This is a genomic window from Desulfurivibrio nitratireducens (genome assembly GCF_044068515.1).
In the GTDB taxonomy this organism is placed as follows: Bacteria; Desulfobacterota; Desulfobulbia; order Desulfobulbales; family Desulfurivibrionaceae; genus Desulfurivibrio.
The window spans coordinates 57,518-115,188 of sequence record NZ_JBIPKI010000002.1 but is presented as its reverse complement, the minus strand read 5'-3'; the positions used below and the strand labels follow the sequence as shown (position 1 = coordinate 115,188).

Annotated in this window: 41 protein-coding genes (1 of these 41 cut by a window edge); 6 read left to right on the top strand and 35 right to left on the bottom strand. The window is 60.6% G+C overall.

Going from position 1 to position 57,671, the window contains the following annotated elements:
* Both miaB and ACHHTY_RS01815 read left to right on the top strand, forming a co-directional pair.
* On the top strand, window positions 1-839 hold the 3' portion of the coding sequence (gene miaB, locus ACHHTY_RS01820) for a tRNA (N6-isopentenyl adenosine(37)-C2)-methylthiotransferase MiaB (RefSeq protein ID WP_395492342.1). It extends 505 nt beyond the left edge of the window; only the last 839 of its 1,344 coding nucleotides appear in the window; its start codon lies off the left edge, out of view; the stop codon is at window positions 837-839.
* A gap of 82 nt (window positions 840-921) precedes the next feature.
* The gene (locus ACHHTY_RS01815; RefSeq protein WP_395492341.1) at window positions 922-1,566 is read left to right on the top strand and encodes a histidinol phosphate phosphatase domain-containing protein; all 645 of its coding nucleotides are present in this window, start codon (window positions 922-924) and stop codon (window positions 1,564-1,566) included.
* A 108-nt stretch (window positions 1,567-1,674) separates the two neighbouring features.
* Here the strand turns inward: ACHHTY_RS01815 and ACHHTY_RS01810 are convergent, their stop codons facing one another.
* The 4 genes from ACHHTY_RS01810 to ACHHTY_RS01795 form a co-directional block, all read right to left on the bottom strand.
* On the bottom strand, window positions 1,675-2,073 hold the full coding sequence (locus ACHHTY_RS01810) for a DUF2914 domain-containing protein (RefSeq protein ID WP_395492340.1): 399 nt from the start codon (window positions 2,071-2,073) through the stop codon (window positions 1,675-1,677).
* Between the two features lie 150 nt (window positions 2,074-2,223).
* The gene (locus ACHHTY_RS01805; protein ID WP_395492339.1) at window positions 2,224-2,625 is read right to left on the bottom strand and encodes a ComEA family DNA-binding protein; all 402 of its coding nucleotides are present in this window, start codon (window positions 2,623-2,625) and stop codon (window positions 2,224-2,226) included.
* A gap of 79 nt (window positions 2,626-2,704) precedes the next feature.
* On the bottom strand, window positions 2,705-4,402 hold the full coding sequence (cimA, locus tag ACHHTY_RS01800) for a citramalate synthase (protein ID WP_395492338.1): 1,698 nt from the start codon (window positions 4,400-4,402) through the stop codon (window positions 2,705-2,707).
* A gap of 41 nt (window positions 4,403-4,443) precedes the next feature.
* Window positions 4,444-5,667: an aspartate kinase gene (locus ACHHTY_RS01795; protein ID WP_395492337.1), complete on the bottom strand. Its 1,224-nt coding sequence runs from the start codon at window positions 5,665-5,667 to the stop codon at window positions 4,444-4,446.
* A gap of 400 nt (window positions 5,668-6,067) precedes the next feature.
* Between ACHHTY_RS01795 and ACHHTY_RS01790 the strand changes: the two genes are divergently transcribed.
* The gene (locus ACHHTY_RS01790; RefSeq protein ID WP_395492336.1) at window positions 6,068-6,586 is read left to right on the top strand and encodes a tRNA (cytidine(34)-2'-O)-methyltransferase; all 519 of its coding nucleotides are present in this window, start codon (window positions 6,068-6,070) and stop codon (window positions 6,584-6,586) included.
* 9 nt (window positions 6,587-6,595) lie between these two features.
* Here ACHHTY_RS01790 and lpxB read toward each other — a convergent pair whose 3' ends face one another.
* Window positions 6,596-7,801, bottom strand: coding sequence for a lipid-A-disaccharide synthase (lpxB, locus tag ACHHTY_RS01785; protein WP_395492335.1), 1,206 nt, complete (start codon window positions 7,799-7,801; stop codon window positions 6,596-6,598).
* A gap of 6 nt (window positions 7,802-7,807) precedes the next feature.
* On the bottom strand, window positions 7,808-8,770 hold the full coding sequence (locus tag ACHHTY_RS01780) for a Gfo/Idh/MocA family oxidoreductase (RefSeq protein WP_395492334.1): 963 nt from the start codon (window positions 8,768-8,770) through the stop codon (window positions 7,808-7,810).
* Between the two features lie 300 nt (window positions 8,771-9,070).
* On the opposite strand from ACHHTY_RS01780, the gene ACHHTY_RS01775 reads away from it, so the two are divergent.
* Together ACHHTY_RS01775 and ACHHTY_RS01770 are read left to right on the top strand one after the other, a co-directional pair.
* A complete protein-coding gene (locus ACHHTY_RS01775; protein WP_395492333.1) occupies window positions 9,071-10,627 on the top strand; it encodes a sodium-dependent transporter in 1,557 nt (518 codons plus the stop codon).
* Window positions 10,628-10,679: 52 nt separating this feature from the next.
* Window positions 10,680-14,471: an AsmA-like C-terminal domain-containing protein gene (locus tag ACHHTY_RS01770; RefSeq protein WP_395492332.1), complete on the top strand. Its 3,792-nt coding sequence runs from the start codon at window positions 10,680-10,682 to the stop codon at window positions 14,469-14,471.
* 95 nt (window positions 14,472-14,566) lie between these two features.
* Here ACHHTY_RS01770 and ACHHTY_RS01765 read toward each other — a convergent pair whose 3' ends face one another.
* From ACHHTY_RS01765 to ACHHTY_RS01755, 3 genes are all read right to left on the bottom strand, one after another.
* Window positions 14,567-15,055: a PilZ domain-containing protein gene (locus tag ACHHTY_RS01765; RefSeq protein ID WP_395492330.1), complete on the bottom strand. Its 489-nt coding sequence runs from the start codon at window positions 15,053-15,055 to the stop codon at window positions 14,567-14,569.
* Between the two features lie 111 nt (window positions 15,056-15,166).
* Entirely contained in the window at window positions 15,167-17,038 is a 1,872-nt protein-coding gene (locus ACHHTY_RS01760; RefSeq protein ID WP_395492329.1) for an ATP-binding protein, read from the bottom strand.
* A gap of 268 nt (window positions 17,039-17,306) precedes the next feature.
* On the bottom strand, window positions 17,307-17,912 hold the full coding sequence (locus ACHHTY_RS01755; protein WP_395492328.1) for a tetratricopeptide repeat protein: 606 nt from the start codon (window positions 17,910-17,912) through the stop codon (window positions 17,307-17,309).
* Window positions 17,913-18,002: 90 nt separating this feature from the next.
* On the opposite strand from ACHHTY_RS01755, the gene nadC reads away from it, so the two are divergent.
* Window positions 18,003-18,872 (top strand): carboxylating nicotinate-nucleotide diphosphorylase, encoded by an 870-nt coding sequence (gene nadC / locus ACHHTY_RS01750; RefSeq protein WP_395492327.1) that lies wholly within the window; start codon window positions 18,003-18,005, stop codon window positions 18,870-18,872.
* A 144-nt stretch (window positions 18,873-19,016) separates the two neighbouring features.
* On the opposite strand, the gene ACHHTY_RS01745 is transcribed toward nadC, so the two are convergent.
* The 26 genes from ACHHTY_RS01745 to ACHHTY_RS01620 form a co-directional block, all read right to left on the bottom strand.
* Window positions 19,017-19,622, bottom strand: a complete 606-nt coding sequence (locus ACHHTY_RS01745) for a hydrogenase iron-sulfur subunit (protein WP_395492326.1) — start codon at window positions 19,620-19,622, stop codon at window positions 19,017-19,019.
* Window positions 19,623-19,729: 107 nt separating this feature from the next.
* The gene (locus ACHHTY_RS01740) at window positions 19,730-22,825 is read right to left on the bottom strand and encodes an FAD-dependent oxidoreductase (RefSeq protein ID WP_395492325.1); all 3,096 of its coding nucleotides are present in this window, start codon (window positions 22,823-22,825) and stop codon (window positions 19,730-19,732) included.
* A gap of 51 nt (window positions 22,826-22,876) precedes the next feature.
* Window positions 22,877-26,992 (bottom strand): formate dehydrogenase subunit alpha, encoded by a 4,116-nt coding sequence (gene fdhF, locus ACHHTY_RS01735; RefSeq protein WP_395492324.1) that lies wholly within the window; start codon window positions 26,990-26,992, stop codon window positions 22,877-22,879.
* Between the two features lie 93 nt (window positions 26,993-27,085).
* Entirely contained in the window at window positions 27,086-28,435 is a 1,350-nt protein-coding gene (acsC, locus tag ACHHTY_RS01730; RefSeq protein ID WP_395492323.1) for an acetyl-CoA decarbonylase/synthase complex subunit gamma, read from the bottom strand.
* 175 nt (window positions 28,436-28,610) lie between these two features.
* Window positions 28,611-30,815 carry an acetyl-CoA decarbonylase/synthase complex subunit alpha/beta gene (acsB, locus tag ACHHTY_RS01725; protein WP_395492322.1) on the bottom strand — a complete coding sequence of 735 codons (2,205 nt, stop codon included), beginning with the start codon at window positions 30,813-30,815 and terminating at the stop codon, window positions 28,611-28,613.
* A gap of 159 nt (window positions 30,816-30,974) precedes the next feature.
* Window positions 30,975-33,665 (bottom strand): acetyl-CoA decarbonylase/synthase complex subunit delta, encoded by a 2,691-nt coding sequence (locus ACHHTY_RS01720; protein ID WP_395492321.1) that lies wholly within the window; start codon window positions 33,663-33,665, stop codon window positions 30,975-30,977.
* 148 nt (window positions 33,666-33,813) lie between these two features.
* On the bottom strand, window positions 33,814-35,805 hold the full coding sequence (cooS, locus tag ACHHTY_RS01715; RefSeq protein ID WP_395492320.1) for an anaerobic carbon-monoxide dehydrogenase catalytic subunit: 1,992 nt from the start codon (window positions 35,803-35,805) through the stop codon (window positions 33,814-33,816).
* Window positions 35,806-35,981: 176 nt separating this feature from the next.
* Window positions 35,982-36,869 carry a bifunctional methylenetetrahydrofolate dehydrogenase/methenyltetrahydrofolate cyclohydrolase FolD gene (gene folD / locus ACHHTY_RS01710; protein ID WP_395492319.1) on the bottom strand — a complete coding sequence of 296 codons (888 nt, stop codon included), beginning with the start codon at window positions 36,867-36,869 and terminating at the stop codon, window positions 35,982-35,984.
* 443 nt (window positions 36,870-37,312) lie between these two features.
* Entirely contained in the window at window positions 37,313-39,547 is a 2,235-nt protein-coding gene (pilB, locus tag ACHHTY_RS01705; protein ID WP_395492318.1) for a type IV-A pilus assembly ATPase PilB, read from the bottom strand.
* A gap of 220 nt (window positions 39,548-39,767) precedes the next feature.
* Window positions 39,768-41,396 carry an FAD-dependent oxidoreductase gene (locus ACHHTY_RS01700; RefSeq protein WP_395492317.1) on the bottom strand — a complete coding sequence of 543 codons (1,629 nt, stop codon included), beginning with the start codon at window positions 41,394-41,396 and terminating at the stop codon, window positions 39,768-39,770.
* A 105-nt stretch (window positions 41,397-41,501) separates the two neighbouring features.
* The gene (locus tag ACHHTY_RS01695) at window positions 41,502-41,738 is read right to left on the bottom strand and encodes a hypothetical protein (RefSeq protein WP_395492316.1); all 237 of its coding nucleotides are present in this window, start codon (window positions 41,736-41,738) and stop codon (window positions 41,502-41,504) included.
* An 11-nt stretch (window positions 41,739-41,749) separates the two neighbouring features.
* Window positions 41,750-42,262: a ferritin gene (locus ACHHTY_RS01690; protein WP_395492315.1), complete on the bottom strand. Its 513-nt coding sequence runs from the start codon at window positions 42,260-42,262 to the stop codon at window positions 41,750-41,752.
* 179 nt (window positions 42,263-42,441) lie between these two features.
* Entirely contained in the window at window positions 42,442-44,205 is a 1,764-nt protein-coding gene (locus ACHHTY_RS01685) for a formate--tetrahydrofolate ligase (RefSeq protein ID WP_395492314.1), read from the bottom strand.
* A 135-nt stretch (window positions 44,206-44,340) separates the two neighbouring features.
* Complete coding sequence (locus ACHHTY_RS01680) at window positions 44,341-45,297, bottom strand: FAD-dependent thymidylate synthase (RefSeq protein ID WP_395492313.1); 957 nt, start codon at window positions 45,295-45,297, stop codon at window positions 44,341-44,343.
* 18 nt (window positions 45,298-45,315) lie between these two features.
* The gene (gene nifS, locus ACHHTY_RS01675) at window positions 45,316-46,542 is read right to left on the bottom strand and encodes a cysteine desulfurase NifS (protein WP_395492312.1); all 1,227 of its coding nucleotides are present in this window, start codon (window positions 46,540-46,542) and stop codon (window positions 45,316-45,318) included.
* Between the two features lies 1 nt (window position 46,543).
* Window positions 46,544-47,377 carry a Fe-S cluster assembly protein NifU gene (gene nifU, locus ACHHTY_RS01670; RefSeq protein ID WP_395492311.1) on the bottom strand — a complete coding sequence of 278 codons (834 nt, stop codon included), beginning with the start codon at window positions 47,375-47,377 and terminating at the stop codon, window positions 46,544-46,546.
* Window positions 47,378-47,584: 207 nt separating this feature from the next.
* Entirely contained in the window at window positions 47,585-49,390 is a 1,806-nt protein-coding gene (uvrC, locus tag ACHHTY_RS01665) for an excinuclease ABC subunit UvrC (protein ID WP_395492310.1), read from the bottom strand.
* Between the two features lie 44 nt (window positions 49,391-49,434).
* Complete coding sequence (locus ACHHTY_RS01660) at window positions 49,435-49,938, bottom strand: hypothetical protein (RefSeq protein WP_395492309.1); 504 nt, start codon at window positions 49,936-49,938, stop codon at window positions 49,435-49,437.
* A gap of 96 nt (window positions 49,939-50,034) precedes the next feature.
* Window positions 50,035-51,420, bottom strand: a complete 1,386-nt coding sequence (der, locus tag ACHHTY_RS01655; RefSeq protein WP_395492308.1) for a ribosome biogenesis GTPase Der — start codon at window positions 51,418-51,420, stop codon at window positions 50,035-50,037.
* 170 nt (window positions 51,421-51,590) lie between these two features.
* Window positions 51,591-52,631, bottom strand: a complete 1,041-nt coding sequence (locus tag ACHHTY_RS01650) for an aminoglycoside phosphotransferase family protein (RefSeq protein WP_395492307.1) — start codon at window positions 52,629-52,631, stop codon at window positions 51,591-51,593.
* Window positions 52,632-52,685: 54 nt separating this feature from the next.
* The gene (locus tag ACHHTY_RS01645) at window positions 52,686-53,627 is read right to left on the bottom strand and encodes a nucleotidyltransferase family protein (protein WP_395492401.1); all 942 of its coding nucleotides are present in this window, start codon (window positions 53,625-53,627) and stop codon (window positions 52,686-52,688) included.
* A gap of 86 nt (window positions 53,628-53,713) precedes the next feature.
* Window positions 53,714-54,544, bottom strand: a complete 831-nt coding sequence (locus tag ACHHTY_RS01640; protein WP_395492306.1) for an LpxI family protein — start codon at window positions 54,542-54,544, stop codon at window positions 53,714-53,716.
* Window positions 54,537-55,340 (bottom strand): acyl-ACP--UDP-N-acetylglucosamine O-acyltransferase, encoded by an 804-nt coding sequence (gene lpxA / locus ACHHTY_RS01635; protein ID WP_395492305.1) that lies wholly within the window; start codon window positions 55,338-55,340, stop codon window positions 54,537-54,539. Before lpxA ends, ACHHTY_RS01640 begins: the two co-directional genes overlap by 8 nt.
* Before the next feature lie 144 nt (window positions 55,341-55,484).
* Window positions 55,485-55,934, bottom strand: a complete 450-nt coding sequence (gene fabZ, locus ACHHTY_RS01630) for a 3-hydroxyacyl-ACP dehydratase FabZ (protein WP_395492304.1) — start codon at window positions 55,932-55,934, stop codon at window positions 55,485-55,487.
* Window positions 55,927-57,009 (bottom strand): UDP-3-O-(3-hydroxymyristoyl)glucosamine N-acyltransferase, encoded by a 1,083-nt coding sequence (lpxD, locus tag ACHHTY_RS01625; protein WP_395492303.1) that lies wholly within the window; start codon window positions 57,007-57,009, stop codon window positions 55,927-55,929. Before lpxD ends, fabZ begins: the two co-directional genes overlap by 8 nt.
* A 291-nt stretch (window positions 57,010-57,300) precedes the next feature.
* Window positions 57,301-57,588, bottom strand: coding sequence for an integration host factor subunit alpha (locus ACHHTY_RS01620; RefSeq protein ID WP_395492302.1), 288 nt, complete (start codon window positions 57,586-57,588; stop codon window positions 57,301-57,303).
* Window positions 57,589-57,671 lie beyond the last annotated feature (83 nt).

The following is a 57,671-nucleotide window of genomic DNA, read 5'->3' as shown; positions in this document are numbered from 1 at the left end:
TGGTTCCCCACACCCGGGGACGGGAGATCAGCCGCCGGCCCGAGGATATCCTGGCCGAGGTCAGCCACCTGGCCGCCCATGGAGTGCGGGAAATCACCCTGCTGGGCCAGAACGTCAACTCCTATGGCCGGGATCGCCAGGCAACCGGCCATGATCCTCTGGACTTTCCTGCCCTGCTGCGGGCGGTGGCGGCGGTGGAAGGGATCAGCCGGATCCGCTTCACCACCTCCCACCCCAAGGATCTTTCGCCAGAACTGGTCCGGTGTTTTGCCGAAATCGCCAAACTCTGCCCCCATTTTCACCTGCCGGTTCAATCGGGCTCCGACCGGATTCTGGCCCGGATGAACCGCCATTACACCCGGGCCGACTATTTGGCCAAGGTGGCCGCCCTGCGCCGGGCCAGACCCGATATTGCCATCACCACCGACATCATCGTCGGCTTTCCGGGAGAGAGCGAAGCGGATTTTGCCGAAACCATGGAAACTATCAACTTTGTGCGCTATGACTCTGCTTTTTCGTTTAAATACTCTGATCGACCCCTGGCTGTCGCCGCCGATTTCCCAGCCAAGGTGCCCGAGGAGGTTAAAAGCGAGCGGCTGGCCCGGCTCCAGGCCCGGCAGGATGAGATCAGCCAGGAAATCAGCGCCGCCCTGGTGGGACAAACCCTGGAAGTAATGGTGGAAGGGCGGAGCAAAAATGCCGGCCGCCAATGGAGCGGCCGCAGTGCCGACAATCGAATCGTCAATTTCGATTGCGATCGGCAACTGGCGCCGGGTCAATTGCTGCCGGTCCGGGTGGCTGAAGCCTGCCGCCACAGCCTGCGCGGCCGTCTGGCCTGACGGTTGGCAGCCACGACTTCTCAGCGGCCAGGCGGCATCATGCTGGCTTGGTGATTTAATCTGATAAAGGGGAGGACTTACGATGATCGATCTGCATACCCACTGCCTGTTCAGTGACGGGGCTCTGGTTCCGGCGGAACATTTGCGCCGGGTGGCGGTGCTGGGCTACAGCGCCGTGGCCATCACCGATCACGCCGACTCATCAAGTCTGGACTTCATTATTCCCCGGCTGGTGGCGGCGGCCGCCGCCTTGAACCCCCACTCCCCTACCCGGCTGATTGCCGGCATTGAGTTGACCCACATACCGCCGGCCCTCTTTGCCGAACTGACCGTCCAGGCCCGGCAGCTCGGGGCCCGAATCGTGGTGGGCCACGGTGAAACGGTGGTGGAACCGGTGGCGTCCGGCACCAATCGAGCCGCCATCGAGGCCGGGGTCGACATTCTCGCCCACCCCGGCCTGCTCAGCCGCGAGGACGCCGAGCTGGCCGCCCGCAAAGGGGTTTTCCTAGAACTTTCAGGGCGCAAGGGGCATTCCCTGACCAACGGCCATGTCGCCGCGCTGGCCCGGGCGGTGGGGGCACGCCTGGTAATCAACGCCGACGCCCATGAGCCGGGAGATTTTCTCACCGCCGCCCGGGCGGAAATGGTGGGCCGGGGGGCCGGACTTTCGGCTGAGGAATACGCAATAGTCCGGCGCAACATGGAGGAGCTGGCCCAAGGCCGCTAAAGACCGCTCTTCAGGTTGCCTCGGTCCCCTGCCCCCGGCCCAGGCCGGAGTCCCTCCGGGGGGCCAGGGCCGACAATCCGGTTGGAACGCCAGCCCGGCGGATCCGGACTATTCCACCCTGAATTCAGCGCTTTGAACCGTATTGTTCCCTTGATCCCGCAGCTCGACCCGCCACTCCCCGGGCCGCTGCCGGACGTTGATGGAGGAAAAGGTCCGCCAGCGAGGGCCCTGGCCCAGAATCAACGGGACGGCGGCGACCTCCACCCCGTGATGGAACCAGACAAAGCTGACCGTGGTATCCTCCCTGATCTCGCGAGCCTCGATAAAGGCATACACCCGGTCAAGGTCGGCGGCAAAAGATTCGGCCGGGCCGACGGGTTCCCGGTCCACCACCGCCGTCGCGATCACCATCCTTTCCAGGCGGAACAGTTCGGCGGCCGCGGCCGAGCTTAAGCCGGCCAACAGCACGGCCGCAACAACGATCATCATCATGAGTTTGCGTGCCATTTCTTCCCTCCTTGTCTTAAAGCTGGTTTTTTCTCGATCGGGGCAGCGCATCCCCGGCCATGCGGATTGTCGATTGGCCCATGCCCTCCGCTAACCGGTCCGGCTGCGACGGGCCACCGGCTATTATTGATTTTAGGCCACCGACCAGCCTCAATCAATCGTAATCTGGGGGCGGATGCGCTCCAGGGTCTTGGGGCCGATCCCGCGGACCTGCAGCAGATCTTCGTTGCTGGCAAAGAAGCCTTTGCTTTCACGGTGGTCGACGATGCGTTGGGCCAGGGTAGGACCGATGCCCGGCAAAAAAGCCAGGGTCCGGACATCGGCGCGATTGACGGCTATGGGCTGAAAAGTGAAGATGGCAAGGTGAGGCGGCTCGGAAGACCGCCCCGTTTCGGCGGGGCTGGAGTCAAGCCGGTAAAGACCCTCGGGCCGCTCGGGACCGGCGAGCCATTGATACTGATAGGGCGATGGCGAAACGGTGGCGGGGGGGCCGGTCCGGGGCAGAACGGCGAATAGCCCCAAGCCCAGCCCCAGCAGCAGCAACAGCAGCAAAGAAACGGTTTGCGGGCTCCTGCTTGACGCTCCGCCGGCCCAAGGGGCGGCCGGGCCGCTCCGGGGCCGGGCCGGAATTTTATTCCTTGACCTGACGGGCGCGTTCATCCTTCATCAGCTTGTAGGTGATACTGTCCACCAGGGCCTGCCAGCTGGCTTCGATGATATCGTGGGAAACCCCCACGGTGCCCCAGGTCGCGGTTTCGTCGCGGGATTCGACCAGCACCCGGACCCGGGCTCCGGTGCCGTGTTCACTGGCCAGCACTCGCACCTTGTAATCCTGCAGTTCCACCGCCGCCAGGCTGGGATAGAAACCATTCAGGGCCCTGCGCAAGGCGTTGTCCAAGGCATTGACCGGGCCATTGCCCAAAGCGGCGGCATGGACCGTCTCGCCCCCCACCTCAAGGCGGATAGTGGCCTCCTCCAGGATTCTTTCCTCCGGGCGATTGTCGCCGGGTTCCTTTTGGCTGAGGACCCGAAAACCGAGGAGCCGGAAATATTCCTTGCGGGTACCCAGGGCCTTGCGCATCAGCAGCTCAAAGGAAGCCTCGGCCCCTTCATACTGAAATCCCTGGTTTTCCAGTTCCTTGAGTTTTTTCAGAATCGAGCTGACCAGAGGATCCTGACTGTCCAGGTCGATCCCGAATTTTTTGGCCTTGTGGAGAATATTGCTGCGCCCGGCTTGGTCGGAAATCAGAATCCGGCGGATATTGCCCACCCGTTCCGGTACGATATGCTCATAGGTCAGGGGGTTGCGCTTGACCGCGCTGACATGGATCCCGCCCTTGTGGGCAAAGGCCGCCTGGCCCACGTATGGTTGATACTTATTGTGGGCCAGATTGCCCAGCTCAGAGACGAACCGGGAGGTTTCCGTCAACTTGCCCAGATTTTCGGCGGCGGCGAAATAGCGCTTCATTTTCAGGGCCAGACCGGGCATGATCGAGGTCAGGTTGGCGTTGCCGCAGCGTTCGCCGATGCCGTTGATAGTCCCCTGGATATGGCTGATTCCCAGGGAAACGGCGATCAGGGAATTGGCCACCGCACACTCCGAGTCATTGTGGGCATGGATCCCCAGTTCAACCGGCAGAACCGGCCCTTCGCCGCCCCGGGGCGGGGTCTTTTTGGCTTTGCCCCCCTTTTTAGCGCCGGGCTTGGCGCCGGCCTTGACCGGCAGCGAGGCCAGATGCTGGCGGACCTCGTTGACAATCGCCGCCACTTCTCCGGGCAGGGTGCCACCATTGGTGTCGCAGAGGATCAGGCATTGGGCTCCCCCGGCCATGGCCCGTTCCAGGGTACTCAGAGCGTATGAGGGGTTGGCCTTGAAGCCGTCGAAGAAGTGCTCGGCGTCATAAAAGAGGAATTCAACGTGGGGCCGCAGGAAGGCCAGTGAATCCTCGATGATCTGCAGGTTGTCGGCCAGCTCGATCCGCAGGGCGTCGCGGACATGGACATCCCAGCTCTTGCCGAAGATGGTGATCGCCCGGGTCTGGGCGGCAATCAGGGCGGCCAGGTTGGGATCCTGCTCCGGCGGGTTGTTGAAGTTGCGGGTGCTGCCGAAGGCCGCGACCACCGTATGCTTCAGGTCGTAATTGCGAATCTCTTCAAAGTATCGGGTGGAGGCGGGGTTGGCTCCGGGCCAGCCTCCTTCGACGAAATCGACCCCCAACTCATCAAGCTTGAGGGTGATCCGCAGTTTGTCTTCCACCGAAAGATTGAAGTTCTCGGCCTGGGTGCCATCCCGCAGGGTGGTATCGTATATGGTCAATAATTCTTTCATGGCCTTGTCTGCACCTCTATCCGTTGGTGGCGGCAATTTATTCAAGCCTCTTTTTCCTGCAGGTTGAAGGCGTCATGCAGCGCCCGGACTGCCAGTTCGGTATATTTTTCATCGATTACACAGGATATCTTGATTTCCGAGGTGCTGATCATCTCGATATTGATGCCTTCCCGGGCCAGCACGTCGAACATCGTGGTGGCGATCCCGGGATGATTGCGCATGCCCACTCCGACCACGGAGACCTTGCAGATATTTTCCGAACCGCTGACCCTTTCCGCCCCGATTTCCCGGGCCGTTTTTTCGACGATGGGCATGGCCCTCTTATAGTCGGTCTTGGGCACGGTGAAAGTGAGGTCGGTGAGGTTGCCGTCGCGGGTGTTCTGAATGATCATGTCCACCACGATGCCTTCCTTGGCGACCGGGGTGAACAGCCGCGAGGCGATCCCGGGAACGTCGGGCAGTTTGCTCACCGTGATGCGGGCTTCGTTGCGATTATAAGTAACCCCGGAGACCGGATTTGATTCCATGGTTTTATCCTCCTCGACAACCCATGTTCCTTCTGTATTGGTGAATGTTGAACGAACCTGTACCGGCACCTTGTGCCGCTTGGCGATACTGACGGAGCGGATGTCCAGCACTTTGGCTCCCAGACTGGCCAGTTCCAGCATTTCATCATAGGTAATGCGATCAATTTTGCGGGCCGAAGCGCAGATGTTGGGATCGGTGGTGTAAACCCCTTCCACATCGGTAAAGATATCGCATTGATCGGCCTTGAGCGCCGCGGCCAGGGCCACGGCGGTGGTGTCCGAGCCTCCCCGGCCCAGGGTGGTGATCTCCCCGCTCTCGGTAACCCCCTGGAAGCCGGCCACCACCACTACCCGGCCCTGGTCGAGATGGTTGTTGATCAGTTCATGGTCGATGGCGAGAATCCGGGCCCGGGTATGCATGTTGTCGGTATGGATTTTGACCTGGTCGCCCAGCAGGGAAACGGCGTCGCCGCCCAGCTCCTTGACCGCCATGGCGAACAGGGAGATGGTCACTTGCTCGCCGGTGGCCAATAGCATGTCCAGTTCCCGGGGGGCGGGAATGTTCTGCATCTGGTTGGCCAGGTCAACGAAACGGTTGGTTTCGCCCGCCATGGCGGAGAGCACCACCACCAGACGGTGTCCCTCCCGCTGCCGGGCCAGCACCCGCTCGGCCACGGCCTTGATTTTTTCCGGGTTGGCGACCGAGGTGCCGCCGAATTTCTGTACGATGAGCGCCATTTATTTCATTGCCTTTCTGGTTGGCCGACGGCCCCCATTGATCAAGAGCCCCGTCGGTTTTTTGAAAACAAGCAAAAGATAAATATCTTACTCTTTGGGCCGGAAAAATCAAGAAAACCATTTGCGGGCCCGCCCGGCAGGCCGCAAAAAAGTTGCTATTTTCGGGCTTCCAGCTTGGCTTGTTTGCTTTTTTACTTGAGATAAATCTTGAATTTTGCTAGACAATTGGAGTATCAAGCATCGTCGGCGGCAGAACGTTGCCCTCCCCGGGCAACAGCCCCGGCCAGATGCCAGTGAACTGAAGAATTGTTTAATGGTCGCCGGTTTGGGCCGGCTCCGGTTTTTTGATTCCGATCCGGAGGGTTGTCGCTCTCCGGCTTTTTATTGCAGGTCGCCGCCTTTGCCTACCCCACCCTTCAATATCGTTCTGGTGGAACCCGAGATCCCCCCCAACACCGGCAGCATCGCCCGGCTTTGCGGCGCCACCGACACCATCCTCCACCTGGTGCATCCCCTGGGGTTCAAGATCGACGACAAGCACCTGAAACGGGCGGGGCTGGACTACTGGCCAGAAGTTAAAATCGTTAACTGGTCGAATTTGGGAGAGTTTATTGCCGCCCAAGACGAACTGCGGCTGCATTTCCTCAGCAAGAAAGTAAAGCGGCTCTATACCGAGGTGCGCTTCCGACCGGGGGATTTTTTGATCTTCGGCAAGGAAACCAAAGGGTTGCCGGAAGAAATTCTCGACCTTTACGCCGATCGCTGCTGCGCCATCCCCATGAGTAATCCCCGCATCCGCAGCATCAACCTGGCCCAGGCCGCCGCCGTGGTGCTTTACGAGGCCATCCGCCAATCAGAGGACAGAGAACAGAGGACAGAGGACAGAAAAAGCAGGCCAGGGTTCCAGTTTATCCCCTGATTCCTTCTTCTATGCTGGCTTCCGACTATGGTTTGCGGCCTTCTCTTCTCTGCCGGCTGAGTCCAGCAATTCCAGGGCGATGGCCGCGGCCCTCTGGGAGGCCCCTGCCCGGCCGAGTTTTTGCCTGACTTCCGCCAGGTCATGCAGCATGGTCTGGCGCCGCTGGGAATTATCAAGCAGAGCGGCCACTTCCCCGCCGATAAGGGCCGCTTCGGCCCGATCCTGAATCAGTTCGGGAATTACTTCCCGGCCGGCCACCAGGTTGACCAGGGTGGCGTGGGGAACATCGACCAACAGCCGGCCCACCAGATAGGTAAAGGAAGAAACCCGGTATGCCGCCACCATGGGCACCCCCAGCAAGGCCAACTCCAAGGTGACGGTTCCGGAGGCGGCCATCACCGCATGGCAGGCGGCCATCATGCCGTGCCGGTCATGTTCGCTGATCCGGATATCAAGGTCGCCATATTGGTCCAGGCCACCGGCGGTCAAGACCTCCCGGTCCAGCCCCGGGGCCAGGGGCAGGAGAAAAATCGGGGCCGGCTGCCGCCCGCGGGCCAGAATCCGGGCCGCGGCCAGAAAAAGCGGCAGCATAACGGCGATTTCCCGCCGCCGGCTGCCGGGCAGCAGGCCGATAATCCGGCGCTCATCTCCCGGCGCGAGCCCGTGGGCCGCTTTGCCGGCTTCAGCTATGGATGCGGCCGGCCCCGCCAGTTCGTCCACCAGGGGATGACCGACAAAATCCACCTCCATCCCCCTCTTACGGTAAAACTCCTGTTCAAAGGGCAGGATCACCGCCATCCGATCCACCAGCCGCTTGATCTTGCGGACTCGTCCCTGGCGCCAGGCCCAGACCTGGGGGCTGATGTAGTAGAAAACCGGAATGCCCAGCTTGCGGGCGGCGGCGGCCAGGAGGAGATTGAAATCTGGGTAATCGACCAGAATCAGCAGGTCCGGCCGTTGCGTGGTCAGAAAATTGACCAGGCGGCGGCGGGCGGCCAGAATTTCGCCCAGATGACTCAAGACCTCGATAAGTCCCACCACCGCCAGCCGGGCTGAATCATAAAGCAGCTCGGCCCCCGCCGCGGCCAGCGCGCCGCCGCCCATGGCGCTGACCCGCACTTCCGGCCGCCTGGCATGCAGGGCCTTGACCAGGTTGGCGGCGTGCATGTCGCCGGAGGCTTCGCCGGCGACGATCAGGATATGGGGAACGGACATGGGCTTTTAGAGAATCTCGCGATACTTGCGGAAATTGGCTTCGATCTGGGCCATGATCTCCTGGGCCACCTGCAGGGCCAGACGCCCCTGGGCCCCCGAAACCTGGGGGGTGGATCGTTCGTCGACGTTTTTAACGAAATCCCGCAATTCGGCTTCCAGGGCATCCTGTTCCGGCAGGGCGAGATGGATGACCTCCTCCTGGGGCAGGCCCTGTTCGTTGAGCTGATCCTTGAGGCGAATAACCATCAGGGTTTTCTTGGCGTAGTCCACGGAAAGATAGCTCTTGGGCTGAAAGATCCGCAGGCGGCGAATATTTTCCTTGGAAATCCGGCTTACCGTGATGTTGGCGGTGCAGCCGTTTTCAAAAATAATCCGGGCATTGGCGATATCGGTACTCCGGGTAACCACCGGCACCCCGACGGTATGGACGGAGCTGATGGGGGAGTCGACAATGCTCAGGATAATGTCGATGTCATGGATCATCAGGTCGAGGACCACATCGACATCAAGTCCGCGCGGTTTGAACATGTGAATCCGGTGCGATTCAATGAAAAGCGGCCGGGTGACGTATTGCCCCAGGGCGGTGACCGCCGGATTGTAACGCTCGATATGGCCCACCTGGAGGATGCATTGCCGGGCCGCCGCCTTGGCGATCAACTCGTCGGCCTCGGCCAGGGTGGTGGTCATGGGCTTTTCCAGCAAGATGTCCACCCCCTGCTCCAGGCAATCCATGGCCACCCGGTGATGATGCACGGTGGGAACCACGATGCTGACCGCCTCGACCTGGGGCAACAACTGGTGGTAGTCCGCGAAAGGAATGGTGCCGCAATCCCCCGCGACTTCGGCGGCCAGTTCCCGATTGATATCGGCCACCCCCACCAGGTCGACCTCATCCATGGCAGCATATTTGGCGGCGTGGAATTTGCCGAGGTGCCCTACCCCGATGACGCCGACGCGAATTTTTTTCATCACCCTGTTCCGATCCTGGTTGAATAATCGGGCTTAACCCACCTTCCTCGCCGGCCGGGGTTTTATCGCCCTGCGCAGGGAGCAAACCGGGGACTGCCCCGTTGTTGCCGCGGCGCGCAAGCAGTACCGGCGGCCATACTCGCGTATGCCGCCGGTACTGCTTGCGCAAAGCTGCGATGCTGCACGATTCTTCATGCCTTCATACCATGAAGAACCTGTACAATCAACTTGTTGTTTCAACATGTTATGATATGATAACCGGCATCATCTTCCCAGCCAGCAACAGTCAACCGGTATCCCATGAACGACGCCCGCAGCACCTGGAAAAGCAACCTCGGCTTTCTGATGGCCGCCATTGGTTCAGCCATCGGCCTCGGTAATATCTGGCGTTTCAGCTACATGGCCCACGAACACGGGGGCGGGGCCTTTCTCGTTCCCTACCTGGTGGCCCTGGCGGTGGCCGGAATTCCGATCATGCTGCTGGAGTACGGGGTGGGTCACCGGGAAAAAGGGGCCTCCCCCCTGGCCTTTGCCCGGATCAACCGCCGTTTCGAACTATTGGGCTGGTGGATGCCGGTGGTGGCGATGTTCGGCATCATGCTTTACTATTCGGTGGTCATCGGCTGGTGCGTGAATTATTTCTTCCACTCCTTCTCCCTGGCCTGGGGAGAGGATCCCCAGAATTTCTTTCTTAACGACTTCCTCCAGCTTTCCGCCTCAGCCTCCGAACTGGGCGGCATTCGTCCGCCCATTCTCCTGGCAACCATCTTGGTCTGGGTAAGCTGCTGGTTCATCTGCTACCGGGATATCCGCCACGGGATTGAAATTGCCGCCAAGATCTTCATGCCCCTGCTCTTGATCCTGACCGTGATTATCGTGGCCTGGACCCTGACCTTGGACGGAGCCTGGACGGGCATTCGCCACCACTATTTAACCCCCGACTGGAGCAAGATCAACTTCCTGGCCGCCGATCCGCAAGCCCGGGTTGCCGCCGGGCGGGTCTGGGCCGCCGCCTTTGGCCAGATTTTCTTTACCCTCTCCCTGGGCTTTGGGATCATGATCGCTTATGCCAGTTATCTTCCGGCCAAAACCAACCTGGCCAGAAACGCCTTGATCACCGCGGTGGTTAATTGTTCTTATTCGATCTTCGCCGGTCTGGCGGTTTTCGGGATTGTCGGTTTCATGGCCCTTAATCAGGGGGTGCCCTTCGAGGAGGCCATCCGGGGCGGACCACAACTGGCCTTCGTGGTCTATCCCCAGGCCATTTCCCTGCTGCCCGGCTTCAACGCCCTGTTCGGCGCCCTCTTCTTTCTGGTTCTGATCATCGCCGGCCTGACCTCCGGGGTTTCCCTGGTGGAGGCCTTTTCCTGCGCCCTGACCGACAAGTTCAACTGGTCCCGCTCAAAAGTGGTTTCCATCCTTTGCCTGCTGGGCCTGCTGGGCAGCCTGATCTTCACCAGCCGGGCCGGCCTTTATCTGCTCGATATCACTGATCACTTCATCACCAATTACGGTTTGGTCCTGGGCGGGCTGCTCCAATGCCTGATTATCGGCTGGTATGTCGGCCCGGAAAAGTTGCGGCGCCATATCAGCCGTCTGGGCAGCAGGGTGCCGGCGGCCTGGAACTTTTTCATTCGTTACCTGACTCCCCTGGTGCTCGGCCTGCTCCTGTTGATCGCCGTCAAGGGCGACCTCCAGGCCAACTACGGCGGTTACGCCACGATTCACCTGTTTCTCTACGGCCTGGGCTGGCTGATTTTCTGCCTGGTCATTGCCTTTTATTTCGCCCGCAAACCCTGGCGAGCCTCCCGGCTCAAGCGCAAGCATCGCTACGGAGACCAGGATCTGCTGGTTTGAAGACCGCCCGCCTTTGGCCGCGACCGGGATCTATGGGACTTGATGTCTATTTATGACGCGTAAAATACGGATTATAGTGCTGATGGCGGTGCTGGTGGCCGCCTTGCTGGCCCTGCTGCTGCCCTGGGCGCTCAAGTCCGACCCGGTAAGGGCCGAACTCGCCGAACGGCTCAGCTTTCACCTGGAAAGTGAAATCAGCATCAGCAGTATCGAGTTTGCCTGGTTGCCGGTCCCTCACCTGCTGGCCCGGGAAATCGAACTTGCGCGACCAGGGCTTAAGCTCCTGTTGGCCGAAATTCACGTTTTCCCCCGCTGGCTCTCTCTGCTGAGCTTGAGATTCGAGCCGGAACGGGTGCTGTTGCAAACGCCCAGCCTGATCGTTGATCCCGGTATGTTTTCGGACCAGGGCGAACCCTCGGTGCGGGTTTTTCCGCGGACCTTTGCCGGCCAGGTCGAGATAAGAAACGGAACCGTGGCGGTAGCAGAAATCCTGGCGGCCGGGAAAGTCAACCTGGAGGCTACCCGCTTCACCGATCTCAGGGCCACCATCCAACTCCGCCCCGGCAGCCTGCAGTGGGATTTATTCTCCCGGCCCTCCTTCGGCGAACACTTCGCCGTGCAGGGCAGCTACGATGCCACCGGCGCCTACCGCTTCCAGGCCGCGGGGCGCCAACTGCGCCTGCACGAGCTGATCACGGGTCCGGTGCTGGGGCGGGTCAACCCCTTGGCCGCCGATACCAACCTCAACATAACCGCGACCGGTCAGGGGTTGGATAGCTTTGACGCCACCCTGGTCGGCGAACTGCCCTCTTTTCTCCTGACTCCGGAAAAACCGGGCGCCGGCGAGGCGGTCCGGTTCGCTGGCGGTTTTATCGATTTGGCCCTGACCCGGCAGCAGCAGGACTGGCAGGTTCTGCTCCGGGATTTCGAGTTAAAGGAGCCGGCCCTGCAGCTGGCCGGCAAGATCGCCCGGCGCAGTCAGGATGGGGTCTCGCCCCAGTGGGAAGTCGACCTTAACGGTCGCCGGCTTGATGCCGCGGAAATCCGGGCGGCGGTCCTGGCCCTGTTCGGTGAATACAAAACGGCCCAGTACGTCGGCAACGTGGTGCGGAGCGGCTGGGCTTCCCGGGCTTCCTTCCGCTTGGCCGGCCCGGAAAACGAACTGCGCGACCCTCTTACCCTGGCGACCAGAATGGTGGTCGAGGTCGAGGTTGACCGGGCGGAAATCATGGTGCCGGAGGTCGATCTATATCTGCCCGAAGCCCATGGTTTTCTGAGGATCGAAAACGGAATTCTCGAGTTGCGGCGGGCCGAAGCCCGACTGGGGCGCAGCCGGGGGCGCGATGGCTCTCTGAGCGTCGGCCTGTTGCGCACTCTGCCCATTCTGAAACTTGACCTGGAGCTTGACGCCGACCTGGAGGATCTGCGGGAGATTCTGCCTGATCTGATCCGGCAGCCGATTTTTCAGGCCGAGATGGCGCGCTTCAGCCGGGCCGCGGGGACCGCCTCCGGTCGCCTGGTGATCGGGGACAGTTACCGGGATTTCGATGTTGCCGTCACCGTTAAGCAGGTTATGGGGGAATTGGCCTACGATCGCCTCCCCTGGCCGATCAAGCTGGACCAGGGCCGGGCCTTCATCACCCGGGAAGAGGTTCATTGGCATGAAGTAGCCGGCACGGTGGGTCCGCACCGGCTGGGCAATGCCGCCGGCCAAATTGCTTTAAACCCGCAAGCGGCCTTTGTCCTGGAGGAGGTCGAGGCGGTCCTGGCCGCCGCCCCTTTCTTCGAGCATCTCCGCGACTATCCGGTGCTGGAGCAGGCCTTGACCCCGGTCCTGACGGCGATCAGCGGCGATCTTGCCGTCCGCCGGGGCCGGGCCTCAGGCGAGCTTTTTGCCCCGGAAGCTTGGCGCTACACGGCGGCCGTTGATCTTGACCAGCTGACCTGGTTGTCGCCGTTGCTGGCCACGGAAGTCGCCAGTCCCGCCGGTCACCTGGAAATCTCGGATACCGCCGTGGTTTTGCGGGAAGTGAGCGGCGGCTTGGAGGACAGCAGCTTCATCCTCGACGGCAAGTTGCGCCACCAGCTCCTGCGCGACTGGCAGGGGGACCTGGGCGTTACCGGCCGGCTGCTGGAGGAAGCCAAAAGTTGGCTGCGACAGCGTGATTGGCTGCCGGAACTTCTGCTGCCCCGGCCGCCGATCACCATCGCTCCCCTGGTTTTTCACTGGGAAGAAGGGTTGCTGGTCCTGAGCGGCATTCTCCAGAGCGGCGAATCAGCCGCGGCGGTCAAGCTCGAATTCGAGGCCACTGTCCGGGACAACCGGACCCTGGATCTTGAAGCCCGGCTTTCCGAGCTTGACCGGGAGGCGGAGTTGACCCTGAGCCTGGCCCGGGGCCATCAAGGCCTGGCGGCCCTGTTCAATCCGGCGCCGGAGGGGGGCGGACCCGCTTTTGCCCCGGTGGCCGGCCATTTCCGGGGCACTTTGAACGGCCAGGCCCTGGGCCGGATTTTCAGCAATTTGGTCAACCACCTGGAGTGGGGAACCTGGCGGGGAGACGCCCGCTTCCAGTTAGCGGAGCCGCCGGCTTCCGGCCTGCTGGCCCCGCCCGTTTTTGCCGGCGAACTGCTCATCGAAGGCCTAAGCTGGTATCCCGACGACTTGAACCGGCAGCGGGTTGTCACCGTCAATACTCTGGATCTGGCCGGCCAGGAGAACCACTGGCAACTTCGCCGGCTGGATCTCAACCTGACCCCGGCCGAACAGCTCGAACTGGCCGGCGAGATCTTCGCCGCCAGCAACGGATTCAATCTGGAACTGGACCTTTTCTCCCCGTTCCTGCGGCAGGGGACCCTGACGGACTGGCGTGAGGCTGTCCGGTCCCGGCGCCCCGTTGACCCCGGCCTGGAACAACCTTTCTGGCCTTTGAGCCAGGCAGCAATAAATTTTCATCTGGCCGAGTTCATTGCCGAACCGAGCCTGGCCGGGGAACCCGGCGAACCGACGGCATTCGCAGATGAGGAAAGCGAACCGCTCCAACTGGCCTGGGGCCCTTTGCGCGGAGAACTGAATGTTTTGCCCACCGGAGAGATGGTGGCCGAACTCCAAACTGCGGTGATCTGCTGCCTGGAAATCAGCGGGACCTGGTATTCGGACTCCGCCCTGGGAACCAGCTCCTTTTTTCTGGCCCCGGCCTGTCCCGCCACCCCCCGTTTTGAGGAACTACTGCCCTGTTTCGGAATCGAGCAGGATATTATTATCGGGGATTGCCTGGTGGAGGCCGAGTTGCACGGTGAGTTCGGCCACTGGCAAGAAGGACGGATCAGCATCTCCTCGCCGGATGGGGGAAGAATTCTTCGCCTGCGCCTGCTTTCCCGGATCCTCAGTCTGATCAACCTGACCGATATTTTTACCGGGGGCATTACCGGCCTGGATGAAAGGGGCTTCGCTTACCGGCAGTTGGAATTCGAGGCCCGGATCACCAATAACCGGCTGACCATCGAGAAGGGGGTGGTGCGGGGGGAAGGGCTCAACCTGATCGCCCGGGGCGATTTGGACTTGAGCAGTTACGAGGTGGATATGGTGGTCTTGGTTGCCCCTTTCAAAACCCTTGACACCCTGGTGAGTTGGATTCCTTTTGTCGGACGCATCATTGGCGGACGGGACGCTGCGATCATAACCATCCCGGTCGGAGTCAAGGGAGATATCAGGGAACCGGCCCTCACCGTACTGGCCCCCGATGCGGTGGGCGAAGGCCTGCTCAATCTGCTCAAGAGTACCTTGATGCTGCCCTTTAACATCCTCAGCCCGATCCTGCCGGAAAGCCCGGCCAACGGCGATTAAGCTGGGACCGGGCCAATTTTCCCCCCGCCGTCATCATGCCGGCCGTTAAAGAACTTATCCCAACAGACTAAAATTGGCCGGGAGCCGGCGGATTTTCATCTGCCCAGCAGCCGGGCCCACCAGCTTGATCTTTGGGGCTGCCGACCCTCGCCGATCATTCTGTTGAGCCAGTCCAGCACTTCCTTGGCAGGTTCGCAGAGAAACTCCATCCCCAGTTGAAACGGCTTGCCGGGATGGGAGAGGCGGCGGTCAAACCAGACCGGGCGGACCGGCAGCTCGAAATCCGGGATTTCCCCTGGGCCGGTCCCCTCGGCCTGAACCTTGAGACAAAGATTCTGTTTTTCGTTTTCCTGAAAGGAATAAAAAATATGCCATTGGCCGATTTGGGCCTGGCCAATGGTAAGACGCAAGCCGTACCGGGAAATGTCGCTGATTCGGCCGGTGCTTTCCGCTAAAGCGGTGTTGCCGGCCTTGTCATGGATAATGATTCGCACGGGGATGCTCACATCCACCCGCGGCGAACGCCGATTTTCCCGCCCCATGGCTCCCTCTGTTTCCTCTTTTCCCGGCTTGGTCCCGGGCATGCCGGGGATATCCCCGGATGGGAACACGCCGGCACCTCATTTTTTTATTCTTCTTTAACCTGTTTGGCCAAAAAGGTCGCTGTTTAAATGGCAAAAAAACCGGCCGGCCAATCAGAGCGGCAAGGTCAGGCTGAAGTTGGTCCCCTCCCCGGGAGTACTGCGGGCGCTGATCTCACCGTGATGGTTTTCGACAATTTTCTTGCAAATTGCCAGGCCCATGCCGGTACCTTGATATTGTCCGCGGCCATGCAGGCGCTGGAATGGTCGGAAAATTCGATCAAGGTATTTTTCTTCGAAGCCGATGCCGTTGTCGCTGACCTGGATTTCCACGTGCTTGCGGTCAATTTTGGTTAGCTTGACCCGAACCCAGGGCCTGTTACCCTCGGCCTGGAATTTCAAGGCGTTGCCGACCAAGTTTAAAAAAAGGCGATGCAGCTGGCTGCGATCGGCGTTGATGGTGGGCAAGCGGTCGATCTCGATCCTGGCCTTCTGTTCCCCGATTCGCTGCTCCAGATCGGCAATCACCTCCCGCAACACCTCGTTCAGATCCACCAGGGCCATAACCTGGTTTTTCCGGTGGGCCTCGCGGGAATAACTGCGCAAGTCCTCGATCAGCTGGCGCATTCGGCTGGCCGAATCTTGCATGCGGCTGAGATAATCGCGCCCTTTCTCGTCCAGGCCCGCGGCATGTTTCGCCAACAGGCGGTCACCGAGGGAAACCATGGTCCGCAGGGGTTCCTGAAGATCGTGGGAGACTACCCGGGCGAAATCCTCCAGTTCCTTGTTGCTGCGCTCCAGCTTCAGGGCGTAGGCAGCGGCTGACTCGCGGATCTCGAGCAGTTCGGTGATATCGGTAATAAAGGCGAATGAACCGGTGAAATGGTGTTTTTCGTTGAATATGGAGGTGGCGTGAAAGCGGGTATGGAGATCGCGGCCCGATTTGGTCTTCAGGGTAATATTGAAAGCCCTGATGCGGCTGATCTCTCTTTCCTGCAGCTGTTCGCGCAAAATCTCCCGGTTTTTGCCGGCCACGAAATCGAGAGGCGAGCGGGACATCAACTCTTCGTGGTCATATTCCAGCATGGCGCAAAGGGCCTCATTGACCATCGCGGTTCGCTGTTGATCATCAATCTCCCAGTACCCTTCCGCGGCGGTGTTGATGATGGTGTAGTAACGTTCCATCTGGCTGCTTAAGGTTTGGGTGCGCTGGGCGATGGTGCTTTCCTGCTCGTCTATCAGTCTCTGGCGGGCCTGCCACTGGCGCTGCAAACGATTGAGCAAGCTCAGGGTCACCGATCCGATCAGTACCAGGGCGATGGCGTGGCCGAACAGCATCCAGTTGATCTGGGAGGAGACCATGGCCAGGTGGGGGGCGGCGGGGAAAACCAGGCTGACCCCCCCCCGGAGATCACCCTCTTCATAGCCGTAAGCCTGGTGACAGGGCAGACAGGCCGGCTGGATGTAGAGCGGCGACATATAGCGAAAAACCATCCCTTCCGGAACGGCAACCAGCTCCAACTTGCTGCCCCGCCCCTGCTCCAGGTTGACCAGGGCCTGCTGTTCCCATTCATCGGCCCGGTTGCCCGGGTTAATCGGCCGGGCGCTGGTCAGATGCATGACCAGTCCGGCCTGTCTCCTGGTGATTTCGGCGATTTCGCGGGTCATATAGGAGGGGTTGATCATGGTCAACTCCAGGCCATCCAGGGTGACCAGATCGCGGTGGGGAATCTGCAAATAGGGATTGGGAGGGGTGCTTTCACTTACCGGGACATAAACCCCGCCATGCTCGGCGTTCCAGAGCCGGGCATCATTAATCAGCCGGACGATGCCTTCGGCGTAGTAGCGGGCCATGTTGTGGGCATGATCACGCAGGTACCAGTAATTGGCCCCGGCGGACAGCAGGCCCAGGGCAAGCAGGATATAGAGGGGCAGCAAACGGAATTGCTTGCTGGCGAGGTATCTTTCAAGATCAATAAAGCGCATGCCGGATAGCTTTCCCTGCCGGTGGATGGCCGCAACGATTGCCGGACAGGCGCGTGCTGAAGGGGGCTGTCCCCTCGCAGGCGCCTTAGTCAGCCGGTTGCCGGAGAAAACTTACGGGCAACCGGCTGAGCCGTTACGGTAACTATACACCAGGGAAAACCGGCAAGCATGAAAAAAGCTCCTTGCCGGGGCAACAGCCGGCCAGGAAGGCGGGGCCGGCCAGGGGGGAGGCAGCTTGGCCCTTGTTGCGACGAGGCAGCACCGGGGTTCAGGGGGCGGGGCGGAGCTCATCCAGCAGTTCGCTTACCAACTGGCCGTTGGGGGCGTAGGCCACCGGATTCAGTTCCACCAACTCCTCCCAGACTTTGATGGCGCCGGAGGTATCATCGAAATCGTGGAGCAGCACCACCCCCATGTTGAAACGGGCCGTTTCATGGCGGGGATCCAGAGCGATGGCCCGGGCAAAGGAACTGATGGCCTGGTCCGGTTGCCCGTTGCGGCGGTACATGACGCCGAGATCGGTTATCACGTCGGCATTGCCCGGATCCAGTTCCAGGGAACGGGTATATGCCGCAATGGCTTGTGCGAAGCGATCGGTGTCAAAATAGAGATGGCCCAACTGGGTCCAGGCCTGGACATTGGCGGGATCGGCGGCCACCGCTTTTTCCAGGCTTTCCATGACCCGAAGCTGTTCCGGGCTTAAAGCCTGCTGGTGAGCGGCGGGATTGTGAGTAAAGGAAGCAGAGATCCCCGGCATTTTGTAGATGCTGAAAACTATCCCGGCCAGAAAACCGATTACCAGACAGGCGAAGGCGGCGAAGAAAGCCTTTTCCTGGCGGACCATTTTCGCCCCGGGTGTCCCTGGTTCTGCCATTTTTTTTCTCCTTGTTCTTATTGGTGCCGCCATTATAATCGCGGCTGGCGACGAAAGCAGCCCAGGCATAACGGCGCGAGGATCAATCTAATGGAAAGAGACAGCCAAAATCTGGATTTGTTCAAAAATCCCGACTTGCAGCAGGCCTTGCGGGGCTTCCTGGACGAGGATCTGGGGCGGGGCGATATAACCGGGGCGGCGATTTTTGCTCCGGCAATGACGGGTTCGGCAATTTTTATCGCCAAGGAAAAGATGGTTCTGGCCGGGGTCGAACATTTGGCTCCCCTGGTATTTCAAACCCTCAACCCCGCGATTTCCTGCCAGCCCCAGGCCGACGGCCGGCGGGTCGAGGCGGGGGAAATCATTCTCCGCCTGGCCGGACCACTCCGGGATCTGCTGGCCGCCGAGCGCCTGGCCTTAAACCTCTGCCAGCATCTTTCCGGCATCGCCACTCTGACCGCCGCATTTGTCGCTGCGGTGGCGGGACTGCCGGTGCAGATCATGGATACCCGCAAAACCACCCCCGGCTTGCGCGCCCTCGAAAAATACGCGGTACGGGTTGGCGGCGGGGTCAATCATCGCTTCAATCTCAATGATGGAATTCTGATCAAGGACAACCACATTGCGGCGGCCGGTTCAATTGCGGCCGCGGTGCGGAAGGTGCGGGAATACAATCGGCGCAACATGGAGGTCGAGGTAGAGTGCGAAACCCTGGCCCAGGTGGAGGAAGCTTTGGCCGCCGGGGTGGAAATTATCATGCTGGACAATATGAGCTCCGCCCTGATGGGCCGGGCCGTGGCCCAGATCCGGGGCCGGGCCGTCACCGAGGCCTCGGGGGGGGTCAACCTTGCCAATGTCCGCGAGATCGCGGCAAGCGGGGTGGACCGCATTTCCATCGGCGCCCTCACCCACTCGGCTCCGGCCCGGGACATCAGCATGGAAATCGCAAAGGTTAGCTAACCACGCCCTGCCGCCCCTCGCAGCGCCAAGCAACCGGGCTCAAGGGACCAAGACTTCGGCGCTGCCAGGGACAGCTTAACGGGCTGAGGTTGGTTAGGAATCAGCAGGCTTCATTGGGGCCCGGTCGTTACGGTCCCCGGTCAATCAGCCGGCTAAGCCCGATTGAATGGCTTTTTCCAGCTTGGCGGCAAAAACCCCGTCGATGTGTTCCTGGGTGAAAATGCCGTCCTTGCGCATGGCCTTGGTGGCGTTGCCGAAGGCCACCCGCACCTTGCGATCTTCCACCAGCTTCAGGGCCGCCTGCAGGCGCTTTTGCAGCTCGGCCGGGCTCAAGCCTTCACTTTCCCCGATGGGGCCGAGCTTTTTGACCTCGGCGGTGAAATCGGTGATCAGGCGGACAAAACGGGGCGCTTCCGCCGCCGAAGCCCACTGCAGATTGAAGCGCTCGGGTTTTAAGCCCACCTCGGCCAGTACCTTTTTAATCAGAAAACTGGCGCCCATGGCATCATAATTACCAACCTGGTAATGGCATTCACCAAGTTGTCAGCCACCGGTGAAGATGCCGTCGGCCCCTTCGGCGAACCCGCGAAAGACAAAAGCCGGATCCAACCTGCCGGTGCACATGATCCGGATGGTCCGCAGATTGGGGGGATACTGGTAGCGTGAAACCCCGGCCGAATCGGCGGCCGCGTAACAGCACCAATTACAGAGAAATCCCAGGATCCGGGGATTGAATTCTTCACCAGCCATAAAAGCCACTCCTCACTATTTGAAAATCTCGCAAAATGTAACGTCCGGGATTGGACGAAATCGGCAAAAAACAGGTTGCTGCCGGCCCCTCGGCAGCGGTATGCACCCTAATTCTTTTTGACGTCGCCAAAGGCCTCGATCTGGGCGCTGATCTGCTCATCGGTAAAACCGCCCATGGAAATGGCAAAGACCGGGCAATGGGACGCGCAGATGCCGCACCCCTTGCAGGAGGCGGTGATCGTTTCCGCCTTGCGCTTCTTGTTTTCGTCCTTGAAGGTCCGAATGGCCTTGTAGGGACAAAGGGCTTCGCACAGGCCGCAGCCGATACAGAGTTCCTGGTCCACGGTGGACACGGTGGGTTCCACAGAAACATGGCCCTTGACCAGGGGAATGGCCGCCTTGGCCGCCGCCGCCTGAGCCTGGACGATGATCTCCTCCACCGGCTGGGGCGAATGGGCCAAGCCGCAGACATAAACCCCGGAAACCGGCAATTCCACCGGCCGCAACTTGACGTGGGCCTCCAGATAGAACTTGTCCTGGTTGACCGGAACCTTGAGCAACTTGCTCAATTCATCGGTGCCATGGGGCACGATGCCGGTGCTCAGGACCAGCAGGTCCGGACTGAGGGCGACATCGTCACGGAGAATGGGGTCGTAGAAGGAAACCTTGGGAGCCTTGCCGGCGGCGCTGAGCCGGGGCATATTCTCGAGGCTGTAGGGAATGAAGAGCACTCCCTTTTCCCGGGCCTCGCGGTAGGCATCCTCGGCATAGCCATAGGTCCGCAGGTCGCGATAAAGCACCACCACCTGCGATTCGGGGTTGATATCCTTGATTTTGAGGGCATTTTTCACCGCATCGTTACAGCACTTCTTGCTGCAGTAAGCAAGATCGTCACCCCGGCTGCCGGCGCACTGGATCATCACCACCGATCCCGGAGCCCGATTTTTGGCCCGGCCGGCCAGCCTTTTTTCCAACTCGCTCTGGGTGACCACCTTGGCGGAATACTTGATCGGGGCCTGCAGCACCTTTTCCGGGCGATGTTCCCGGCCCCCGCTGGCGATTACCACCACCCCGTGATCGATGGTGGTCTCCCGGTCCTTGCCTTGGGCACTTTTGAGCTGAGAGGAAAAATTGCCCACGTAACCATTGATCTGGACCAGTTCGGTGTTGGTATAAAGCTCGATATTTTTATGCTTCTGGACTTTGTTGATCAAACTCTGGAGGGTTTTGCCCACTTCGTCGCCCTGCAGGGTGTAATGGGCGTCCCGCAAGTGGCCTCCCAGCTGGCCCTCCCTTTCCACCAGGGCGGTGGCAAAACCCTGCTCGGCCAGGTTCAGGGCGGCGGTCATGCCGGCAATTCCCCCCCCGATGACCACGGCTTTATCGATCACCGGCACCGTTTGCTCGGGAAGCGGCTTGATGTGGCGAGCCTTGGCAATTCCCATCCGGACCAGGTCCTTGGACTTGGCGGTGGCGGCGAACGGTTCGTTGGCATGGACCCAGGAGCATTGATCGCGGATATTAACCATCTCGAAAAGACAACGATTTAACCCAGCATCCTTGAGGGTTTCCTGAAAGAGCGGCTCATGGGTCCGGGGCGAACAGGCCGCGATGACCACCCGGTTGAGGCGGTGCTCCTTGATCTTCTGCTTGAGGACCTCCTGGGCGTCCTGGGAGCAGCTGTAGAGACTCTGGGCGTGGTAAACCACCCCCTCCATCCCTTCCACGTACTGATCGACGTCGGGCACGTCCACCACCCCGGCGATATTCACCCCGCAATGGCAGACGAAAACCCCAATCCGGACTTCTTCGTCATCGCCCAGCTGCTGCTCCTCGGGATATTCCTTGACCACGAAGCCCTTGCCCCGGTCCTGCTTGGTCAGGGCCGAAACCAGGCCGGCGGCGGCGCTGGACTGGGTGACGCTTTCCGGGATATCCTTGGGGCCCTGGAAGGCCCCGGCCACCAGCACCCCCGCCTGACTGGTCTGGAGGGGATCGAAGGTCGAGGTTTGGCAGAAATCGTAATTGTTGAGGGCAAAACCGGCTACTTTAGCCAGATTGACCGCGTCGCGGGGAGCGTCCAAGCCCACCGAGAGCACCACCATGTCGTAGGCTTCAAAATAGTGGCCCCCTTCCAGGGTGGAGTAGGTCAACTTGAGCTGTTTATCCCAAGGCATGACATCGGCAACCCGGGCCCGGACGAACTTGATCCCCTTGGCCTCGGCACGGGTCCGGGCGGCGTCGAAACCTTTGCCCTGCGTCCGCATATCCATGTAATAAATGGTTATTTCCAGGTCAGGTTCGTGCTCCTTGGCCACCAGGGCCTCCTTGATCGCGTACATACAGCAGACCGAGGAGCAGTAGCCGTTGTCGCAGCCGAGATCACGGGAACCGACACACTGGATGAAAGCGATTTTTTTTGGATGCTGGCGGTCGGAAAGCCGCAGCAATTCACCCTCGAAAGGTCCGGAGGCACAGAGCAGCCGTTCGAATTCCAGGCTGGTGACGACATCGGGGTGCCGGCCGTAGCTGTATTTGGCCAACACGGAATCAGGCACCCGGCCGAACCCGGGCGCCATGATCACCGCCCCGACTTTGACCTCGCGATCTTCCGGCTGCTGGGAAAAATCGATGGCCTTGCTCTGGCAAACCGGCACGCAGATTTTACAGGTTCCGTGCTTGAGGTGGAGGCAGACCTCCGGGTCAATGAAATAGCTGGCCGGCACCGCCTGGGGATAGTCGATATGGATAGGCCGGGTCAGGGCCAACCCCTCGTTATAGTCATCCACCAGGTGGCGGGGGCAGTACTGGGTACACATCCCGCAGGCCGTGCATTTATCGGGGTCGATATAACGGGGCCGCACCCGCAGCCTGGCGGTGAAGGATCCGGGCTTGCCGCTGAGCCCCAGAAAATCGGTGTTGCTGAGAATCTCAATGTTGGGAGACCGACCGGCCTCTACCAGCTTCGGCGCGAGTATTCAGAGCGAACAGTCATTGGTGGGAAAGGTCTTGTCCAGCATGGCCATGGCCCCGCCGATGGCCGCCGCCTTTTCCACCAGGTAGACGTAATAGCCCAGCTCGGTCAGATCCAGAGCGGCCTGAACTCCGGCCACCCCGCCACCGACCACCAGCACGGCGCCCGCCTTTTTATCCATTGCCTTGGTCATATTGCAACTCCCATTGAATGCAGTCTCAAGGTTCATTTTGGTAGAGCCAAGACAGCCGTCTTGGCTCTTGAACCCCGGACCTTGCCTTTAGTTATCTGATAAAACCTCGACCCGGACGGCGCACAGCTTGTATTCCGGGGTCCGGGAAAGCCGGTCCAGAGCGTCCAGGGTCAAGTAGTTGACCGGGGTTTCGGCGAAATTGTAGGGGGCTGAAATCGTCCCTTCCTGGGTCCGGTCGGTTATCCTAGCCTTGATTTCCACCGAACCGCGGCGGGAACTGATTTTCAGCTTGGCGCCATTTATGATCCCCATTCGCTGAGCATCGGCGGGATGAACCTCGGCCAGGGCCTCGGGGGCGATCACGTCGATCTCCGGGGTTTTGCCGGTCATGCTGCTGAAATTATAGCGGGCGTATTCCCGAATGGTCGTGAAGAGCATGGGATATTCGCCATCCACCGGTTCCTGGGGCGGGATGAATTTTTCCGGCACGAAGAGGCCCCGCCCCCGGGTGAACTTGTCGATATGGAGTACCGGGGTGCCGGGATGATCCTCGCTGGGCACCGGCCACTGCAAGCCCTCGCGTTCCAGCCGATCGTATGTAATCCCCCGGTACTGGGGCAAGAGCTGGCGGACTTCCTCGAAAATATCCTCAGCCTTGCTGTAACGCATCTCGTAGCCCATCCGGCCGGCCAACTCGGAGAAAATCCACCAATCGGGCTTGGCCTCGCCCGGGGGCTCCACCGCCTTGCGGACCCTCTGGACCCGGCGCTCGGTACAGGTGAAGGTCCCGTCCTTTTCGGCAAAGCAGGCGGCCGGTAAAACCACGTCGGCCATCTTGGCCGTATCGGTGAGAAAAATGTCCTGGACCACCAGAAAGTCGACTTCCTTCAAAGCTTCCTGGACATGGGCGATGTTGGTGTCGGCCAGGGCCGGATCCTCGCCGAAGACGTAGAGGGCGTGGATATTGCCCTTGAGGATGTTTTCCCAGACCTCGGTGGCCGGTTTGCCGGGCCGGCGGGGCAGCCTGATCTTCCAGAGTTTTTCGTACTGATCGAACAATTCGTCGTTGTTCAAGCCCCCGTAGCCGGGCAGGGTGTTGAACAGGGCTCCCATATCGCAGGCCCCCTGCACGTTGTTCTGCCCCCGCAAGGGATTGCAGCCCCCGCCGGGAAAACCGACCTTGCCGCAGAGCATGGCCAGGTTGGCAATCGACTTGACCCGGTCGGTGCCGGTGGCGTAGTGGGTGATCCCCATGCCATGGAAGGTGGCGTGCCGGCCCGGGGCCGCATACATCCGGGCGGCCTGGCGGATCTGCTCAGCGCTCACCCCGCAGATGGCAGCGGCTTCTTCGGGGGGGTATTTCTCCACCAGTTCAACCAGTTCAGCGAAATCCTCGGTTCTTTCCTCAACGTATTTTTTATCCCAGAGCTCTTCCTTGAGGATGACGTGCATCATGGAATTGAGCAGGGCCACGTCGGTGCCGGGCTGAATCGAGAGCCAGAGATCAGCCCGTTCGGCGAACCTGGTCTTGCGGGGATCTATGACGATCATCCGGGCCCCCCGGTCCAGGGCCTGATGGATGCGCAGGCCGATGGTGGGGTGGCTGGTATCGGGGTTGCTGCCGATCATCAGGAAGAGATCGGTCACCGTGGTATCGGCGATGGAATTGGTCATCGCGCCGCTGCCGAAGGTGATGGCCAGACTGGCCACCGTGGGAGCGTGTCAGAGGCGGGCGCAGTGATCGATATTGTTGGTCCCGATCGCCGTCCGCATGAATTTCTGCATCAGAAAGTTTTCTTCGTTGGTGGCCCGGGCGCAGGAGAAACCGGCAATGGCGTCAGATCCGTACATCGCCTTGATGTCGAAGAAGCGCTTGGCCGTATAGGTCAGAGCCTCGTCCCAGGAACACTCCACCAGTTGCCCGCCCTTGCGGATCAAGGGGGTTTTGAGCCGGTCGGGATGCTGGACGAAATGGAAGCCGAAGCGTCCTTTGACGCAGAGGGCGCCATAGTTGGGGGCCTGCTCGGGGTCGGCGGTGACCTCGATGATGGTATCCCCCTTGACTTTGAGATTCATCTGGCAACCCGCGCCGCAATAGGGACAGGTGGTCCGGACCAGGCGAACATCATTGGAAACGATGGGGATGATCTGGTCCTTCTTGTTCAGGGCCCCGGTGGAGCAGTTGTCCACGCACTTGCCGCAGGAGACGCAATTTTCAAGGAAGGTCAGGGAAATGCCCTGCGCCCTGCCCTTTTCGTCGAACGATGCCGCGGCCAGATCCAGGGCTCTGTATTCACAGGCATTGGCGCAGTTGCGGCAGTAAATGCATTTGTTGAGGTCCACCGTGATGGTGGGATGCTCATTGAAGCGGGGATAAACGGGCTTGGTGCCCATCCCGGTCTTGTTGGGATCCACCTCGTATTCGATGGCCAAACGCTTCAAATCGCAACGGTCGAAGGCGGTGCAGCCGCAGGACAGGCAACGAGCCGCTTCGGTACGGGCCATTTGTTCGGAAAAGCCCAGGCGGATCTCATGAAAATCCTGAATGGCCCGCTCCGGGGGCCGAGCCGGCATTTTTTCCCGCAGCTTGACCCGAATGCCTTCAAAGTTGGCCAGGTCGACATTGTCGAAACTCTTGCCCCGGCTGAAGTTGAAGCGGACTTCGGGCGGCTCCTTGCCCAGGTTCATCAGCTGGAGATGGATATTGTCCGCCGCCCGCCGGGCCGCGACCACCGCCTGGATGACCGAGCGGGGCCCGTTGGTGGCGTCGCCGGCGGCATAAATTCCGGGGTGGTTGGTCTGAAAATTGCGGGGGTTGGACTTGATGTTGTTCTTGGGGGTCAACTCCAGGGTTTCTTCCAGTTCACCGCTCATGAGGGGGCCGGCACAGGCTGATTGACCCATGGCCACCACCACCGTATCAACTCCCATATTGATGCTGGAGCCGGGAATCGCTTCCGGGTAGCGGATGCCCTTGCTGTCGGGTTCGCCCAGTTTCATCCGGATCAGTTCGACATCAAGACCATCCGGCGCCCGGTCGACCTTGATCGGCGAAGCCATCAGTAAAAATTGAACCCCTTCCGCCTCGGCCTCCCGGATATTGCGCTGGTTGGCAGGCATTTCGGTCTGGGCCCGGGGATAGATCACCGTTACCTCTTCCACACCGAAGCGCAGCAGGGAGCGGGCCGCTTCCATGGCGGTGTTGTTGCCGCCGATCACCGCCGCCCGCTTGCCGTAATGGGCCGGAGTGCCTTCATTGACCTGGCGCAGCAGTTTGAGGGCGGGAATCACGCCGGGCAGCGAGCCGCCTTCAATTTCCAGGGGCTCATCAAAATTGGCCCCGATGGTCAGGAGGATGGCGCCATATCCTTTATCCTGGAGATCCTGGAGAGAAAAATCGCGGCCCCAGCGCTGCCCCAGGCGAACGGAAATGCCCAGACGCAGGATGGTGCTGATTTCATAATCGAGGATATTGTCGGGAATCTTGTAGCGGGGCAACCCGTAGCGCAGCATCCCGCCCAGCTTGGGGGCGGCTTCGAAGACCGAGACCTCATGGCCCTGAAGGGCCAGATAATAGGCCGCGGTCAGGCCGGCCGGACCACCGCCCACCACCGCCACCCGCTTGCCGGTGGGGGCGGCCTTCTTCAACTTGAGGTCAACCTTGTTGGTCATGCACCAGTCGGCGACAAAACGTTTGAGGTGGTTGATGGAAACCGATTCATCGACCAGCAGGCGCCGGCAGCGGGTCTCGCAGAAGCGGGGGCAAACCCGCCCGACCGAGAAGGGAAACGGGTTGCGCTCCATGACCAGGCGGACCGCTTCCTCGTACTGCCCCTTGGCGACATGGGCGATATAACCCTGGACATTGATCTGGCCCGGGCAAGTCAGGTTGCAGGGGGCCTTGCAGTCGCCGAAATGGGTTTCCGCCAGGATCGTCAACCGGGCCTTGCGATGTTCGACCAGGGCCTGGCTATCAGTGCTGACCTCCTGGCCGGAGGCAACCGGAGTGGCGCAGGCCCGTACCGGTTCCTGCCGGCCCGCCACTTCCACCAGGCAAAGCTCGCACTCCTCCGCCGAGATCTTGCCTTCGACATGGCACAGGGTAGGAATATGAATCCCGGCCCGGCGGGCGGCTTCCAGGATGGTCATCCCCTCCTCCGCCGCCACCGTCTGGCCGTTGATTTGCAACTTTATTTCACTCATAGTCAAAGGGCTCAAGTTTCTAGATTCAAGCTACAGGAAGTTTCATGGCACAGGTTCCAGGGCAAGGTGCTCCCTGAAACCTTGAGCCCGGTATCAGGCTTTCCACTCCTTCAGGAAAGCGGGCAGATGGCCGGCTTCCCGGGGTCCGATGGTGATCTTCCATTCCGGCAGTTCCTCTTCCAGCTCGCCCTTCATCGAGGCGAGATAGCCGGGAATGATCATTTCCCGATGCTTGACCTTGTCAAGGATTCCCGATTTTTTCATGAACTGGGCAATCATGTCGGCGCCGAATTTGCCGGCCGCCCAGGCGGTCAGGACACTGAGGCCTTCGGTGTCCTTGATCAGGAGCCAACTGGGAACCTTGCTGCCCTCGATTTCGCCGGAAACGATAAAATAGGTCAGCGAGAAGTTGCAGGTGAGCAGCACCGGGGAGTTCTCGCCGGGACCGTTGATGGGATAAACATCCTCCTGAACCACCATCGGCCGCTGGGGATCGGTAAAAATGTTGAGGCGCTCCAGCAGCAGGGGGAAGAGGATTTCGCCCTGCAAATCGGAGAGAACCACGATCCCGGCGTATTTGGCGATCAGGACCGAGGCCACCATCGCTTCCAGCAGGGGATCATCGGTGATCTCGCAGGGGAAGTTGATGGTGGAAAAACCCAGGGGTTTGAACTTGGTTTTGACCGCGGCCCGCCGGGCCAGGACGTTGTCTTCAAAGGCAGCCTTGACGGTGCGGGCGCCGGTATCGATTACCAGGTCCTTCAACCCCAGGGCCAGCAGCTTTTCACTGATGGCCACGGTGTCATCGACATTCTTGCCCTTGACCCCCACCGGGCAGCCGCAATCCTGGGCGACCTTGGCCAGGGCCTCGGCGTTGTCCAGGGTGGCGCCATGAAGCAGGGGCTTGCGCTCTCCGCACTCTTGGGCTCCGGCCGCCAGAGTTTCGGGATCGCCGCTGATCAGGATCAGCTTGGCGTCCTCAGCCTGCTCCAGCACATTTTTGACCAGGGCGGTAAAGGCGGCGCGATCGTCCTTGGTGTCCTTAACCGCCACCAAGTCGGCCTTGAGCATCACCCCGACCCGCTCGTAGCGCAGCGACTTGAAGCGCTCAAGCCGGCCGGCCACGGCGGCCTCATCCATGGCGGTATCAACCAGCACCGCGATCCCGGTGGGATTCTCAAACCTTTTTTCGTGGCGGAACTGGCAGGTTTCGCCACCGGTGGTGAAGACCTGACCGCCGCCGCCGATCTTGACGGTGCGGATCGGCGGAGCCGAGGCTTCCCCGATTTGCTCCTTGACCTCATCGCTGACGTAGGGGCATTCACCGATTTCAGTCTGCCCGGCGGCCACCTTCATGGCAAAGGCCAGACAGGTGGGAATACCGCATTCCCCGCAGTTCTTCTTGGGGAGCATTTTGAGGATTTGAATTCCCGTTAAAGCCATTTGTAGGTTCCTCCTTGGCAGAAGACCGGGGCCGGAAGCCGGAAGAGCGAGGGCAGGCTCTCTCACTCAACTCTCCTTCTTTGGGCTCCGGGTCCTCCTGTTTTTTATCGTCCGCTTGCTGACCCGCTTGCTGGCCGGCAGTCTTTTTTCTATTTTCGGTCTGCTGGGCTCTGAATCACACCACTGCTTCCATTTCCAAGGCAGGGTGCCCCACCTTCTTAAGAAACTCGAGAATTTCTTCTTCGGTGGTGCCGTTTTCCTCGGTGGCGATCTTGTCGTAAAAGTCAGGCATGCCCACCGCCTGGCACCGTTCGATCAGCTTGTCCTTCAACTCCTCCTTGAGCATCTTGGGCAGCCAGACCAGGCGGGGCAGCCCTCCTTCGGCCAGGAAGAGCTTGGGGCTGGTCAGGTAATGCTTGGAAACCCCCATGAAACCCGGCGTCTGGGCGCCACCACCGGCCATCCCGGCCAGGGTGGTGAATTTCATCCCGGAGGGGGTCATGCCCATGTAGTCGCGGTTGACCACCATGATCCCGTTGCACTGGGGCAGCATGGCGGCGATGGCCTCGAAACAGCCGCAGGCGGTCATCGGGCTGTTCATCAGGGAATAGCAGGCCAGCTCGGTGACCGCCCCCCGGGAGGCTTGGCCGACGAACTCGTTGATCCCCTGGAAAATCCCCAGGGCGGGGTCGAGGCAGTCGCCCTTGCCGATGGGCTGGTTGGGGCCGGTGGGGTTGATCTGGTAGGAAGCCTTGCCGTCCAGCCAGTTGTAGGCCCCGCACATCCCGATCCTTTCCGGCGTGATAATGCAGACATGGCTGGGGGCAAAGGACTGGCACAGGGTGCAGGAGTAGAAAACCTCCTCGGTCTCATCGGTCATCGAGCCGAGCCGCTCGTCACGGGAGGCATAAACCTGCTTGGCCAGCTCCATGACCTCTTCCACCCTTTCCGGAGTGGTGTAGATCTTGACCTGGATCTTGTCGACGATGGCCCCGAATTCCTGGTGCAGCTTGCCGTGGAGCACCTTGCCGATATGGACCAGGGAAAAGCCCTTCTCCACGGCGGCCTTGCCGATCCGCAACCACATGATATCCCGCTGGCCCATGTGCATCAGGCCCTGGATGTAGTTGATCAGGTGATGGAACTGGCGTTCGAGAATGGGTTCATAGTCGGATTGCATTTCCCGGCCGGCCACTTCCACCAGGATTGCCAGGGGCAGGTTATGGCCCTGTTCGATGTCCTGGATGTCCGGGCCTTCCACGATAACCTTGCCGTCCTCGATTTCTTCCATCTCCTTGGAGATCAGGACTTCGACCCCGGGGGTGCGGCCGCCGCCGCATTCCATGAAGAGATCGTCCTTGCGGATCCGCTCTCCTTCGAAGGCCGGCCCGAAGGACATCGGGATGTCGATCTTGGTGACGCTGACTTTAAGGCCCCGCACCTCGATGGCCTTCTGGACGATCTCCTCGTGGGGGACCCGGCTGACCACGTGCTCATAGGTACAGATGCCGGTGGGCAGCACCTGGGGGATATCGTAATCGGAAATGGTGGGAAAGCCCCAGTTGATGGCGCCGGCGGCATTGGCATACCACTCGTCGCTGACCTCGCCGAAGGCCATGACGAAGGCGAAGGTCCGATCCTTGTTGTAGATCAGGTTGCCCCGGTAATCGCCGGGCTTGATGCCGCCGAAGGCCATGGCCACCCGGCAGGCAAAGCCGATGGCGAACACCGCCGTGGTGTAGCTCTTGCCAAAAGGCACCAAGCGGGTGCCCCAGCCGATCTGAACGCCCTGCTTGACCAGTTGTTCCGGCATGCTGATGCCGCCGGTCTGGTCATGCATGAAGATGTAAAGGTTCTTTTCCTGCAACTCGAGGGCAATCTTGCTGGCCATCTCGGGGTCGGCCGGCGAGCCCATGATGGCGGCAAAACCGGGGGCAGTGCCGTCAACAAACTCCACCCCGCGCTTGCGGAAAATCACGTCATCGGCGGCGCCGAGCCAGATGTTGTCGGCCAGGGGATCTTCGGTCTTGGTGTAGAAATTGGGCTCTTCCAGGTAGCGGATGGCCTCGAACATCTCCTCGGCGAAAAAGGTGGCCATGCCGGCATCGAGGGCCGGTGCCAGGTAGGGGAGCCAGAGATTCTCGCTTACCTGCGCCGGCAGGAGTTGGCGGGATTCCTGGAATATTTCCTTCATATCGCCCAGCTTTTCCACCTTGGCGCCCAGCATGCTGTAAATGATGGGCAGATAGTAGGCGGTGTTGGGAAAGCCCACTTCCTGCTCGGGACCGTATTTTTTAAGCGCCGCCTCAAAACGTTCCTCGGCCATGTCGACAATCTTGTGGGCCCCACGGATGGCGGCGGAACAGATGATCTTGGACATTGATCTTCTCCTTGCTATTTTGACTAACCTGCAAAAAACGCCTTAATCTGGCGACACTCACCCTTGAGCAACAGACTTCCAATAAGGCCCCGCGACGGAGCCGCTTTTCGCTAAGCTGACCATTTTAACCGTTATCCTGCAATATTCCGGTTGTTGGCATTAAGCTGTCAGCCCCTTGATCAGGGCCTTGGTCAGGGCGACGGCCCGGGGGTGGCGCATGATCAGCACCTCGCCGCCGGCCATCAACATGCAGGAGGCGGTGATCGCTTCCATCAGCACGCCCCGGTTTTCCTGGTCACCCAGCATTTCGTCGCTGGGCAGCCGGCATTCCTTGGCCTTCCAGACTTCCCGGCCCAGGTTGCAGATAAAGGGGACCTGCAGCTTTTCATCTTTCTGGGTCAGGGCGGCCAGGCGAATCCGCTCCATAACCGAGTAAGTGTATTCGATTCCGTAGCCGAGGGCCCCGATGGAGGGGTCGATCAGGACGGTATCCAGGGGCACGCCGAGGTTTTCGAGCAGGATGTTGAGCTGCTTGGCCAGGTTGACATCGATGGGCGAGGAGGCCACCATCGGATGCTGGAAGGCCATGGCGGTGGCGCCCAGGGAACGGTAGTTCTTGTCTTCCAGGGGGGCGAGACAGACCTTCTTGTCACCGATAACGGCGGTGAGTTCGCGCAGGGTTTCGGTATCCTTTTCGCTGTTGCCGCAACCCCAGACGATGATCGGCACCTCAACGGCGTTGATCACTTCGGCAGCGATCCTGGCCGCTTCGGCGGCCGGCCGGTTCAGGCCGTTGGGATCGGTGCCGACCAAGGAAATACAAAGAGCCTCGGCCTGGTATTGGTCGACGCATTTCCGGGCCCAAGCCACGGGATTGTCCAGCACTCCTTCAAAGTGGCGAGCCAGGGTGGTGGGCCACTCCTCGGGTTTGATGTCGAGGATATCCATGGCGATCAGGGGGCGATGCTCCATCTGGCCCTCAAAGAGATGGAAAGGCAGGGCGTTGATACCTCCGACGGTGATGCTGTTGGGAGCGTTGCCCAGGGCCACCTTGCGGATGGCGCCGGAATAAACCTGGGTATAGGAAGCGGCGGGAACCTTGGCGGCCCGCTCGCTGAGAGTAGTTTTTTCCGCCGCCAGTTCAGCCCCGCCCAGATCAGGTGCTGCCGCGGTCTGGGCTTGGGGGGGCGGGGTTTTTTTCGGGGCAGCGGGAGCGGCCGGGGCTTGGGTTGCCGCCGCTTTTTTAGCCTCTGCGGCGGCCTTGGCCTCGGCCTGGGCCTTGGCTTCGGCGGCCTTTTTGGCCTCTTCCGCCGCTTTGGCTTCAGCCTGGGCCTTGGCTTTAGCGGCCTTTTTGGCTTCTTCCGCCGCTTTGGCTTCAGCCTGGGCCTTGGCTTCGGCGGCCTTTTTAGCCTCTTCCGCCGCCTTGGCTTCGGCTGCCTGTTGGGCGGCGACATCAGGGCCGGCGGGGGCGGGCGCCGAAGTTGCCGGTTGAGCCGGAGCCGGCGGGACGGCAGTTCCGGCAACGACGGCCGGTTCCCGCCTGAGGATCGCCTCGGCCCCGGCAAATTCGGCCAGGGCGTTGAATTGATCATCCGACAGATTAAAGGCCTTTTTCAGAGCCGCGAGTCCGTGCCGTACGGACTCCAGCGCCATTTGACGTTCTCTCTCATTCATTTCATCTTCTCCCGCTTCCGCTGATTGAGCATGAATCTGGTCACTGGGGGCAACGGCGGCAGCCGCCGGCGGTGCCGTGGTGTTGGCTTGGGCGCTGATCCTGGTCGCCTCCGCCCGGGCGGCGGCAATGATTTTTTCGGCTTCCTGCCGGGCCGCGGCCAATTCGGCGGCTCCAGCTTCGGCCCGGACCCTGACCGTTTCCCCGGCGGCGGCCGGAGCCGGGCTCGGAAGCTCATCGCCTGCCACTTGGGGCCGATCGGCCAGCCCGGCCCGCTTGACGATTTCAGCCACCGCCGCCTCCCATTCGATGGCCATAATGTGTACTCCGGCCACCCCTTTGATTTCACGACATTGCTTGATAATGTCAACGCAGATTTCGATCCCTTCCTCTTCCTTGTCCTTGGCCCCTTGCATTCTTTTAAGGACCTCGTCGGTGACATCAAGGCCGGGGACGAAGTTTTTCATGTAGCGGGCCATGCCCAGGGAACGAGGCGGAGTCACTCCGGCCAGGATGAAAACCTTTTCGTCCAGGCCCAGATCCCGGACCGCCGCCATGAACTTGGCAAAGCGTTCCATGTTATAGATGATCTGGGTCTGAACGAAGTCGGCCCCGTTGGCCACTTTCTTGGCCAGGCGGGCGGCGCGGGCGGACTCGTCGGGGCCGGCGAAGGGGTTGGCGGCGCAACCGAGAAAAAGGCGGGGCTCGTGATTCTTGATCGCCTCCCCGCACTGGAACTTTTTCTGGTCCCGCAACTCCCGCATCATCCCCAGCAACTGGATCGAATCCATATCGAAAACGCCTTTGGCGCCGGGATGATTACCGAATTTCTGGTGGTCACCGGTAAGGCAGAGCAAATTTTTGAGCCCCAGGGCGGAGGCGCCCAGGATATCGCTCTGCATGGCGATGCGGTTGCGATCGCGGCAGGTCATCTGGATGACCGGCTCCACCCCTTCGCCCTGGACCAGTAAACCGGCCCCGATACTGGACATGCGGACAATGGCCGTTTGGCAGTCGGTGATATTTACCGCGTCAACCCGGCCCTTGAGCAGGCGCGCTTTCTCCCGCACCACTTCGGGGTTGGTGCTTTTGGGCGGGCCCAACTCGCCGGTGACGGCAAAGGCACCGGACCTCAGCACCTGCTCCAGGCGACTGCCCGATTTCATCGCTGTTTCCATATCGTTATCGTTCCTTCCCCTTTTCAACCACAGTTGTCAAGCCGGGGAGAAGTCAGAAACGACCTGGTTCCCGCTTTTCCCGGTGTCAGCCATGGTTTGGATTGACAGCATAATAAGTTGTAGCTTCGCTGAGAGATCTCTCCGGCTGTCAAGCCGCCGGGCCATGGCAGCCGACCCCCGGCACCGGGGCGGTGTTGAGATCACGCCGCATGGCCATGTCGAAGAGTACCCGCTCGGTCTTCTTGTTGATTCCCAGGGCATCGCGTTTGGCCTCGATTTTGGCGACCATCAGCTCGGCCAGTTTCTGGGGGTCGGACTCCACGTTCCAGTGGGCGCCGAGAGGCCCCATCAAGCCTTCCAGCAGATAACGGTTGAAGTTCTTGGCTCCGCTGGTGGGCAAATCCTGGAAGACGACCTGGGCCCCGCTGGCTACGAAATACTGGCCGATGGCCACCGCCTTTTCGCTCATCCACAGGGGCGCGGTGCCGATGGCGGGCAAGTCGCTGATGTCATCCCCGAGCCCCCCCTCCTTGACCATCTGGGTGGCGGCGATCAGGATGCGGCTATTGTCGACGCAGGAGCCCATGTGCAACACCGGCGGCATGCCCACCGTCTCGCAGATTTCGGCCAGGGAGTCACCGCAGAAGCGAGCGGCCTCGGGGTTGACCAGGCCGGCCCGCCCCAGGGAGGTGGCCGCGCAGCCGGTGGCCAGAACCAGGATATTGTTTTTCAGCAGGTGGCGAACGATGGTTTCATGGGCGTCATCGGCCAGCTTGAAGTTGTCGCAGCCGACGATGGCGGCCACTCCGCGAATACGGCCGTTGATGATATTGTCATTGAGGGGGCGGTAGCTGGAGCGGAAACGGCCGCCCAGCATGTAGTTGATGGTTTCATGGCTGAAGCCCACCACCACGTCGAGCTTCCTTTGCTTGGGAATATAGTGGTCGCCCCTTTTTTTGAAGTTCTTGATGGCGTGAGTGAGGATCTGCTTGGCGGAATTGAGGGCGTCATGTTCGTCAAATTGGATATGGACCCCGCCGGGCATCTTGGCCCGGTAGTTGGTGGTGATCACATCGGTATGGAAATTTTTGACGATCTGGCCCAGGGACTCCATGACACACTGGACATCAACCACCATTGCTTCCACCGCGCCGGTGGCCAAGGCGATCTCCTGTTGGACGAAGCCCGCCGCCACCGGAATGCCGCGCCGCATCAGGATTTCATTGCCGGTGCAGCAAACCCCGGTCAGGTTGATCCCCTGGGCTCCGTTTTTTCTGGCCAGTTCAAGCATGTCCGGTTCCTGGGCGGCAATACAGAGGGCCTCGGCCAGCAGGGGTTCATGGCCGTGGACGGTGACGTTGACCTGGTCGGATTTGAGAACCCCCAGGTCCACAATGGAGCGGCGGGGAACCGGGGTGCCGAACATGATATCGGTCAGTTCGGTGGAAAGCATCGAAGAACCCCAGCCGTCGGAGAGCGCGCAGCGGGAGGCCTGGAGCATGATATTTTCATAATCCTGATCCACCCCCATGTGGGTGCGGTGCATCATTTCCACCACTTCCCGGTCAATGCCCCGGGGGAAGATGTTCAGTTTTTTCCAGATAGCCTGGCGCTTTTCGGTGGCCCGCTTGGTCATGGAAAGCGGGGTGTTGTCCTGCTTGCCGAATTCGGCCAGGGCTTTTTCCCCCAGCTCGAGAGCGATTTCGTTGACCTCGCGATCTTCGGTGGCGATGCCAAAAACGGCGGCCAGGGATTTGAGCTTGGCCACATCCTTGATTTGGTGGGGTCCCTCGCCTTTGGCGGTTTCAATGAAGCCGCGGACCATCTCCCGGGCGTGATCGGTGTGGGAGGCTGAACCGGCCGCCACGACTCGGGCGAAGTTGCGGGCGGCCACGGTATCGGCGGTGGCTCCGCAGATTCCGACCATATCTTCAATTCCGTCGATGATCTGGCAGGGCCCCATGTTGCAGTTGCGGCAACAGGTTCCCCCCGAGCCGAAAAGACAGGCGCTCATCCCGCGTCGCTTGATGCGGTCGTAGGCGGTAATCACATCCTTGGCCGGGGCCTGGGCCAGAACCTCCTTGGAGGACTCGCAGGTGATTTCCGTGCAGCCTTCACATCCGTTTCTCATGCTAGCCATTATGTTTCCTCACACTTGTTTTACTGGTTAACGTTAAACAGCCTTATCGCCTGGCAATACCACTATGTGGCTGTATAACGATAATCATTTCCTTATCTTTGCGCAAGTATGACCAGGTCTCCCGGCCAGGCTTGAGCTCCGGATGGCCCTGGAATATGATGCGTACCGGCAGAAAATCAACTGAGCCCCGCGGCCTGGCGGGCGGCCTGAACGGTGTTTTTCATCAGCATGGTGATGGTCATGGGGCCAACGCCGCCGGGGACCGGGGTGATGAAGGACGCCTTTTCCTTGACCCCTTCGAAATCGACATCGCCGGCCAGGATCGCCTTGCCGGAATCGCTAATCCCGATGCGGTTGACCCCGACATCGATGATCACCACGCCCTCTTTGACCATGTCGGCGGTCACCATCTTGGGAACCCCGACGGCGGCGATGATGATATCGGCCCTTTTGGTATGGGCGGCGATGTCCTTGGTCCGGGTATGACAAAGGGTGATGGTGGCGTTGCCCGCCGCCCGTTTCTGGAGCATCAGGTTGGCGATGGGCTTGCCGACGATGTTGCTGCGACCGATGATGACCACCTCGGCCCCGCTGGTTTCAACGCCGCTGCGCTGGAGCAACTCCAGGATTCCGTGCGGGGTGCAGGGCAGGAAACATTGTTCGCCCAGCACCATCTTACCCACGTTTACGGGGTGAAAGCCATCCACATCCTTGCCGGGGTCGATGGCATAGAGCACCTTGGCCTCATTGATATGCTTGGGCAGGGGAAGTTGGACCAGAATGCCGTTGATCTTGGGGTCGCGGTTGCACTTTTCGACCAGTTGCAGCAATTGGTCCTCGGGAGTATCGGCCGGGAGGGTAATCTGCTCGGAATAGATCCCCAGCTCCTTGGCGGTCTTGTTCTTGGCCGCGACGTAGGACTGGGAAGCGGGGTCCTCCCCCACCAGAATGGTGACCAGACCGGGCACCACCCCGTTTTTTTCCTTAAGTTCGGCGACTTCCTGCTGCAACTCCTGGCGAATGGCCTTGGCCACTTCAACCCCGCTGATGATTTTGGCACTCATGATCCTGATCCCTCCTGATTTTGAATATTTGGCAATTTAAGGCAAATTATCAAATTATATAAATTCCAAATGCGCGGGACATTATCCGGCCGGGGGCCGGAAGAAGGCGGCCCGTACCCGGCACACCAAGGCAAAAGCGCTCCTTGCCCGCTGGTCGGATTGGCTCCGGCCGGGCAGACTGCGTCCACGGATTCTGACCCTCAAGGCTGAACTAGGAATAGAAAAAATCAAGGCCCCCGCCATGAAAAAGGCACGCTTGTCCCCCTCTCGTTTTCCTGGCCTTTATGGTCCGGAAAGCGCGCTGAAGCTGGGATATTACAACCAGGGGAATTTATACAGCGAGCCGGAACTAGAATTCTTAACGAATTTCTATTCTATTTTCAAGAAATTTTCCAAGAAAATAATGCGGACTCGCCGATAATACGAAAATAACGAACGTATGCCTATTGGGATCGCCCGGGCGGCCACGCCGGTCGTTCGTTGGCCAACTTGACAATAATCCCGTTGGCCAGGCTGAGCCGGTTGGCCAGCGTTTTAAACAGGTGTTTGCCGACCTCGGGATATTTTTCAATCACTTCCATCAATTTATTGCCGGGAAACCGCTTGACCTTGCAGCGGCCGCGGGCCATTACCGAAGCGGTGCGGGGTTCGCCGGAAATGGCGCTCATCTCGCCGAAATACTCTCCCGGCTCGGTGATCTCGGCAATTTTTTTGCCGTCCCGCACCACCATCAGGGCCCCGGTGACCAGCCTAAAGAAATCCCGATCATTGTTGTTCTGGCGGATTATCAGATCGCCATCCAGGTACTCCTCGATATCGGGGTTGACCAGGTAAGCGGGCAGGCTCTCGTCGGTGATCACCGTGCGCCGGAGTACCTCTTCAATGCTGGTCACCCCTTCGCGGATTTTTTGCAGCCCGGAATCGCGCAGCGGGACCATGCCTTCCTTGACCGCCACTTTGCGCAAGCGGTTTTCCGAAGTACCCGCCGTAATTGCCTTGGCCACATCCTCGGTAACCTCCATCAATTCAAAGAGGCCCACCCGGCCCTTGTAGCCGACGCCGTTGCAGGCTGGACAGCCTTTGGGCCCGTAAATTTTCAGATTGGGGATCTCCCTTTCCCGGAAGCCCATCTTGATCAGTTCATCCTTGTCCAGGGCGGCGACATTCACCGGTTCCTTGCACTTGGGGCAAAGTCGACGGGCCAGGCGCTGAGAAAGGACCATGGTCACCGCCGAGCTGACCATGTAGTGAGGTACGCCGATATTGACCAGGCGGCTGATGGTTGCCGGACAGTCATTGGTGTGGAGAGTAGAAAAGACCAGATGGCCGGTCATCGCCGCCTTGATGGCGATTTCAGCGGTTTCAAGATCCCGGATCTCGCCCACCATGATGATATCCGGATCCTGGCGGAGAAAAGCTTTCAGGGCGGCGGCGAAGGTCATGCCCACTTCGTTGAAGACGTTGACCTGGTTAATCCCTTTGAAGTTGAACTCCACCGGGTCTTCAGCGGTGAGGATCTTGATGTCCTCGCTGTTGAGGGAGTTCAGGATAGAATATAGGGTAACGGTCTTGCCGCTGCCGGTGGGGCCGGTTACCAGCAGCAGCCCCTGGGGCCGGTAGATGCAGCGTTTGAGCATCTCGAAGGTTTGGGGTTCGAAGCCCAGCTTGGTCAGGTCAACATTGAGGCTGCTCTTGTCGAGAATCCGCAGAACGATGGATTCTCCAAAAAGGGTCGGCAGGGTTGATACCCGGAAATCCACCGCCCGATGACGGCCGAACTTGATCCGGATCCGGCCGTCTTGCGGCACCCTCCGTTCAGTGATATCCAGTTGGGCCATGATCTTGATCCGCGAATTGAGCGCGTTTTTTATGCTCAACGGCAGGTTCATGGACTTGTAAAGCGATCCGTCCAGGCGGTAACGCACCTGCAGGTTTTGCTCGTAGGGTTCGATATGAATGTCGCTGACCCCGTCCTGAACCGCCTTGGTCAAAATCCCGTTGACCAGTTTGATGATCGGCGCGTCGGTGGCGGAATACTGATCCCTTATCCGCTCTTCCTCGAAGGTTTCCAACTCCATACCCTCGGCGGCCTCGGAAGCCAGGGCCCCGAAGTCGTCAATCTGGGTAATGGGGATTTCTTCATCGCGCTTGCGGTCCACTTGATGCTCCAGCAGCTGCTGGTACTCCTCATCGCTGATGCGATAATGGACCCGATAAGCCTCGATAATGTCCCTTTCGGTGGAAACGCAAACAGTGAGAGGCATCCTCACTTCGGCCTGGAGATTCTCCACCGCTGCGGTGTCGGTCGGCTCGGCCATGGTCACCTGGAGGTTCTTGCCGACGATGCGCAGGGGAAAAGCCAGATATTTGGCCGCAGTCGCAAAGGGAATTTTGGCCAGGGCATCGGCCTTGGGGGTTTCGCGGGAGATGATGACCGGCTGATAGTTATGCTGGCGACTGAGGAAATTAAGAACGGTATTTTCGTCGATAAAGCCCAGCTTCAAGAGGATTGAGCTCAGCCGCCCCCCATGTTTTTTCTGGACCGCCAGGGCTTCGTCAAGCTGGTTACTGCTGATCTGGCCCTCCTTGCGCAGCAACTCGCCAATCTTGACTTTGCCGGCTCCGGACTGGTCCTTGACCGAAGCTCGCAGGGTGGATTTATGGGGAGCCAATAACATGTGAAAAATCCCATCGAAAAGAATTGGAAGGACAAAATGTCACCAGCCCAAGCACTTGGAAGCGACATTAAAGTAATAGAATAGCAGAAAGGCTACCGGGCCGCCAAGGATATTTGCGTTGGGACAGGCTCCCGTCGGCACCCTGTGCCCCGAGGCTGTCCCCCTGCGGCTTGCCGGGAATTGGCCTGACCAGCCAACCCTTACTGCTTCGGCGGCAAAATCACTTGCCGCCGGCTTGCCCGCCCTTTTTCGCCACCCAATAGGGGTTGACCAGGTCTTCGAAAATAGCCAGGGCGGCCTCGGCGCCCTGGCCGGCGGCGGTGACGATCTGCTTGTAGCCCCCTTCCACATCGCCGGCCGAATAAATGCCCGGAATGGTGGTCCGATGATGCTGGTCTCTTTTGATGTAGCCGGCCGGGGTCAATTCCGCCCCCAGGCTAACGGCCAGCTCCACGGCGGGGGCATAACCGATGGCGATGAAAACTCCCTCCACGGGCAAGGTGGAAAGCTGATCAGAGCCCTGCTTGCGCAGGCGCACTCCTTCGACTCTGGCTTCGCCGAGAACTTCTGTTACCTCGGTATTGAAAAGCATTGGAATTTTCGCCTGTTTAAGGGCGTCAACCAGACGTTCCTGGGCCCGCAGCCGGTTCCGCCGATGCACCAGGGTGACATCGGCGCCAATCTGGTGGAGATGGAGGGCCTCGGTCGCCGCGCTGTCGCCCCCACCCACCATAATCACCTTTTTGCCGATGAAGAGGGGGCCGTCGCAGGTGGAACAGTAACTGACCCCCCGGCCGGCCAAGCGCTCCTCGCCCGGCACCCCCAGATGCCGTGAACTGGCGCCGGTGGCCAGCAGCACCGCCCGGGCCCGGTAACGGCGCCGGTTGGTGGTGATGGTGAAAAGATCCCCCGGCTCGATGGTCTGCACCTCCTCGCCGGGGAATATTTCGACATACTCCAGGGCGTGACTGACCAGGATATCCACCAATGTCTTGCCACCAACCTGGGTAAAGCCGGGATAATTTTCCACCATCGGGGTGGTGGCGATCTGGCCGCCCAGCATCCCTTTTTCCACCACCACCGTCTTAAGGCCGCTGCGGGTGGCGTAAATCCCTGCGGTCAGGCCGGCGGGACCGGCCCCGACTATGATCAGGTCGCAAGCAACCTCCTCGGCGTCGCTGTCCGGAATAAAAAACTGTTGCGGCTCCAGGGCGAGCAGCGAGGCGATAAAAAGTTCTTCCGGCTGAGCGCCGAGGCCGATCAGCTTGTCGTTGGCAAAGGCCTGGGGCACGCTGTGAGCGCTATACTGGTCGGCCAGATCAGGGTTGGCCTGAATATCGATGATTTGCAGGGAAACCAGCTCGGGCCGGGCCACCGCCGCCCGGACGGCATTGACCACCACCTGGGGGCAATAAGGACAGGAGGGGCTGACGAAAACCTTTATTTCCCGGGACTCTTCCAGTTTGGCCATGGTCTTGGCCGCCGGTTCGCTGAAACCGGTTTCCCGGAAACCGATGATGGCCAGCGCCTCCATGAAGCTCTGCACTTCATGCCCCACCGGAGCCCCCAGCCAGCGGATCTGCAGGGACTCATCGGCAAAAACCAGGGTGGGGGAAGCGGTGGCCTCCCATTTTTTGGCGAGTTCATGACCAAGGGAGTATTCGCGCAACGAGACCTTGTCGGTAACCTCGCGAATAGCCCGGATTAGCTGGCGGGCCCCTTCGGCAAAAGGCTCGTTTTTGCCCGGGTCGCAGAAAAGCAGCAACGGAATTTCCCGCGGCATGGCCTGAAAAAAGCGCCGCAGTTGCTCCTGGGCCTCCTGATGGGTCAAACCATGCCGCTCAGCCATGACGTTTCCCTTTCCAATGGGCGAACTGGCCGAGGGGGATGAGAATCCCGGCAAAAGTTACGGTGCTACATGACATCATCTCACTTGCTCCCTGTCTTGAGTCTTTCAGGTTCCCGCCGGCCCGCCCTGCTCCTGCAGGTCGGCCACAAATTTCTTGTGCTGCTCCAACGCTTTACTCTGGGCCGATTCCCTGATCGCATTGAGTTCCTCGATATTGCGGACAACGATCCCGACCAGGTCGCCGCCAAGTATGGGCTGACGAACCATGCTGTCCATAATTTGCAGGGTGTTGCGAACGCTCAGGCCAAAACGATAGGGCCGCTCTGCTCTGAGGGCGATCAAGGCGTCCGCCCTCAGGCCGGGGCCGCGGGTTCGACAAAGACCCGCTGGGCCAGTTCCCGGTCGAGCATGAAGAGGCCGCCCGGAAAACCCTCCAGCAATTTGAGTTTCTGGACGATCTCGTCCGCCGCCTGCTCTTCTTCCACCTGTTCGTCGACGAACCAGCGCAGAAAGCTCTCGCTGGCGTAGTCGTTCTCCGCCCGGGCGAGGCTGACCATGTTGTTGATCAGCCCGGTGACATGGGCTTCATGGGCGGCAACCCCGGCAAAAACCGCCAGGGGTGAAGCCCATTCGGTTTCCGGCCCCTGGATCGGCTGCAGCAGGATCCGGCCGCCCCGCTCCCCGAGATAGTCGTACATCTTCATGGCGTGGAAGTGTTCTTCCCGGGCCTGGGCCTTCATCCAGTTGGCAAAACCCGAAAGACTGATGCTCTCGAAATAGGCCGCCATCGAAAGATAAAGATAAGAGGAGTACAATTCAGCATTGATCTGATCGTTGAAAGCGGTTTGCATCCTGTCGCTGATCATGGCGCATCTCCTTTTCGCAATTAACTGGCCTGGTGAACCGGGTCGTCCGGGACGTCCGCGGGGCTATTGGTCAATGATCGCCTTTCCGCCCCGGCTTTTTCAAGCAAAAAAGGGCGCCAGCCCGGCGAAGCCGGCCGTGACGCCCTTTAAATGGTACAACCGGAGAAAAATTTCCGGATCTAGAAGAGGCCCTTGACCCGGCCGGTTTCAACATCAACATCGATCCGGCGGTAGGCCGGATCGGAGGCGGTGCCGGGCATCAGGCTGATGGCCCCGGCCACCGGGACGACGAAGCCGGCGCCCTTGTAAGTAAGAATGTCCCGGACCGGCAAGGTCCAGCCCTTGGGCACTCCCTTGAGGGTCGGATCGTGGGAAAGAGAGAGGTGACTCTTGACCATGCAGGTCCCCATCTCCTTCATTTCCGGATCGGCTTCCATCCGCTTCAGTATGGCTTGGGCTTCGGGGGAGTAGCTGACCCCGTCGGCGCCGTAAACCTCGGTGGCGATCAGTTCAATCCGACGGGACAGCGGGGTGTCCAGATCGTAGAGGAAGCGGAAATTGTTCTCTTCCTCGCAGGCGTCAACCACCGCGTCGGCGAATTCCAGGGCGCCTTCGCCCCCGTACTGCCAGTGCTTGGAAACCGCCACCCGCGCTCCGGCCGCTTCACAGAGCCGCCGGACCGCCTTGATCTCGTTGTCGGTGTCGGTGTAGAAGGCGTTGATGCAGACCACGGGGTTGATCCCGGCCTTCTTGACCGTCTCGATGTGATGGAGCAGGTTCTTGGTGCCCTCTTCCACCCAGCCGACATTTTCCTTGGCGTACTCAGCCGGCATCGGCCGGCCCGGGACCGGAATCGGCGCGCCTCCGTGGCACTTGAGGGCCCGGATGGTGGCCACTACCACCGCGCAGTTGGGTTTCAGGCCGGAATAACGGCACTTGAGGTTCCAGAATTTTTCAAAGCCGATATCGGCTCCGAAACCCGACTCGGTGACGTTGTAGTCGGCCAGTTTCAAGGCCACCCGGTCGGCTATAACCGAACTCTGGCCGATGGCGATATTGGCGAAAGGACCGGCATGAACCACTACCGGCTGGCCTTCCAGGGTCTGCATCAGGTTGGGGTTGAGGGCCTCCACCATCCAGGCGGTCATGGCCCCGGCCACGTCCAGGTCGGTGGTGGTGATGGGCCGGTCCTGCTTGTCGTAAGCCACCACGATCTTGCCGATCCGCTCGCGCATGTCCCTGAGGTCCCGGGCCACCGAGAGAATCGCCATGATTTCAGAGCTTACCGCGATGGCGAATTTGCTCTGCATGGTGTAGCCATCCATCTTGCCCCCCAGGCCGATGGTGATGTTGCGCAGGGCCTGGGCGCAGAAGTCGATGATCCAGCCGAACTCGACTTTCTTAGGGTGAATATCGAGCCTTTTGAGGCCCCGCTTGGCCAACTGCTCGTCGGTATAGTTGGCTTCATGCTGCATCCGCGAAGTCAGGGCGACCATGCCCAGGTTGTGGGCGTTCATGATCGCGTTGATATCGCCGGTGAGCCCCAGGGAGAAAGGAGTCAGGGGGATGCACTGGGCCAGGCCGCCGCCGGCGGCCGAACCCTTGATGTTCATGGTCGGACCGCCGGAGGGCTGGCGAATGGCGCCGATCACCGACTTGCCCCGCTTGCCCAGGCCCTGGACCAGGCCCATGGCGCAGGTGGATTTACCCTCGCCCAGGGGAGTGGGGGTAATGGCGGTGACATCGACATACTTGCCGTCGGGTTTGTCCTTGAGGCGGTCGAGAATCTTGCGATAGTCGAGCTTGGCCACGTAATGGCCCTGGGGCAGCAGTTCCTCCTTTTCGAGGCCGAGCTTTTCACCGAGCTCGTAAACGGTTTTCATGCGGCTTTCCGCCTCTTCCGCGATTTCCCAGTCCGCATGTTTGGTTGGATCGAGTGCCATCTTGTTTCCCTCCTTGTTGGTTGTGATAATGGAAAGGTTGCCGGAAATATTTCCGCTTCAATTACCTTGGGGCCTGGTGCCGGAACTCAGGCCGTAATAATCCCCCCGACCCGGAACATCTACGGGCGGAAAATTCTATTCTCCCTGGATCCCGTCGAAGAGGCCGGGAAAGCGTTCCTGCATCTGTTCCAGCAGCGGGTTCATGACCTCGCGCATGGATGGTTCCGCCGCCCGGGTGGTCCGGAGCCGGAAGATGTGCCGCCATTCCAGGAGATTGGCGTAAACAATGATTTCGGTCTTGCAGGAGTTGGGCAAAACGGTGCGGGCCGCCTGGGGAGTGACGGTCTCCAACAACTTGAGATAGATCTTCTCGGTTTCCAGCATGGCCTGTTGCCATAGCCGGTACTCCTCGCTGCCCTCTTTAAAAAACATCGGCTTGATGAAGGTAATTTCGTTGCCGAATTTGTCCTGGGAGTAACGGCAGTAACGCTGGCTTTCCTGGAGGAAGGAGCAGGGCCGGTGACGGACCAGTTCGTGGGTGACGGCTCGGTTGGTGATGAAGCGCACCGCGAGATGCCGGTGTCTGGCCAGGAGATCGGCGGGCAGGGCGTCGACTTCGGCCAGGCTCAGCTTCTCCACCTCCACCCCGGTCTGGTTCAGGAAACCGCGCTTGCCGCCGAGATCAAAAAAAAACAGGGGATGCCGGGCGGCCAGGTAAGCGGTTACTCCCTTGATCAGCTTGACATTGGCCCAGGACTGGTACATTTCCCGGAAGGCTCGGACGGTGCCGCTGATCAGGAGGGTTTTTTCCTTCTTTTCCGGCCGGTCGATCTGCAGGTATTTGGGCAGGGCGGCCAGGAACTGGTCGATGATCGCTTCGGTCTCGCAGCGTACCCGCACAGTCAGGGCCGCCATCTCCATTACCGAGTTGTGGCCGTGGCTGACCACCTTGCGGATGAAGGGCTCGGCCGATTCGGCAGTGATCTTGTCCTCGCTCTTGTAGCAGAGCCGGCCGCAGATTTCAATCCGCCGGGCCATGTCCTGGCGGTCGAGTTCATCAAGAATGGTGGCGGTTGCCGGTACGATCCGCATGATGCAAACCTCGCTGGTTCAGGAACATTCACAGGGGCAACTGGCTCCGCCCACCGCTCCCTTGTGGCTCGTTTGCCAGAAAGGCGACATTTCCCGGAGTTTGGCGATGATGCCGGGCAGTTTTTCGATCACGAAGTCAACCTCCGCCTCGGTATTGTATACGCTGAGACTGAGGCGGACCGAGCCGTGGGCGGCGGTGAAGGGAACCCCCATGGCCCGCATGACATGAGAAGGCTCCAGGGAGCCCGAGGTGCAGGCCGAACCGGATGAGGCGCAGATTCCATACTGATCGAGATGCAGCAGGATCGCCTCTCCTTCCACGAACTCGAAGCTGATATTGGTGGTATTGGGCAGCCGCTGCTCCTTGTGGCCGTTGCGCATGGAACTGGGGATTTGGCTCAGCAACCCCTCTTCCAGCTTGTCCCGCAACTGCCGCACCCGGCCGTTTTCTTCCGCCATCCGGGCCTGCGCCAACTCACAGGCTTTGCCCAGACCGATTATGGAGGCCACGTTCTCGGTGCCGCCCCGCCGGCCCTTTTCCTGGTGCCCGCCGATGACCAGCGGGGCAAAGGGGGTACCCTTGCGCACATAAAGCGCGCCGATGCCCTTGGGAGCATGCAGTTTATGGCCGGAAACAGAGAGAAAATCAATGGCCGAGTCGGCCAGGTTAATGGGGATTTTACCCACCGCCTGAACGGCGTCGGTGTGGAAGAGAATACCCCGGCTTCTGGCTATTCCGGCCATTTCCTCCACCGGGAAGATCACCCCGGTTTCGTTATTGGCCCACATCACGCTGACCACCGCGGTATCATCACTGAGGGCGGCTTCGTAATGTTCGAGATCGAGCAGTCCGTCCCGGTCCACCGGCAGCTGGGTGACCCGGTGCTTATGGCCGGTGAGGCGGTCGAGATGTTCGCAGAGATTTTTCACCGCCGGATGCTCCACCCGAGTGGTGACGATATGGCGTTTTTCGGGGAAGGCCTGCAGAGCGGCCAGAATGGCGGTGGAATCACTCTCGGTGCCGCAACTGGTGAAGATAATCTCGTCGCTCTCGGCCCCGATCAGGCCGGCCACCTGCTCCCGGGCCCGAGCCAGCGAACGCCCCACCTGGCCGCCGAAATGGTGCATGGAGGAAGGATTGCCATAGAGTTCGCTGAAATAGGGAAGCATCGCCGCCAGCACTTCGGGGTCAACCTTGGTGGTGGCGTTGTTATCCATGTAGACCACGGACCGGTTATCAGCCATTTTAACGGGCCTCCTCGACGATCAGGCTGTCCAGCACCTGTTCGCGCAGCTTTTTTTCCACGTATTCCTTGAGGGTAAGCTTGGACTTCTTGCAGGTGCCGCAGGCGCCGCGCAACGCAACGGTGACAAAGTCGCCGTCGAGATCGACCAGTTCGATATCGCCGCCGTCCTTGCGCAGGGCCGGGCGAATTTCCCGCTCGAACAATTCCTCGATCATCTTGATTTTCTGGATATTGGTCAGTCGCCGGCCAGTTTCGGGCACCGGTTCCAGCTTGATCTCCCGGCGCTCTTCCCGCAGGATTTCCTCCAGGCGCTCGTGGCAGCGGCCGCAACCGCCGCCGGCCTTGGTGAAGTTGGTGATTTCCTCCACCGACTTGAGCTTGCTTTCCTGGATGGCCCGGCGAATCTCGAGATCGGTAACCCCGAAGCACTCGCAGACCACCTCGCCCTGGGCCATGGGGATGGGAATGCCACGATAATTGGCAATGGCCGCCTCGAGCGCCTCACGGCCCATCACCGAGCAATGCATTTTTTCCTTGGGCAAACCACCCAGATATTCGGCGATATCTTCGTTGCTGATCTTGGCCGCCTCATCAAGGGTAAGGCCTTTGATCATTTCGGTGAGGGCCGAGGAAGAAGCGATGGCGCTGGCGCAGCCAAAGGTCTTGAATTTGGCGTCGGCAATTCGCTGGTCCGGGCCCAGTTTGAAATAGAGTTTCAGGGCATCGCCGCAGGCCAGGGAACCGACATCACCGACCCCGTCGGCGTCGGGGATCTCGCCGACATTGCGGGGATTCATGAAATGATCCCGCACCTTATCCGTATAATCCCACATGGCTGGATGCTCCTTGCCAAAACAGGTTGATAATTTATTTACCAGTCAAAACAAGGCAAGATAATTTGTTGCCCGGCAAAACGCAACCGATAACCGCCCCGAATAGCCCGTTGCCTGACCCAGCAGCGTCGACTATCGATAAAGGGCGTAGTTCAAGGGCAACATCTTGCGGGTAGTAAAAATCAGCCGGTCGGAATCAGCGGATGATCAGTGAAGATGGGCGTGGATGATGACGGCCAGTTCCGGGCCGATGCCGGCCACCGTGGCCAGCTCCGCCGGAGAAGCGGTGGCGATGGCCCGCAGGCTGCCGAACTTTTGCAGCAGCGCCAGTTTGCGGGCCGGTCCAACCCCGGGAACCTGGTCCAGGCGCGAGGATAGTTGTTTTCGGCCGCGGAGCTTGCGATGGAAGGTAATACCGAAACGGTGAGCTTCATCCCGGATTCGCATGAAAAACAGCAGCACCGGGGAATGGGAGGGCAAAGCCAGAGGGTTTTTCCGGCCGGGCCGGAATATTCTTTCCCCCGCGCCCTGCCGATCCTTGGCAATGGCCGCCAGGGCGGGAGGGTCCTGGAGGTTTAGTTCGGCGACCACCGCCTGGGCCACCCCCAAGTGGCCCTTGCCGCCGTCCAGGACCAGGAGGTCCGGCAGGACTTGCTCGGCGCCGGCTCGAGTCAGGTGGCGGAGCAACACTTCCCGCATCATGGCATAATCGTCGGGGGTATCCTGGCCGCGAATCCGGAAACGGCGGTAGCGGGAGGGTTCCTTGACCCCCTGGTGAAAGGAGACCAGCGAGCCCACGGCCTCGCGGCCGCCGAGGTTGGAAATATCCAGGCACTCGACCCGCCGGGGCGGGGCCGCCAACTGCAGGCTGCGCTGAATGGAGTCGGCCAGCCGCTCCCAGCCGTCCCGGCGCTGCTGCTGCTCAACCAGGACCTGGGCGGCATTGTCGGCGGCCATGCTCACCAGGGCCTTTTTGTCCCCCCGCTGGGGCACCGCCAACCGGACCGGTCCCGGTCGCTTTTCCGTCAGCCATTCGGCCAGGGCGGCGGCTCCGGCAACGGCAAAGGGCAGCAGGATCCGGCGGGGGATCAGACGTTGGGCCGGTTCGTAAAAGCGTTGGATCAATTCGGCCAGGACTTCGCCGTCATCATCCAAAGGTTCATCGAGGACAAATTCCCGCTTATCGGCCAGGGCACCTTCACGAATGAAGAGCAGGGCCACCGCCACCTGCCCTTCCCGGCGGGCAAAGCCGAAAACATCTTGGTCGCCGCCCTGCCGGCTCAACACCACCTGCTTTTCCAGGGTCTGATGCAAGGCCCGCACCTGATCGCGCAGCAACGCCGCCTCCTCGAAGCGCAGGGCGGCCGCCGCGGAGTTCATTCGCAACTCCAGGTTTCGGGTCAACTCCCGTTGGCGGCCCTCGAGGACGGCCAGGACCTGGGCCACCCTTTGCCGGTATTCCGCCGGGGTGATTGCGCCGATACAGGGTCCGGGGCAGCGCTCCATCTGGTAATTGAGGCAGGCCCGCTGCCCGGGGGGCAACTTTTCGCCCTTGCAGCGCCGCAGAGGGAAAAGGTTGTTGAGCAGGCGCAGGGTTTCCCACATGGCCGCCGGCGAGGCATAGGGCCCGAAGTAGCGGGCCCCGTCCTTGCTTACCCGCCTGGTCATCAGCAGCCGGGGCCATTCTTCCTGCACCGTAACCTTGAGGTGAGGGTAGCTTTTGTCATCCCGCAGAATAACGTTGTAGCGGGGACGATGCTGTTTGATCAGGCCGGCCTCGAGGATCAGGGCCTCCTTCTCGGTGCGGGTGAGCATGGTGTCCACTCTGACCACTTTGCTCAGCATTACCGCGGTTTTGCTGCGGGCCCCGTCCTGGTCGATCCGGGTATAGGAGAGCAGGCGCTTGCGCAGACTGACCGCCTTGCCGACGTAAAGCACCTGGCCGGCGGCATCCCGCATCAGGTAAACCCCGGGAGCATCCGCCGCCCCCTTGATCAGCTCGGATTTGAACATTTTCGTAGCGCCGTTTGATTGATCAGGTCGCGGAGAACGTTCCGCTAACGACAGCAAAGAGCCAGCCAGTCCTGGGCCTCCGGACCCTGACCTAATTGGAAAATTTTCAAAAAATCAGTTAGTTGGGCGACCGTACAATTGAGGCATGATCTCGAAGCCCCGGATCTGACCTCCTGCAACTCATTAGCCAGAAAAGCCTGCAAGGCCGCCTTCATCTCCTGTTCCAGCTCCGGATGGGGCGGCAAGCCGTGGCGACGCAGAAATTTGCCCAACCGCTCCCAGTTCCAGATAACCCGGCGGATCCCCCGATAGACCGGCAAACCCCGGTTGGCCGGATTCAGATCACGCAGCATGATTTCCCGGTAGCGGGAAATGACCTGCGCCTGCAGGGCGGCCAGTTCCGCCGGGGTCAACAGAAGCGCGGGACCTTCGGGGTCTTCCCCGAGGTAATAAAGGGAACCGTAATAGGCGATTTCGGGAATTTCCCCGGCATGGCCGATGAGCAGGCATTCATCGGCAATCAGTTCATGACGTGCTTCAGTTTCCATGATGTTGCTAAGCATGCCAGGGAGCAGTTTGCCCGGTGTTTAAAGAAATTACCCTGATTCGACCTCTTTGCGGAGGCCTGGGGCCGTCTGCCGCCATCAACCCGGTTCGCCCCGGCGCTGTCTTTGGCGGAAGAAAATCCGCAGCGGCACCTGGTCCATTCCCAGAGCCTCGCGAAAACGATTGACCAGGAAGCGGGAATAAGAGAAATGAATGCCCTTGGGATCGTTGGCGAAGACAATCAGGGTCGGCGGCTGGCTGGCAATCTGGGTGACATAGTAAAGCTTTATTCGGCGGCCCTTGTGCAGGGACGGGGGGTGGGCCTCAACCGCCTCCTGGAGAATGCGGTTGAGGCGGGGGGTGCCGAACTTGCGGCTGTATTGCTCGTAAACCTTGTCGATCAGGGGGAAGAGTTTACCGACTCCGATCCCGGTGAGGGCCGAGACTTTGTGCACCGGGGCAAACCCGGCAAAATGAACGGCCCGCTCCACCTCGTCAAGCAGGTGCTGCTGTCTTTTGCGGTCGTTCTGGATCAAATCCCACTTGTTGAGCAGGATCAGGCAGGCTCGCCCCCGCTCCAGGCCATAGCCGATGATCTTGGTATCCTGTTCGGTCACCCCTTCCTCGGCGTCGATAACGATCAGGGCCAGGTCGCAGCGCTCCAGGGTATGCAGGGCCCGAACCACACTGAATTTTTCCACCCGTTCGCTGACCTTGCCCTTGCGCCTGATCCCGGCGGTATCGATCAGCAGGTATTTTTTGCCCTGCCGCTGGAGTTCGGTGTCCACCGAATCGCGGGTGGTGCCGGGCAGATTGGAAACCACCATCCGCTCCTCGCCGAGCAGGCGATTGATCAGGGACGACTTGCCCACGTTGGGCCGGCCAATGAAGGCCATCCGAATGGGAGCCGGAGTGTCGGGATCCGGGGCCACTTCCGGTTCCGGGGGAGGCAGATCGGCGATGACCCGGTCGAGCACCTCGCTCAGGCCCAGGCCGTGGGCGGCGGAAAGGGGGAGGATTTCAGCCACCCCCAGCTCGTAAAAAGGCGGCAGCAGCTTGGCGGCCTGCTCGGGCGCATCGATCTTGTTGACCAGGTAATGAACTTTTTTGCCCGAGCGTCGGAGGATCTCCACCACTTCCCGATCATCGGGCAAAATTCCCTCCCGGCCGTCCAGAAGCAGGAGAACCACCTCGGCCTCGGCCACCGCCTGGCGGGTCTGTTCTTGGATCAGCCGGTTAATCTCCGAACCATCGCCGCTTTCCAGGCCGCCGGTATCGATCAGCATAAAGCTGCGCTCGTTCCAGGTAACCTTTGCAAAATGGCGGTCCCGGGTCACCCCCGGGGTGGGATCGACAATAGCCTTGCGGGAACCGGCGATCCGGTTGAACAGGCTCGATTTGCCCACATTGGGGCGCCCCACCAGGGCCACCAGGGGCAAATAACCACTGCTGAAAGTTTCCGGCTGCCTGTTTGTTTTTTTCATAATCCTTTTCCTGAAATGTTGCCCATTAATGCGGGCAACGATTGGCTGCCAAAGAGCTGGGAAGCCCCGGAGAAAACAATCCGAGGCCCGGAAAACCGTTGGTCCGCTTGCTGCCCTACCTCACTGAAATCATAAACCGGCCGGCGGCGGGATTTGGCCCGCTCCGTTCCTTATTCCCGGGACCTCGCACGGCTCAGTTCCTGGTCCACCTTGGCCGCCAGATTTTGCAGCACGGGAAAATTTTCCCCGCCGGGAGCGGCCAGCAGGCTCAACAGCTGCGCGGCCGCGGGTTGCAGATAAGCGCGAAAAAAAACCTTGCCCTTCCGGCGGGTTAAAAAGGCGAAGGCCCCCATAATTTGCAGGTTGCGCTGCAGGGCGAGGAAATACCAGCCCCGGCGGAAGGCCTCCCGATCGAAGCCGGCCATCATCCGACCGGCCTCCTCCAGGTAAAAAGCGAGCAAAGCCTCGCGCAACGCCGGAGTCAGGGCGGCATAGGGATCGTAAAGCAGGGCGGCCAGGTCGTAGCCCAGGGGACCGAAACGGGCCCCCTGAAAGTCGATGATTCTGATCCGTCCCTGGCTCAGCATCAGATTGCGGCACTGGTAGTCCCGGTGGAGGATGAAGTCGGCCGGTTCAGCTCCGGCCCGATCGGCCAGCCGGGCGAATTCCGCCGCCAGTTCCGGGCCCATCGGGCCCTGCCCCAGCCATTCCCGCACCAGGGCCTGGTAAAAGTAGCCGGACTCCCGGGCCAGCATCAGGTCACGATCATAGCGAGGGGTGTCCCAGCAGAATGCGGGGGAGAACCCGGAGCGGGCCGTGACCTGGAGTTGCAGCAGGGCGGTCAGGGCCTGGCGGTAAAGGGCCTCGATTTCGGCGGGGTCCGGGTTCTGCTGCAAACGGGCATGGAGGAGGAGATCGCCCAGATCTTCCATGACCACTGCTCCACTGACGGGATCATAACCATGGATTGCCGGCACCGGCACTCCGGCCGCTGACAGGTGGCGGCCGATGGCGGCGCAGGAGGCGGCCTCGGCCAGCTCCCGCGAGCTCCGGCCCGGCGGCATAATCAATACGACCGAGGGGTCTTGGGCAAAGCGGCACCGGTACAAAAGACGATCCGAGCCGTCGCCGGCCAGGACCGTCACCGCTTGCAAGCCCCGCCGGGCATAACCCGCCTGGCGCAGCAGACGCTCGGTTGCGGCAAGTTCCATTATCAACCCTGGACAGACTTGGGGCCGGCCTGTTCACCCGACCTTAAAACAACTTTAACCGGAAAAAATCGTATCCTCCGCGATGGTCCCGGCTGGAACTTCGACGTGGTCCCAGACCACGCAACGGCGGAGCTTGACGCTCCTGGCCAGGACCGCCCGGCTGCCCACCACCACCCAGTCGGCGAATTCAACCCCCGCCTCCCGCCGGACCTGCTTGCCGAGGAAAAAAGGAGCCGCTCCAGGTGGGACAATCACCGGTCCGGTGCCAACATGGGTCGGCTTACCGCGCCCTTTTGCCCCGAAGCCCAACAGTCTGGCATGAAGATCGAGGTAATCCGCCGGGGTGCCCATATCGGTCCAGCAGTGATTGACCGCCACCATCGCCTGGACCCGGTAGCCCAGGCGGATCAACTGGTGGTACCAGTCGATGCTGTGGTAAAAGAGGCCCTCGGGAATCAAGTCCAGCAGGGCAGGATCTACCACCTGGATCCCGGTGAAGGCCAACAGGCGGGCCCCCTCCCCCGCCCCCGCCAAGTCAGCGTCCGTGGCGGCAAAGGAGCGGACCGCCAGGTCGGGGGTCAGCAGTACCTTGTTGAAACGAGGCTGGTCGTGGAGTACCAGGGTGGCATCGTTGCCGGCTGCCAGATGCTGGGCCATCACTGCACAATAGTCGATATCATGCCAGATATCACCGTTGACCACCAGAACCGGCTCGGCGGTGAAACGCGGCCGGGCCAGGCGCAAGCCCCCGCCGGTGCCCAACTCCCGCTCTTCAAGCTGGACTTCCAGGTCGGTTGCTCCCGCCAGCAGAGACGCGATCTGTTCCCGGAGATGAAAGGCGTTGACCACGATCCGGCGGTAACCGGCCCGGCGCAGATCGGCGATGATCCTCAGCAACAGAGGCCGATCGAGGATCGGAAACAGGGGTTTAGGCCGCCGCAGGGTATGGGGCCGCAGCCTGGTTCCCAGGCCGGCGGCAAGAATCATGGCTTGCACGCTCAACTCACTCCCATCCAGGAGGGGAACTTAATTGTCCGTCCAAAAGGCGGGGGCTCGGACCATGGCCTTAATGACAGCATGGCTTAGAGGCGCGGGCCGCCGCTGCTGTCCGCCTCAACTCCCATGACCACGATTCCGGCCCGGTCGGCCAGCCGGAGGGCTTCCTCGGGGTCGAAAAACAGGGCCTGGCCGGCTTCCACCGCCAGCACCTCCGCCTTGACCGCGGCCATCCCGGCGATGGTTTGGGGGCCGATGGCCGGCAGGTCAAAACGAAAATCCTGGCTCGGCTTTTTGACCTTGACCACCACCGCCTTTTCGCCGGCCAGTTCTCCCCCCCGGCGGATGGCGGCGTCGGTCCCCTCGATGGCCTCCACCGCCAGCACCGCCCGGTCCCGTACCACCACGCACTGGCCGATATCGAGATCCCCGACCGCCCGGGCGATGCGCCACCCGAAACGAACATCTTCCAACTGTTCGGCGTCGGGCTGGCGCCGGCTCAGAATCCCGGCCGGAAAAAGCAGTTTGTCCAGGTAGAGGGTGGAGGCCACCACTTCGATGCCCTCTTCGGCCAGCAGTCCCGCCAGGGCCCGCAGAATGGCGTCATCCTGGCGGGCATCGATGCGGCGCCAGAGACCCAGAGCCTTGAAATCCGGCCAGACATCGCGGAAAATCCTGGTTTTGGTGATGGTCCCGGCAAACACGCATTCCCGGACCCCCTGACGATGGAAAAAGTCCAGCACTTTCTGCAGCTGGCCCAACTTGATCCAGAGGCAGGCATCGGCGGCGGTTTCCACTTCCGGCGAGGTTTCACCCCGATGGGCGATCACCACCGTTTGGCGCCCGTTTTCTCTGGCGGCCCGGGCCACCAGGAGAGGAAACTGGCCGCCGCCGGCGATGATTCCCAGTTTAGTCATCGTCTTCGCCAACCTGGCGGAGCACCCCTTGCCTGGAGGTTCGAAAGAAGCCCACCAGGTGGCGAACCTCGGCGCAGTCATCGACCTGGGCCAGGGTATGGTCCAGAGCTTCCTGGAGGAGCAGTTCGGGGGTGCGAAAGATAATCTTGAAAGCGGCCTGCAAGCCCCGAATGTTCTCAGGGGGGCAGCCGGCCCGGCGCAGACCGATATGGTTGATCCCGCTGATCCGCATCTGCTTGCGGATTCCGGCCATCACCACATAGGGCGGAACATCTTTACTCAGACCGGACATTCCGCCGATATAGGCAAAGGTTCCGACCCGGACAAACTGTTGGATCGCGGTAAGCCCGCCGATGATCGACCGGTCCTCGATACTGACATGACCGGCCAGGGTAACGGCGTTGGCCATGATGACCCCGTTGCCCAGGGTGCAGTCGTGGGCGATATGGACATAGGCCATCAGCAGGCACTGGTCTCCGATCCGGGTATGACCGAGGCCGGAAGCGGTACCGCGGTGGATGGAGACATATTCGCGGATCACATTGTCGTTGCCGATGATCAGTTCAGTGGGCTCTCCCTTGTACTTGAGATCCTGCGGGGGCGCGCCCACCGTGGCGAAAGGGCCGATTTTATTGCCCTCGCCGATCAGGGTGGGGCCGCTCAGGGTGCAGTGGGCCCCGATTTCCGTCCGGGCCCCGATTCTGACCCCGGAGCCGATGACGGTATAGGGACCGACGCTGACCGTCTGATCCAGTTCGGCGCCGGGATCGATTAATGCGGTGGGATGAATATTCATAATGCGGCCTCCAGCCGCCTCAAGTTGGTCAGGTTAAAAGTTTGGAATCCAGGGCGCCCGGCGGAGCCGGATTCAGAATGAACGGCGAGCCCGGGCAAAACCCGGGGGCAGGCGCGGTTTTATTCCCTGCCCCTTGGCCCCATGTTAAGCAAAAGTGGCCATCAGCTGGGCCTCGGTGGCCAGGACATCATCCACGTAAGCCCGGCCTTCCATAATCCAGAAACGGCTCTTGCGTTTCTTGACCGCCAGTTCGTAGACCAGCTGATCGCCGGGCACCACTTTGCGGCGGAACTTGGCGCCGTCGATGCCGGCAAAATAGACCAGTTTGCCGGCAATATCCTCGCCCCCGGTGAGATAGGCCAGCAGGGCCCCGGTCTGGGCCATCCCTTCCAGGATCAGCACCCCCGGCATCACCGGCTCGCCGGGGAAATGGCCCTGGAAAAAATTCTCGTTGATGCTGACGTTTTTATAACCTCGAATCCGCTCGCCCGGCTCCACGCTCAGAATCCGATCCACCATAACAAAGGGATAACGGTGAGGCAGCACCGCCAGAATCCCCTTGATGTCCAACATGCCCAATTCCTGTTCACTCATTGCCAGTCTCCTTGCCAGCCTGCTTTTCGGAGCGCTCACCCGCCGTCAACTCGGTCAACTGCCGCCGTAAATCGCGTAATTCCCGCAGCATCTCAGGCAACCTGGCCAGGGCAACGATGCTCCGGCGCCACTTCTTATGATCGATGGCCGGTGCCCCGGCGATCACCGCCCCGGCCGGCTGATTGTTGTGAACCCCGGATTTGGCCGCCACCATTACTCCGGCGCCAATTTGCAGGTGACCCGCCACGCCCGTCTGGCCACCCAGCACTACCTGGCGGCCCAGCCGGGTGCTGCCGGCGATTCCGACCTGGGCCACGACCAGGGAGTTTTCACCGATTTCCACGTTGTGGGCGATCTGGACCAGGTTGTCAATCTTGCTGCCGGCCTTGATCAGGGTCTCGCCGAAAGTGCCGCGGTCGATACAGACATTGGCCCCGATTTCAACATCATCTTCGATCCGGACACGGCCCAGATGCGAGCGTTTGTGGTGCCGGCCCTCTCCATCGGTGGCGTAGCCGAAGCCATCACTGCCGATCACGCTGCCGGCATGAATGATGACCCGGTGGCCGATGACCGTCTGGGGATAAAGCGTGACATTGGGATGGATCACCACATCATCGCCGAGAATCGCGTTATCGCCGATCACCGCTCCGGCGGCCAGTTGTACCCTGGCGCCAAGCTCAACGCCGTTGCCCAGAATCACCCCCGCGGCGATGCTGACTTCCGCCGGGATGCGGCAATTTTCACCGATCACCGCGCCGGAGTGCACTCCCAGGGCCTTGAAGGGGGCGGCCAGAAAAAAGTTCTGAATTCGGGTGGCCGCCAGGTACGGATTGCTTACCCGGAGCAAGGCAACTTTTGCTTCGTTGAACTGCGGCAACTCCACCCGGGTACGGGAAATGATCAGGGCCGAGGCCCGGCAGCGCTCCAGTTTGTCAAGCCGGCCCGAATCGGCCAGGAAAGCAAGCTCTCCCGGACCGGCCCGCTCGAGATCGTTAAGGCCGGTAATCGTGATCTCACCGTCTCCCTCCACCACCCCTTCCACCATGGCGGCCAGTTCCGTCAACGTCGCCATTTGCTCTCTCCGCGAGTTTTAAACAGCGTAGATAAAAAAAAACTGGCGTTTCCGCCGCCGGAAACGCCACAACCATGTAAGCCCAACACCCATACCGCCTTAAAGCTTAACCAGGTCCGGATTTACTGGGGCCAAACCCGGCAGCTTGCCGGCGGCCGGCGCATCCTGTTCAGTTCCAGCCGGGATCTCGTCGCCGGCATAGGCAAGGAACCGCGATTTCACCGGTCAAACCGGCGCCGATGGCACAACTTGCCACCGGGTTGACCGGGTCCGGACAGGGGGCTGGAATTATTATTCCGCCCCGTTGATTCGATTGCGCAAGATCCCCGACGGTTTGAAGGTTATGACCTTGCGGGGGGCCAGAAGCAACTCGGCGCCGGTCTGTGGATTGCGGCCCCGGCGGGAATTTTTCTGTTTGACGTTGAATTTGCCGAAGCCGCTGAGCAGCAAATCCTCCCCCTCCTGGAGGGAGCGTTTGGCGATCCCCAGAAAGGCTTCCACCACTTCGGTGGCCTGGGTCTTGGTCAAGTCGTGCTGCCGGTAGACTTTCTGAATCAGATCCGCCTTGGTCAGGGTCATCAGGCCCTCCCGTTTTCTGTAATAATCGTCGACAAATTAAGACCGTAACTACCACCGGGGCAAGCTCCGGCATAACCCCGGCG

Excerpts from the sequence above, each read along its gene's own strand:
- ACHHTY_RS01815 (WP_395492341.1), top strand. The coding sequence starts at position 922 with ATGATCGATCTGCATACCCACTGCCTGTTCAGTGACGGGGCTCTGGTT.
- ACHHTY_RS01810 (WP_395492340.1), bottom strand. The coding sequence starts at position 2,073 with ATGGCACGCAAACTCATGATGATGATCGTTGTTGCGGCCGTGCTGTTG.
- cimA (WP_395492338.1), bottom strand. The coding sequence starts at position 4,402 with ATGAAAGAATTATTGACCATATACGATACCACCCTGCGGGATGGCACC.
- ACHHTY_RS01795 (WP_395492337.1), bottom strand. The coding sequence starts at position 5,667 with ATGGCGCTCATCGTACAGAAATTCGGCGGCACCTCGGTCGCCAACCCG.
- lpxB (WP_395492335.1), bottom strand. The coding sequence starts at position 7,801 with ATGTCCGTTCCCCATATCCTGATCGTCGCCGGCGAAGCCTCCGGCGAC.
- ACHHTY_RS01780 (WP_395492334.1), bottom strand. The coding sequence starts at position 8,770 with ATGAAAAAAATTCGCGTCGGCGTCATCGGGGTAGGGCACCTCGGCAAA.
- ACHHTY_RS01775 (WP_395492333.1), top strand. The coding sequence starts at position 9,071 with ATGAACGACGCCCGCAGCACCTGGAAAAGCAACCTCGGCTTTCTGATG.
- ACHHTY_RS01770 (WP_395492332.1), top strand. The coding sequence starts at position 10,680 with ATGACGCGTAAAATACGGATTATAGTGCTGATGGCGGTGCTGGTGGCC.
- ACHHTY_RS01765 (WP_395492330.1), bottom strand. The coding sequence starts at position 15,055 with ATGCCCGGGACCAAGCCGGGAAAAGAGGAAACAGAGGGAGCCATGGGG.
- ACHHTY_RS01760 (WP_395492329.1), bottom strand. The coding sequence starts at position 17,038 with ATGCGCTTTATTGATCTTGAAAGATACCTCGCCAGCAAGCAATTCCGT.
- ACHHTY_RS01755 (WP_395492328.1), bottom strand. The coding sequence starts at position 17,912 with ATGGCAGAACCAGGGACACCCGGGGCGAAAATGGTCCGCCAGGAAAAG.
- nadC (WP_395492327.1), top strand. The coding sequence starts at position 18,003 with ATGGAAAGAGACAGCCAAAATCTGGATTTGTTCAAAAATCCCGACTTG.
- acsC (WP_395492323.1), bottom strand. The coding sequence starts at position 28,435 with ATGGCTTTAACGGGAATTCAAATCCTCAAAATGCTCCCCAAGAAGAAC.
- acsB (WP_395492322.1), bottom strand. The coding sequence starts at position 30,815 with ATGTCCAAGATCATCTGTTCCGCCGCCATCCGTGGGGCCCACAAGATT.
- ACHHTY_RS01720 (WP_395492321.1), bottom strand. The coding sequence starts at position 33,665 with ATGGAAACAGCGATGAAATCGGGCAGTCGCCTGGAGCAGGTGCTGAGG.
- cooS (WP_395492320.1), bottom strand. The coding sequence starts at position 35,805 with ATGGCTAGCATGAGAAACGGATGTGAAGGCTGCACGGAAATCACCTGC.
- folD (WP_395492319.1), bottom strand. The coding sequence starts at position 36,869 with ATGAGTGCCAAAATCATCAGCGGGGTTGAAGTGGCCAAGGCCATTCGC.
- pilB (WP_395492318.1), bottom strand. The coding sequence starts at position 39,547 with ATGTTATTGGCTCCCCATAAATCCACCCTGCGAGCTTCGGTCAAGGAC.
- ACHHTY_RS01700 (WP_395492317.1), bottom strand. The coding sequence starts at position 41,396 with ATGGCTGAGCGGCATGGTTTGACCCATCAGGAGGCCCAGGAGCAACTG.
- ACHHTY_RS01690 (WP_395492315.1), bottom strand. The coding sequence starts at position 42,262 with ATGATCAGCGACAGGATGCAAACCGCTTTCAACGATCAGATCAATGCT.
- ACHHTY_RS01685 (WP_395492314.1), bottom strand. The coding sequence starts at position 44,205 with ATGGCACTCGATCCAACCAAACATGCGGACTGGGAAATCGCGGAAGAG.
- ACHHTY_RS01680 (WP_395492313.1), bottom strand. The coding sequence starts at position 45,297 with ATGCGGATCGTACCGGCAACCGCCACCATTCTTGATGAACTCGACCGC.
- nifS (WP_395492312.1), bottom strand. The coding sequence starts at position 46,542 with ATGGCTGATAACCGGTCCGTGGTCTACATGGATAACAACGCCACCACC.
- nifU (WP_395492311.1), bottom strand. The coding sequence starts at position 47,377 with ATGTGGGATTATACGGATAAGGTGCGGGATCATTTCATGAATCCCCGC.
- uvrC (WP_395492310.1), bottom strand. The coding sequence starts at position 49,390 with ATGTTCAAATCCGAGCTGATCAAGGGGGCGGCGGATGCTCCCGGGGTT.
- ACHHTY_RS01660 (WP_395492309.1), bottom strand. The coding sequence starts at position 49,938 with ATGGAAACTGAAGCACGTCATGAACTGATTGCCGATGAATGCCTGCTC.
- der (WP_395492308.1), bottom strand. The coding sequence starts at position 51,420 with ATGAAAAAAACAAACAGGCAGCCGGAAACTTTCAGCAGTGGTTATTTG.
- ACHHTY_RS01650 (WP_395492307.1), bottom strand. The coding sequence starts at position 52,631 with ATGGAACTTGCCGCAACCGAGCGTCTGCTGCGCCAGGCGGGTTATGCC.
- ACHHTY_RS01640 (WP_395492306.1), bottom strand. The coding sequence starts at position 54,544 with ATGACTAAACTGGGAATCATCGCCGGCGGCGGCCAGTTTCCTCTCCTG.
- lpxA (WP_395492305.1), bottom strand. The coding sequence starts at position 55,340 with ATGAATATTCATCCCACCGCATTAATCGATCCCGGCGCCGAACTGGAT.
- fabZ (WP_395492304.1), bottom strand. The coding sequence starts at position 55,934 with ATGAGTGAACAGGAATTGGGCATGTTGGACATCAAGGGGATTCTGGCG.
- lpxD (WP_395492303.1), bottom strand. The coding sequence starts at position 57,009 with ATGGCGACGTTGACGGAACTGGCCGCCATGGTGGAAGGGGTGGTGGAG.
- ACHHTY_RS01620 (WP_395492302.1), bottom strand. The coding sequence starts at position 57,588 with ATGACCCTGACCAAGGCGGATCTGATTCAGAAAGTCTACCGGCAGCAC.